The sequence below is a fragment of the Legionella sp. ST3F1 genome (genome assembly GCF_048553315.1).
In the GTDB taxonomy this organism is placed as follows: domain Bacteria; phylum Pseudomonadota; class Gammaproteobacteria; order Legionellales; family Legionellaceae; genus Tatlockia; species Tatlockia donaldsonii.
This window is the reverse complement of record NZ_JBLZIO010000024.1, coordinates 1-57,671: the sequence shown is the minus strand read 5'-3', so window position 1 is coordinate 57,671 and position 57,671 is coordinate 1. Positions and strand designations below refer to the sequence as shown.

Below are 57,671 nucleotides of genomic sequence, written 5' to 3'. Positions count from 1 at the left end.
AAAAGCAGCATGGCAAAAAAACAGGCTGGCAGACAGTTTAAAAGGTCTCTCACGATTGGGTTGCAGTTTACGCATGGCTAGTAAGCAGATAGGTCCTATGCCGTATGATAAAATACTGCATGACGACAGGAACGCAACCATTTTCTGCCACCCAGGAAAAGGTAGAAAAGAAAAAAGACCCACTAAAAAATTAGCGTAGAGAGTAATATAGGGGATTTGATGGCGGTTGACTTTGGTAAATACTTTAGGCAAATGATTATTTAAAGCCATGCCATATAAAATGCGAGAGGTCGCTGCTGTATAAACAAGCGTGGTGCCAAAGGGTGAAAAGGCAGCATCAAACATTAACAACATAGCAACACCACCCAAACCGACTAATAAGGTCAGGCCTACCAAAGGACCGCTATCACCCGGAAAACTCAAATTTTGCCAACCATGCGTTAAATAAGAAGATGGAATGGCTACCAGGAAACTGAGTTGCAACATAAAGTACAATACAAAACCAATTAAAACAGCGCCTAAAATAGCAATAGGAATATTACGTTGTGGATTTTGTACTTCACCAGCCAACATTAGGCCATTCTGAAATCCGGTAAAAGCAAAGGCTACTCCGCCTGCGGAAAGCGCTGTAAATATTTGTATCCAGGAATTTTTATCAGTCAGATGGATATTGATATTACTCATTGACGGTGCAGTGTATAAAAGAGAGACAATAGCAATACTAGGCACAAGAAATTTGATAATACTGGCCACTTTGTTGCATTCTGCCAATATTCGAATGCCATAGGAATTTAGCAAAACGACAAACAGCATAATGCCGGTTGCAACTAAATAACCCACACCAGATAGCGTAAAAGTCATAGTGTCTTTTACAAGTAGGCTGGGGAAAAAATGACTTGAATACTGCAGAATCGCTTGAATTTCGATGGGGGTCATGACGACATAGGATAACCAGGAAGTCCAGGCGAATAAGAAGCCCACGTCATTTCCATGAGTAAAGCTAGGGTAATTGGTCATTCCACCTGAAATGGGGAACATAGCACCCAATTCACAGAGAGGCAGGGCAATAAATAACATAAAAATTGTTGCAATAATCCAGCTGATTAAAGCATTGCTTCCTGCCATTTGAGCGCTGATAAAAGGGCTAAATAACCAGCCAGAACCAATCATGCCCCCTGCGGCGGCAATCAAAACATTCGTGCGTGAGATATCGCGTTTTAACATCCGTTTTTCCTTCTTAGAAACAAGTCTGTAGTGGCTGCATATAGTTATTTCAGTAATAATTTATTAGGCGGAAAGATTATCTATAACGCAGTTTTTAACTTGAATACAATTCAAGATTCCCTTTTCTACTATACGCTATAACGCATACTTTTATACAGCGTAAATGATACTAGGCAATACAAATATTGAGAAAGTTTTTAAATAAAGCCCTACTTTTCCTTCTAGTGAAATAGGATCAAAAATAAAATGTTTTTTTTTGTGATTATAGGTTTCTTTTTTTAACAGATATCGAATTTATTTTTCCCTAAGAACATAAACAGAGAATCAGCCTTTTTGTTCTTCGCCAAAAAGTCTATAGGCATGAGGAAATTCACAGGACTTACGAAAACTCCGAGGTCGAGACAAAATTTGATTGTTAACGAAGAGACCGGCGTTTTTCGTAAGTCCTGACAAAGAGAAGAGGGTAGTGATTGATATCACTACCCGCGAATAGAATTAATTGTCTGTTGCCGATGTTGATGAACCGGAGGTGCTGAGGGATGATGAAGGTTGAGCAGCACGAGCATTTTGAATCAACAACATGGTGTTAGTAAGCAGAATGCGCTCTTGTTGTACACGACTCAGGTACAATTGATAATTGATTTCAGCTAATAATGTGGCAATCTCTTTTTGTACTGTGGCTGCAGATGCGTTGTTAATCTGAGCTGTCCACATTGTGTTCACGCTTTGATCAGGATTATAAAGGCGCCAAGTAGCCATGTTAAATTCAGTGAGCGCCTGACTGGTTGGGGCGCTGCTACTACCTCCAGTGCCAGTTGGGGGCGTTTGCTGTATTCTTTTGCCGAGAATATAGTAAAGATTGCTAATACCCACTGACGTTTGTGCAGCATAGATACGCAGATTCATCAAATATGCGCCCAATGCAGACTGTGCTTGCAGTTGTTGTAGATTGGGAGTCGTGTTTTCAGGAACCTGGGCTTGTGAAAACAATGCACTATACTGACTGTAGTTAGGAAGGGAGGCCGGAGCAACGGCACCTGTTGCATAACGAATGAAATTGGCTGCCTGTTGAACCTGGTTCGTTGCGGTTAAGCCTTGATTCTGTGTATTGCCACTCGATGAGGTAGAAGCACTATCACTGTTGGTGGTGGAGTACACCAAGGGACCCATCAGGCTATTTGCATTGAGCTGAGATAGAAAGGGTTGATTGTAGTCATAAGAAAAAAAGGTTTCTGGATCAGGGATACCACTACTATCGCCGATAGCTCCAGGCGTTCCACCCAGCACGTTTGCCATGACCTGATTTTGGTTAAATACAGTAGAGGGATAATTACAAGGATTCATAACTGTCACGTTATCATTTTTCAAACAATAACTGTAATCAGGGGTTCCTAAAATATTCAGTACAGCCTGGCTGACTGGATCATTTTGATAGGTCTGTTGGTCGATAAGCTTGGAGGCGGAGGGTTGTGTGGCTGAATCAACAGACGAGTACGCGGCATAAATAAGATTGGCAAAAGTATTGATTGTTCCGGCACCTGGGAGGTTATTCGCTAGCAGCATCACTGGATTTTGGTTAGCGGTATTGACTGGAATGGCAGCCAAAAAAGTATCGTACAAAACAATATAGGATGCTTGTAGGCCCGATTCATTCAACAAAGTCTGGCTAACGGTAACAGGTGGATTATTATTGGGATCCGAAGGGCTGACATTGACGTTATAACCAAGATATTGCCCTAAATTCAGTAAATAGGTTGCGATCTCACTCAATGAGTCACTGTCAGTGCTTGATGCATACGTAGAGGTAGTTGCAGCAAGTAAAAGACCCGGTAAAACTCGACTAATCAATTTCATCATTCTTCCCCTTCAAGAGCGCGAGCTACAAGTTTTAAGCGATACTCAGAAAAAACGCGAGCTAATAATCGTAATCGTTCAAACACTATATTCCTTTTAAGAAAAAATCCAGCTGGATCATGACTACCGGTACTTGTTTCTTCTGCATGAATTAATATTCGTGAGGCACTGCCTGGATGAACTGTATCGATGGCTTGCAAAAGGCGGAGGCCGCGGCCAGATTTTATATTGCCTACCAAGCGAATAAAGACATCCTCCTGACCTAGCATTCCCATGTCTATTTTTTCGATATCATCTAACTCCTTACCCAAGCGAGAAATGACTTCCTCTAACACAGGATTCCCATCGAGAGTCCAGTCTTCAACGCTTTCCATGAAGGTAATAACTCGATAAATCATCGGGTCCACGTAATCATTCCAATACTGCGAAGAGGCTTCGTGACTAAGATCGGGCATTTTTTACTCTTTTTTTACGGTGTAATTGATTGATAGACGGCACACACTATAATTACTATAGTATAGTATGAAGAGTAAAAGTCTATTGCCCAAAAAGTAAATTTTATGAAAAAAGAATCGAAATCAAGATTTGTAACCATTTTTAAACGTATTTTCAATGTTCGCTGGTGGTTGGACTTCGATCGTTTAAAGTCATTTACTATGTATTTGGCAAATGGCTTTAAGCGTATGTTTGTCCCTCAGCAAAATGCCAAAGGTGAATCGTTCGAAAATGCAATGGCTCGCTTAAATTTAAGTGAAAAAGATTTAATTGCCAAACAATCGGCACTACACCGATTGAGCATTCTGATGTGCGGCGCAGCATTATTTATTTTTGCTTACGCCGTTTATCACCTCTTTTACGGCAGCTATAAAGCTGTAATAGTCAGTCTGGTAATCATGATGATTGCTTTAGTTTTAGCATTTCGCTATCACTTTTGGTACTTCCAAATCAAAGAGCGAAAGTTGGGCTGCTCAATCAGTGAGTGGTACAGGCAAGGCTTGATGGGTGAAAAAAGATGAATAAAGTATTCTTTGTGTTACTAGGTTGGTTGGCCCCGTTTCTGGCATTTGCCAGTAGCAATAATCCCACCGGCGGTCCTGGCTTAACTTTTGCTCCGCCACCCAGCGATATTTCTGTCGTATTTTTGGGGAATATTTTTGGGGTAGTGGATGGGGTTTTGCATGGGACTGGCAGCCAGATAATGGGGGCCATGTTCGCGGTATTCAACGCCGCTGTTCTGGGTATTGGCGGCGTGGTTATTATGTATACCCTTCTAGTGTCAACGATGAATACAGCCCATGAAGGGCAAATGCTTGGTCAAAAATGGTCTTCTATTTGGGTACCACTTCGCTCAACACTGGGTCTTGCTTTATTAATCCCCAAAGCCTCTGGTTATTGCTTAATGCAGATCTTTGTCATGTGGATTGTCGTTCAGGGAGTCGGCGCTGCGGACAAGATATGGGCTGCTGCATTAAGTTATTTGAATCGTGGAGGGGTGATTATCCAGGCCCAAATGTCTCCAGGTGTATCGTTGGGGAGTGATACTGATGCGATTGCTAAAGGTGCGGCTGCCATTCTTAATGGCCAGGTTTGTATGTTGGGTATTCAAACGGTATTAGAAAACACGCGCACCAATTTACTCAACAGTAAACAAAAGAATAGTGGTATTTGCGCTGGTTCACCATCAGATACCGTGCAAACGTTCTGTAATACGGCAGTACCTGATTTTCTAGGGACAGTCAACGCGACCTATTACCAAGACCATAATACCTCACCTTATGCGCTGCCAATGCCTAATTTTACTGATGGCCCTTATAAATTCCTCAATGGTATTTGTGGCACTATTAATTGGGTCGATTATACAGGGGCTGATAATATACAATCGTCAATTACATCGATTACGGCCAGTGAATTACAAACAGCTCAATCGTCGAGAGCAATAGCGATTCAACAAATGTATATTGATTTATCAGCGGTTGCTCAAGTGATGATAGGTAATGATCCTTATAAACTGCTTAATCCCCCTTCATCCGGTAGTACGACTAACCAAACCCCCGCCGCACCTGATGTTGCTACCCAACAATTTGGTGTGCCTTACTTAACGACTGGAGTAGCTTGTCCTGGACCTACGTCACCTACTGCCCAGCCAGCTTGCGTTAGCTGGGGACAAGATACGACGCTGAGTAACAACACATCAGCGCCGTTGTTTAACGGTACCGAATTCCAAGGAGCAGTCGCGGATTATAATGGGATTATGTTGCCAACACTCAATTTGGTTCAGCAGGCACAGAATGCTGATGCCGCAAACGCTGCCCGGGCCTTTATTCAACAGGCAAATCAATATGGGTGGATTTTGGCTGGAAGTTATTTCATTAATTTAGCAAAACTAAATCAGGGCAATACGAGTGCTAACAATTCATCAAATCCAAGTGCAACCAATTCGAATTTGACCGATACTGGTTCAGGTTTAGACAAGAGTACTTTTGATGAAAATCTGCCAGTAACCCCTTTCAGCAATGGTTCGTGTGTTGGAACATATGCCACTTTGTGCGAGTGGCTGGGTGCCGATCCCTCCCCCATAAATGCTGTTATTGGTTTGATCAATGGGTCTACTTTTCTACCCTCTAATGAGATAATACACTCTCCTCCAACCGTTGATCCCAATACACAAGGGTTAGTTGCCATATCTGGACCGGGTTCTTCTACGGTAAACGGATTTATTACTAACTCGATACTCGTCAACTTACCCGGTCAACCAGGTATGACACCGCCTCAATTCGCAATGAATTTTAATATGAATATTCAAGTGGGTCAGTTTAATCTGCCTTCACAAGACTTTCCTTGCGGAAAAGTTAAAATCATGTTCTTCAGTTTCTGTTTAGGGGAACTGATGGGTAATATTTTCTATAACTTGATTTTGAAGAATATTTTTAACTTCTTCCTCAATATGATGGCGCAGGTTGTCAATGTGGTCGTAATGACTTTCCTTGCGGCTCCTTTATACGGTATGGCGAATATCTTTAGGGAAGGTGTGGCGATCATTCAACAGCCAACCGTAAATCCTGTCATTGCCTTAGCTAATATGGGGGTTGCCTATATTAACTATGCGAATGAATTATGGATAACGTTGGTTGGTTTGTCAGTAACTACCATTATGATTCCCTGGTTTGGTATATTTGTCGTAGCCTTAATCATGCTGGTACTGCCTCTCATTATTTCCTGGTTAGGGGTGATGGTGAGTATAGGGTTTGTTACGGCTTACTACATTCCCATGTTGCCCTATATCATCTTTACTTTCGGCTCAATCGCTTGGTTGATGGTGGTCATTGAAGCCATGGTTGCGGCACCCATTGTTGCATTAGGTGTGACGCATCCTGAAGGCCACGAGGCCTTTGGTAAAGGTGAACAGGCGATCATGATATTGTTGAACGTCTTTTTGAGACCAGCAATGATGATTATTGGTTATATTGCTGCTATTTCCTTGTCCTACGTTTCCGTATGGATAATTAATTCTGGTTTCGCTAATGCTCTCGTGTTTATCCAGGGGGCGACTTCTGGTAGTGGCGGTGTGAACTGGAATTATTCATACAGTGGTGACGCTCAATCTGCTTATCAACAGGCAAGTAATATGAGCTCAATGGGTACCGGTTATAGTGGTTGGGCGGGTATTTATGGCTTCTTCTTCTCTGTCCTGATCTATACCACGATGTACCTGATTGTGGTGCAGAAAGCATTTACCTTGATTACGTATTTGCCTGATAAGGTCCTGCGTTGGATTGGTGGACAACCTGAAAGTATTGGCCAGGAAGCTGCCCAATGGGGTGAGGAAGCCAAAAAACAAGTGAGTGAAGGTGGATCTGCCACTACTAAAGGCTCTCAACAGATGGATCAACAATTGGGTGGTTACGCTCAGAAAGGGCTTTCTAAACTTAAAGGTCAAAGTCAGCCAGCACCAGAGGCTAAGGCGTCGGGTGGTAAACGTGGTTCTGATGGCGGCGATGCTACTCCGGGTGGTTCGGCTCCCGAGTAATGATCGAGTAACCGAACGATTCGGAAAAGGAACAAGCTAACAATAGCTTGTTCCTTTTTTTATAGAATCAATCCTTAATATAAAGATAGGTACTCTGTGCTCGGGTCTGGGGGGATTACCCCTTTTTCTTGTTTACCAAAATGTTGGCAATAAAAATTTGAACAATTTGGTTTTCTTGATTAAGGGTGTGATTACGAATTTTAACGATGCCACGTTCAGGTTGAGAGAGAGAAGAGTTAATCTCTATTACCTCTGAGCTAACATAGAGTGTATCCATCGGACGTGTTGGATTAGGCCAACTGATTTCTCCTCCTAAACCAATAACTCCCCCTGCAAAACGATGTCCAATTCCTTTAACTAAAAGACGCATGGTAATAGCTGCAGTGTGCCAACCGCTAGCTATTAGTCCTTTAAAAATTGTGTTTTTAGCAGCGTTTTCATCCAAATGAAACGGTTGAGGATCAAATTCATGTGCAAATAACTTAATTTGCTCTTCATTGAGTGTATAAGTATGACTAATAAAAGTTTGCCCAATTTGAATGTCATCAAAAAATAATAAATTACTGTCGGTCATAGTGGTCTGTCATCCCTGTTTGAGTATGGTGGATTTCCTTGCTCCAAGGTCGCGAATGAGCCAAGAGAAAAGATACCAAACTCTTGGAAGTACTTAATACCTTGAGGCGCTAATAAAAATTATTAAGGATAGCAACGGAACCTTTAATAGCTTTACAGTTGGTCAGAAAGGGAATCAGAATTATCTTTGATACTCTTTCGTGCCTGCAATGATAAGTTTATAGACTCGCTCACTGATTAAGCCTTGCTCAAATTTATTTTTGGCATCAACGGTCATCAATTGCCCTCGTTGTCGCACAAGCTTGCGTGTAGTGGAGGTCACGTCGTTGGGATCACCTTCCAATAAAATATCCCGGGCTTCCTCATCAAACACCAGATATTCCCGCAGGGCAACCCGTTTGCCATCAACGGTCGGTACTAGTTTTTGCCAAATACAAAGTCTAATAGTCTCTAAAATATCGATTGTTCGTCCCAGGCGTTCTTCGCCAGAGAAAGAAGTCACTAAACGGCGCATTGTTTCAGCCACACCCGAGGTATGCAATGTTGTATAAACAGGATGGCCAGTCAGTGCGGCTTCAAGGGCAGCACTAATTGTTTCAGCATCACGACACTCACCCACCATGATTAAACGTGGTTTGCGTCGTAATGCATTACGAACACCGTCGGCAAAATCGGGTAAATGGCGTGGAATTTCTGACTGACTTACTACCGACGAAATAGTTTCAATTTCATCATAAACGAATTCAATCGGTGCTTCATAGGTTAAGACCTTACGATTAGAATCATCTTTTTCGATAAGATCGCGAATGATAGAAGCAAGTAGGGTAGATTTACCCGAACCGGTTGCACCGGTTATAAAGACAATACCCTCCTGGGGAGCAATGGCTTCAACGATATTCTCTGGTAAACCCATCGTTTCTAATTTTGGTGGGGTAGTGGGGATAGTTCTCAGAGTTATTTGGATAGCGTCATGTCCTTCAACCAGACAGGAGGTTGCATTGACCCTGTAGCGATAGCGAACACCGCGGTTGGGACGGAATTCATAGTGTGTATCAATATCTTTACCAGACAGGAGCTGGGTAGTGGCATTGGGGCCGTATATGGCGTTAATCAAATCGCCAAGTTCGGTATTGGAAAGACGGCGATTAGTAATTTTAAGTAGTCGCCCATATACTTCCGCAAAAATAGGCTCGCCAGTTTGGATGGTAATATCAGACGCATTAAGACTTTCTGCATGCTCCAACATTTTATCCATAAAGACTGGAGAAAAACGGGTTGGCTCATCTGGCATTAAATTAATATTACTCATAAGATCTTACTTAGCTAAGTTGACTGGGGCAATCACAGGTTGCCACGCTTTATTCGTAATAATAATTTTAGTGTTTTGTGCCAATTTTTCCATATTTTTAAATTGTTCTAATGCATTTTCATCTTTCGTAACAGCAGCCCGCCATTCATTGGCGTTAATATTCAACGCGGGTAAGGCTGTGATTCGTAATACCCTGTCATCAATATGAATTTCTGAAGAATCTCCCGTTACTCCCAAGTCAGTGTGGGAGACAAAAGGGGGCGAAACCATATTCATAGCGAGTAATTTACGATAAAGAATCATGCCAACATAATCTTCTTTAATGCGAGCAATACTCTCTTCAAGAATAGTAGAGGCTTGCTCGATCCCATTTTGCCATCCTTTTTCTACGTAATAACACCAAAGTTGTTTCTCTACTTTGGTTTTAGGCAGAAGGGAAATATCCGGTCTTTCAGGCACCTTGTAGTCCATCCACAAGTATTGTCTCCAGGTGGGGGGCGTGGTAACAAATTGAGCTTGTTTGGCAACTTTGTAAGTGCGGTCTGAAATACGAATCGTTTGTGTATCGGCCAAATTCAGCGTATTTCGTCCTTCCAGCAAAACTGGGGGTAAAATATTATGCTCTAGAATTAATGAATTGAAATCATAAACTGTATCCAAACGACGTGCCTGTTTGGTCAGCTGATCATCAATGACTCTGGCGCGCCAAGCTAAACCTGATTGTGCTCCGACACTAAGAGCCGTCTCTTTCAAAGCCATCTCACGCATCTTATTCACAGTTTGTTTGGTGGCTTTGGAGCGCTTGGTATTCACCATGGCTTTCAAACCTTTAAGGGAGGTAGTATCCCCAGGCGGCACATTTTTGGTTGGAGTACAAGCAACCAAAAGAGCCACACAAACTATAAAAATACTATGAATAAATTTTGGCATAGCGCAATTCAACAACCTGACTGTTAGGATAAACATGGATGTCTGCCTTTCTTCCCGCTTGATAATCAATATCTCGCAGGATCTCAGCTAAACTCTCATCTTTACTGGTAAGACTAATTAAAACAGGAACGGCAGGTTCCTTGCCAAGAACACGTAAGCGAAAATGAGCTGCTTTCGCAATGCGCGCTGTTAATTCTTCAATAGGGCCGGCCCAATCGACAGAAGCTCGTGCCTGCAAATTATAAGCATTGGGAATGGTTAGGGTGTTGTCTTTGGTAGGAGGGGTAATCACCTTCTCTACTCTCGCCATTTCCAACATGGAGTCGCTTACTGACGTGGCAGCTTCCGCAAGTTTGATCGTTGCATCATCACTAGGATCATTAGTAGGCGGTTTTTTGAATGAATGAATGCACCCAGCCAATAGAGTAGATGCAAGAATAAGCATGACAAACTTGTTGATCATCTTTCGGGCTTTATAATCGATAAGTACTGCCTTGATTGAAACAGGAGCATGACGCCTTGTCAAGCGGAAGTAGTATTTAAGCATAGCAGACCCTAGCATTTTTCATAGAGGCCATAAATGACTTGCCCTGCTTGCCTGGACTTTCTTTCTTGCCAGATTTTAGGATCCAGGGTTAATTTTTCGGGGGCTTCAAGGTAAACCAATCCCCCAGCAGGTAGTCTATTGGAGTGGGCTAATAACTCCATGCATTGTGGAATATAATTTTCTATAAAAGGCGGATCAAGAAAAACAAGATCAAAACACTCTGTTGTCTGACGAAGATAATCTTGTGCTTTCATATGAACTACTAATAAATTATTTTCAGGGAATGAAGAAGCAATCTGCTGCAAGTTTTCATAAGCTTTGGCGGCGGTTTCAACAAAAACTACTTTTGCAGCGCCTCGCGAGAAGGCTTCGAAACCAAGAGCACCGCTACCTGCAAACGCGTCAAGGCAACGTGCTCCTCGTATATCATGCATTAACCAGTTAAAGAGTGTTTCTTTAACTCTGTCTGGAGTGGGTCTCAAATTGGCAATATCAGGAAAATGAAGTTTCTTGCCGCGATATTTTCCCCCGATTATACGTACAGTCTGCTTCACAACTTACCTACCGAAACGAGAAGCATTTTATTGGGGTGCACTTGATGCTGAAAGGCCTTCTTTATATCGTCTGCTGTGACTGCATTAATGCGTGCTACATAAGAATCTAAATAAGTATCAGGCAAATGATAAAAAGCAATCCGCAACAGCATATTGGCAATACTACTATTGCTAGCTAGTGATAAAGGGAAACTACCTGTTAAATATTGTTTAGCATCTAGTAATTCCTGCGCATTAGGGCCTTGAGTGATAAAATTGCTCAGCGTATCCTCGGTCACTTTCAATGCTATCGCAGCTTGTTTGCTATGTGTTGATAGGCTAATGATAAAGGGGCCGTCACCGGGCATGGGCATGAATTGGCTGACGACACTGTAACTCAGACCACGTTTTTCTCGCACCTCATAAGCTAATCGAGAAACCAGCGCGCCTCCTCCTAAAATATAATTTCCGACTGTCAATGGAAAATAGTCCGGATTATGATGATCAATGCCAATTTGACCCAAGCGCAACATTGTTTGCGATGAGGGGAAATCGATGCTGACTTTTTCCTTGTTTTTTAATTGGTTTGCTTTGGGGATGGTGGCGGCTGGTTTTCCTTTCGGTAAATTTTGGGTTAATTGTTCAGCGATTTGCTGGGCTTTTTTCTGATCAATAGCCCCTACCAATACGATAACTGCATTGGAACTAACAAAATATTGTTGGTAAAATTGGTGCACATCGCCAAGCGTTAGTGCTTTGACACTCTCTCTTGTGCCATTAACAGGATGAGCATAAGGGTGAGTTTGGTAAAGTGTTTTAAAGAACACTTGATTAGCCACATCATCAGGAGATTCTTGCGTTTGCGCGATAGACATTAACTGCTGATTTTTTTCTCTCTCGAAAGCGTCTTGTGGGAAATCGGGTTTGCTGACAATAAGTTCGAAGGTGTCGATTGCGCGTTTAAGAGCCTCTTCGTTCGTTAGAGTCTTTAGGCTTAAAACCGCCATATCGCGACTGATTTCATTATTAAATTGGGCACCAGTATCAGCTATTCTCTCTGCAATTTGAGTTGCATCCATACCGGCATTCCCTTGGGCAAGCAGATCGGATGTTAATGCACTTAAGCCAAATTGCTTGCCGTCATAGGCTGAACCGGCTGCAAAGGCTATGCTGATATCTAGCATGGGTACTTCCATGGCTTGATAAAAAACCACTTTTGCACCATTTTTTGTATGCCATTGCTGCGTTTTAAAAGTACTGGCTTGTAGATTAGATACGAAGCTGATACTTAATAGAATTAATGTAAACAATGTTTTCATTGTTGTTCCTCTTCTAATACTGGAATTAATCGGGCTTCTGTTAAGGCATTTTCCTGAAAATAAAGCTGGGCTACTTGCTGCAATTGTTCGGGCGTAATGCTATTAATACGATCAGTATAAGTATCCGCAGTTTTCCAGCCCAAACCGGTTGTTTCTAGTAAGCCAAGTTCCATGGCTTGACCAAAAATAGAGTCTTTTTCAAATGTTTTTTGGGCAATAATCTGTGTTTTTATCCGTTTTAGTTCGGTTGGACTGACCAGCTCATTCTGCAATCGATTGATTTCTTTGAGCATACCTGCTTTAAGTTCATCAATAGAATGGGCTTCAGTGGGTGTGCCAAAAACAACAAACTGAGTCTGGTAGCGTGAGTATAGATTGTAGTAAGCATCAATCCCACTGGCCAGATGGCTGCCACGGACTAAATTCTTCGCAAAGCGTGCACTTTCACCCGCATCGAGGATATTCGCGATGATTTCCAGGGCATAAGGCTCCCAAACTGTCTTAGCCGTCTTCACGCTCGGCACTGTATAGCCGAACATCAACATGGGTAATTTGGCGGGCGCGTTAATTTCAACGAATTTAGGACCCAGGTTAGGTGGTTCTATTTGGGCTTTACGGCTGTAATTAGCATGCTTACCAATGGATTCAAAATATTTTATTGCTAATTGATGGACTTCTTCTGGGTTGACATCGCCAACGACGACAAGGGTTGCATTATTAGGCGCATAAAAACGGTGATACCAGGTTTTGACATCGTCAACAGTCATTTGGTAGAGATCACTCATCCAGCCGATGACCGGGTGATGGTAAGGAGCGGTCAAATGGGCTGCAGCTAAATAGCGCTCGAAAGTCAGTGCTTGTGGGTTATCATCTGTACGTAAACGTCTTTCTTCACGGATTACTTTGATTTCTCTATTAAATTCTTCTTCATCAAATAACAGGTTTTGCATCCGATCGGCTTCCAGTTCGAAGCTAATAGGCAATTTTGATGCAGCAATTTTTTCAAAATAGGCGGTGTAGTCATAATTAGTAAAGGCATTTTCTTGTCCGCCAACCGCCGCAATCGTTTTTGAAAAAACACCTAAAGGATATTTCGAGGTTCCTTTAAACATGAGGTGCTCCAGTGCGTGAGAAACGCCTGTGATCCCTCCCGGTTCATCTGCAGAACCAACGTTATACCATATCATAGATACAGCAATGGGGGCGCGATGATCTTCTTTTACGAGCACTTTTAAGCCATTTCGAAGAGTGAACTCTTTTGTTTGACTATAGGCTTGGCAAGTTAATACAGCCAAGAAAATCATTAATACAGTACGCATGGATTAACTCCAAAGCAAAAAAAGTGATAGAATTCCACATTTCCTTCGCTTTGTATACCTTATGATTAAATGGTTTAAAAAAAATCAGGATGAAACAAAATCAATATCTACGTCTACTGAAGAGTCAGAAATGCCCGCTCAGCAGCCTGAGATAGCCTCTGATCCGGTGAGTGATGATCTTCCTAAACAAGGATTTTTTGCTCGTTTTAAACGCGGTCTGACCAAGACACGCCAGCAGTTTGGCGAGGGGATTGGGCGTTTATTATTAGGAAAAAAAGAGATCGATGCAGTTTTACTGGAAGAATTGGAAACGTTGCTCCTCAGTGCGGATCTGGGTATCGAAACTTCACAAGCGATTTTAAAGCAATTAAGTGAAGAGTTGGCGAGAAAACAACTAACCGATGGTGATGCTGTTTTTGAGGCCCTTAAAAAGCGTTTGGAAACTATTTTGCTAATAAGGGAAAAACCATTGCAGGTAGAAACAGTGGATCAATCACCTTTTGTCATTTTAACGGTCGGGGTGAATGGCGCTGGTAAAACAACCTCGATTGGTAAAATGGCTAAGCAGTTTCAACAGCAAGGCAAAAAAGTGATGCTGGCAGCAGGTGATACCTTCCGAGCTGCTGCAGTGGAGCAATTACAAATTTGGGGGGAGCGCAATCAAATCCCTGTAATCGCACAGCATACTGGAGCTGATAGTGCGTCCGTTATTTATGATGCTTTACAAGCAGCAAAAGCAAGAGGGATAGATGTTTTGATTGCTGATACAGCCGGTCGTTTACATACGCAAGGCAATTTAATGGAAGAGTTAAAGAAAGTGAAGCGTGTTATACAAAAATTGGATGCTAATGCGCCTCATGAAACAATGTTAGTTTTGGATGCCAGTATAGGACAAAATGCGCTCAACCAGGCGCGGCAATTTCATAAGGCTATTGGATTGACTGGTATTACTATGACCAAGCTTGATGGTACTGCAAAAGGCGGAATACTGTTTGCTATTGCTAATGAATTAGAGATACCATTCCGTTATCTGGGAATTGGTGAAGGAATTGACGACCTACGTCCTTTTGATGCCCAGCAATTTGTCAGAGCAATTTTTAATGATGATCAAATTTGACCAAGTAAGTAAACGCTATCCTGGAGGCTTTGAAGCCTTAAGCCAGGTCAATTTTTCGCTGCAAAAAGGGGAAATGGTTTTTCTGACCGGTCATTCGGGAGCAGGAAAAAGCACGTTACTAAAATTAATTGCTATGCTGGAAATACCCTCTTCAGGGCAACTCGCTGTGAATGGTATTCGTTTAAACCAATTAAAAAAACGGGATATTGCTGCCTATCGCAGTAGTTTGGGGATTACTTTCCAATCGCCTAATTTACTCAATGATAGAACCGTCTTTGATAATGTTGCATTACCTTTGCAAATTCAAGGATTTGCACCAGTTATGATTGCCAAACGAGTGCACGCAGCGCTTGATATGGTTGGTTTGTTAACTAAGGAAAAAATGTTGCCTGTTCATCTATCTGCGGGTGAACAACAACGAGTTGGCATTGCCAGGGCTGTAGTACACAAGCCCGCTTTGCTGCTAGCTGACGAACCTACAGGTAACCTTGACCCCAGCCTTTCTGCAGAAATTATGAAGCTTTTTGATCAATTTAACCAGGTTGGAGTAAGTATTCTTATCGCCACGCACGATCTTGCCCTTATTGCGGGGATGAAACATCGTATTGTTATGCTTAAAGGAGGCCGGATGTGTTAAAAAATCTGCGTACTTTAAGTGCTTATCATTTGCAAGCGGCTAATAGTAGTCTTAATTTGCTTTGCCGTAAGCCACTGGCTACCATGATGACGGTGATTGTCATCGCGATTGCTTTAACCTTACCGACACTTTTTTGGGTGTTTACTGATAATTTGGAGCAATTAACTATCAATTGGCAGCGTGGGGGCCATATTTCTCTCTATTTAAAATCCCCTCTATCAGAGGCTGAGCAGGCTGCTTTTGTAGCCCGTGTTCGTGCGACAGAGGGTGTTGGTAACGTGATACTCAAATCTTCAGAGGATGGGCTGGCTGAATTGCAGCAACAGGAAGGGATGCATGACATTATGCGTTATCTGCCAGAAAACCCTCTCCCTGCAATGGTTGATGTTATTCCAGCTCTTGCCATTAATACCCCTGCTCAAATGGAGCAATTGTTTGCTCGATTAAAGGTTTATCCGCAAGTTGAACAAGCTAAACTTGATATGCAATGGATAACCAAACTGCATGCAATCCTGGGGTTTGCGACTAAAATAGCTCATGCATTAATGGCTCTATTGGCTTCTGCTGTCGTTTTGATAATTGGCAATACCTTGCGTCTTGCTATTCATAATCGTCATGAGGAAATTCAGGTACTAAAATTAATTGGGGCCACTGATCCCTATATTGCTCGTCCATTTTTGTATACTGGCATGTGGTATAGTTTAGCCGGTGCAATCATGGCAGTGCTTTTTGTCAATATTTTCATGCTTAGCGTTGCTGTTGCCGTTAAGCAGCTGGCAGCTGCCTACCAAATGCATTATCCCATTATGGGGCTGTCAGTTAAACAAGCTTATTTATTGGTAATCGTTTCTACGATGTTAGGGTGGCTAGGTGCCAGATTGTCAGTAAAACGACAACTGGCTTCTATTGAGCCCTATAGTTGATGTATAATGCGGGTGCTATAGTTAAGGTTAGTACTGAATTGGTTTGGTAATTGTTATGGTGTTGGTAACTGGAGGAGCAGTATGAGTCAGCAGTTGCAATTAGCGTCATGGAATTTACCTATTGGTAGTCTTGATGCTTATATTCATCGTGTCAATCAAATACCGCTGCTTTCTGCTGAAGAAGAATATGAGTGTGCCGAGCGTTTTCATACTGAAGGCGATCTTGAAAGCGCGCGTCGTTTAGTTCTTGCTCATCTTCGTTATGTAGTTCGAGTTGCTCGTGGCTATTTAGGCTATGGTTTACCTCTTAATGATTTAATCCAGGAAGGTAATGTTGGTTTAATGAAGGCCGTTAAGCGTTTTGACCCTAAAATGGGTGTTCGCCTTGTTTCATTTGCTGTCCACTGGATTAAAGCTGAAATACATGAATTTGTTCTGCGTAATTGGCGTATAGTTAAAATTGCAACGACCAAAGCCCAACGGAAATTGTTTTTTAACCTGCGTCAAATGAAGACCCGTCTAGGCTGGTTTAACAGTGAGGAAGTCGATGCTGTTGCCAATGATCTTGGTGTCAGCCGTGAGGACGTGCTTGTTATGGAGCAGCGTCTTAATGCGATGGATGCCTCCTATGATGCCCCTCTGTCCGATGATGACGATGACGCCTTCAAAGCCCCTGCCCATTATTTACATGATGCGAATAGTGATCCCGCTCATCTAATTGAAAAAGAAGTAAGCGGGGAACAAGGCAGAGAACAGCTATTTGTTGCTTTAGAGCGCCTTGACGAACGTAGTCAGGATATTTTACAACAACGTTGGTTGGCGGATAACAAAGCGACATTGCATGATTTGGCTGATAAATATGGTGTTTCCGCAGAGCGAGTGCGCCAGCTTGAAAAGAATGCCATGAAAAAACTTCGCCAATACATGGAAGAAACGGTTTAAAATATCAAGCGTTCTTGTGCAATTGAAATAAATGACTAGGATTGTTCATCGCCAGTCAGTAATTTTCTTAATTTCAATTTTGTTACCTCATCTGCAAAAGCTGAATCAATGGCATTGAGTGTAAACATTTTCATTTGATTGTCAGAGTAATGATAGGTTTGTTGTACTCGTTGATACTCTTTCGCTAAATTAGTGCGAAAAAAAGGAGGATCATCTGAGCCGAGGCTGATTTTAATACCGGCTTCCATTAGGTGGGGCAGGGGATGACTCACCAAGTCTTTAAAAAGGCCAAGAGCCACGTTGCTGGAAGGACAAACTTCCAGTGCGATATTACGATCTTTCAATTGGGCAATGGTTTCTGCGGAATGAATTGCCTGTATACCATGACCGATGCGCTCGATTGGCAAATACTCCATTGCTTCAAGCATGCCACTTGCTGGAGCAAATTCACCTGCATGTACCGTACAATGAAGCCCCGCTTCCGCAGCGATTTGGTAGGCTTTCTTGAATAATTTAGGGGGAAAATGAATTTCATCCCCACCAAGACCAAGCCCCACAATACAAGGAACTTGCTCTTTAATTGCTTGTTTTGCGACGCGGATCGCAGCGTCTGCTCCAAAATGCCTTACTGCGGTTATGATGATCCTGCCTATAATATTAAATTGATTTTCGGCATCATCAATGGCCTGTTGTATCGCCTGCAAATGTTCGGATGAGGGAATGCCACTGGCTTGCTCAGCATGATCAGGAGAATACATCATTTCTATATAAACAGTATTTTCTAAAGCGTTGGTTTTCAGATAATCAAAAGTAATATCATAATAGTCTCTTGGTGTTTTAATCAGTGCAGCAATCGCATCGTAAGCTTTTAAAAAATCGAGAAAATCATGGTAACTATAGCCTTTTCCATCGCAGGCAAGTAGCGTTTGTGGAAGCGGCAGCTTATTGCGCTTGGCGAGTTTTTGGGCAAGAGTTGGGGTAATCGTTCCTTCCAAATGTGAGTGCAGCTCGGCTTTTTTTATGCTCATGGTTGTTCCTTCCCATTGCTATAATAGACTTTATTGAAATTCAGCGAATTTCGAATGAAGTCTAATGATTAATGGCAACTTAGTGTAAAAACCGATAAAATTAGCCATCTGTTATTTATTATATGCTATCCAGGACTAATCATGAGCCAGAATGATATTGATAAAGCTTACGTAAGCCCTTACGACAAATTCCTTTTTGAATTTGATGCGCAACATAAAAAATCTACCTCCCAGCTCAAAGAAATCAAAAAGCATCAGCGTATTGCCTATTTGCGTGATAATGCCAAACGAGATGAGAAGGATGATGAAATTTGGGGAGGATTCTAAGATCGGTGGGTATGTCCTCACAAACGTTCTCATGAATTTCATTACTCTTGCCAGAATTAGACGAGTGTATTCTCTCTCTCTTTGAATGTCCCTTCGACCGGGGAGGGAGAGATTTCTAGAATTGCTATGGGTAAATTTACCCATGCATCTTTCTTTAAAAAAGAAGTATGGTTGAACAAACTCAATCATTAATGCAGTTTAATGCCACTCCCTGAAGAAATTACCTTAACTCTATTCAATTGGTTACCGCGCAAAGATCTCCTGACAGTATTTTCTGTCTGTAAGGATTGGCAGCGGATAAGTCTATCGGCAAAGACATGGAAAGAGGCCGGTGCCTCTTCTTTTGAGAATTTTAAACAAAGAATCGAAGAACTATGTCCGGAACTAAGGGAGTTTGTTTTCAATGAGAGAGTGAGTTTGGGACTTGCCGAACGCCTCCATAAAGTATGGTCGTTATCTCAAGAAGAGCGCCAGGGATTAAAAGAGCTTCCCAATGAAGTCGATGAAAAATTGGCTAAATACCTGTTCTCCAATTATGGTTTGGCTCTTTTTTTAGAGGGGATCATTAACAAGGTAGACCTGGAGATTGTCCCAGAGGATTTTTTTAAGTTTATCTGCACGAAGGGAGGATTTATTGCCTTATTTATCGAGAAGTTAATTGTTTTCGAAGATATTGTATTGCTCGATTTCTCGCATCTGCAATGGTTATTTTCAGAGCATGGCTTACAGGCTTTGCGGGAGCAATTAATTCCCATTGAACAGCTGGTTCTGTTAACTCCTTCCCACCTGGAGTTTTTACTTACCCCTAATGGATTATCTGCATTGCGTGAAGGCTTAATGACTATTGATGAAGTAGTGGCTTTAAAGCCTGTTGAATTACAATTGTCACTGACTGATTTGAGACTGGCAGAATTACGGAAAGTTCATAGCAATCAGCTTGACTGTGAGTCACATTCCTATCAAAGCATGTAAGGCCTTATAAGCCATAATGGTCAGTAACGAGGCTGCCGGTAAGGTTAATACCCAAGACATAAAAATATTACGAATTACGATGAGGTTTAACGCGCCGATACCGCGTGCTAATCCAACGCCAAGTACTGCGCCAACCAAGGTTTGTGTAGCTGAAACGGGGATACCAGTACTGGTTGCAACGACTACTGTGGTTGCCGCAGCCAGAGTAGCCGCGAAAGCACGGCTTGGTGTTAAAGCAGTAATTGCACTACCTACCGTTTCAATTACTTTTCTACCATACATTAGAAAACCAATGACTACGCCTGCACAACCAAGCAAGATAATCCAGGCGGGATAATTAGCAGCACTCACAGGCTGATCAGCGTGCATAACAAGAGTATAAATAATACTCAATGGACCTACAGCCAAGGCAACATCATTGGAACCATGCGCGAAAACCATTGCACAAGCAGTCAAGGCCATAAGTACAGCAAAATACTTCTCCACTTGAAGAAAACGTTCACGTCGCCTAATTCGGGGCATTTCAGGGATTCGTTTTATAAAGAGCATACCAATGATGGTAATGGTAATACTGGTTGCAAGGGTAACAGCTAAATCTTGCTTTAAATTAAGGTGGATATCGAAATGATTTAATCCCTTAAAAACAGTAATAAAAGACAGAACCGATCCGACGATGAAAAGATAAATAGGCACATACCATTTTGCTTTTTCGAGGGGGTCGCTTTTTACAAAGATGGCCTGTTGGATACTAATAAAAAGCACGTAGGCAGTAAATCCGGCAATCAGAGGGGAAGTTATCCAGCCAATGGCAATATGATAAACCTGACGCCACTGAATCGAGTCTGGACCTAAGACGACAGAACCGAAGCCAACCATAGAACCCACAAGCGCATTTGTAATGGAGACAGGAACACCGAGATAACTTGCAAGATTCATCCACACAGTACAGGCTAATAAAACACCTAACATCCCCTCAATCAGAATTAAGGGTTGGTTTGATAGCTGGCTGCTAGTAATAATGCCGTCCCGCATGGTTTCTGTTACGCCGCTGCCACCAAGGAAGGCGCCGGCAAACTCAAATACAATGGCAATAATCATTGCCTGCCGAACAGTGACGGCTTTGGAGCCCATCGTTGTGCTCATTACATTGGCCAGATCGTTTGCGCCAACTCCCCAAGTCATGAAAAAACAGAAAGCGATGGCAACGAGAAGCAGAATAAAAGGATAATCCATAGGAATTACTACCGAGCAATAAGAATTTGTAGCCGACCACCCACCGTTTGGGCATGATCAGCCAAGTCACCAATCCATTGAACCAGTTTGTAGAGAAAAACTACTTCAATTGCGGGTAAATCCTTTTCCAGCTCAAAAATACGATGTCTGATATCAGCAAGCTTGTCGTCACTATCATGTTCAATTTCATCTAGTGTGACAATCATTTCTTCAACAATTTTCACTTCGCTTCCACGAAAGCCGCTTTCGAGCAGTTCATCAAGTTCATTAATCGCTTTACAAGCTTGTTTGGAAGCATCCAGACAACGATTCAAAAAGGGCATAAATACAGCAGTTAATGCCTCAGGGATAACCATTTGGCGGCTGGTAATAAGTCCGGCAATATCTTCTGCTTTATTGGCTATACGATCCTGGGCGCTAAGCAATTCAAGTAAATCTGTACGCGAGACTGGTAGAAACAAACCAGTTGGCAGATGCAAGCGCAAATCCCGTTTAATTCCATCCGCTTCTTTTTCAATGCTGGCTATCTTTTCTTTGATAGCGTTAGCTGTTTCCCAATCTTGTTGCAAAACGGCCTCAAAAAAAGGATAGAGCTGTTTTGCACATTGATGTGTTTTACGCATGTGTTGTTCAATAGGCCTGATAGGTGAGGGCCCGAACATGTTAAATATGCTACCCATAAAGGATGAGTCTTTGAAAAAGATTAGGGCGATTATAACTAAACTTTTACAGGAACAAAACAATTGTTTTACATAACCTATCCTGATGTCAGGAAGTAAAATCAGCAAAATAACCTGAAAAGAGAGACTTTTCTCGAAACGCCAACTGCCTTGGAGCATGGCTTTACCCCTACAATGTTCGAATTCTCAGGTATTGGCGTGTACACTGCGGTTCTGCGCGCCGTTTCTCCTCGCTGCGCTCTCAATGCAGTCTGTTCCGAAAGACGTCTCCTAACTTATTGTTCAAATTATTTTTTTTAAAAATTTAGCCTACAAGTGTTAGTCTGCTACACTTGAAAGTAGACTTCTTCGGAAACTCTACTATAGAGGAGAATTGCTTTGCCGGTACTGTGCTCGTTACGCGTACCCTCCGGTTCTGTTCTCCCTGTTTCCTTGCACAGCGCGCTCTGCAGCGAGTTTCCAAAGAAGTCTGGTAGTTAAGATAAAAATCGGCTAACAAGGAGTGTTACCATGAAAAAATGGTTTGTTGGTTTGTTGTTTTTAGCAATGAATGTTTGGGCTGATCAAATGATCACGAAAGTCATTGAATTAAATTACCAAAATGCCGATAACGTCATCCGCTTAGTTCAACCCCTACTCCAAGACGGTGAACAAATCACCGGTTCTGGTCAGACCTTGGTGGTAAAAGTCACACCGCAAACCCTAACTCAATTACGTACGGTATTGCACAAACTTGATCAACCACCAGTAACTTTTGAAATCACCGTTTTTCAAGGTGATCCAGATTGGCTTAACCAGCAGAACGATAATGATATGGTTATCAGTACGTCTTCTCAGAGCCAGCAACGCCGTCGCCAATCGGTCACTGTTATGAATGGTGAGTCAGCTTTTGTAAGTACAGGTGAAGATCAACCTGTACTCAGTTCTGTGGGTATCGGTTTCTGGGGAACAGGTGTTTCTTATGATCGCCGTTTAGTACAAAATGGTTTGCTAGTAGAACCTGTGCTGCAGGGGCAGAGGGTAAAATTAACCGTCCGCCGTGTTCGCGAACAAGATAATCAAGTCGTCAATCAGCAATTTGATGAACAGCAGGTTAATACAACGGTCATGGTGCCTCTAAATCAGTGGGTGCCTTTGGCAAGCGCAGAGGGGGATGCACCTGCGGATTCCAATACAATAGTGATTCGTGCTGGAAACCAATATACACAAAATTCTACTTTATACATTAAGGTTCGCATTGTACAAAAAGAGTCTTCCGGTATTAATAAAGAATAACGAGAGGGTTTTTGTCTATTACCTTGACAACACTTCTCGATAGCAAAACAATAGCTCCTTTCTAAATATTACTCTACCAACAAGGTTGGTAGAGTGTCTTGAGGATAAAAAATGCAAATAGCCAGTATTAAAGGGCGTGAAATTCTTGATTCACGTGGAAATCCTACTGTTGAAGCCGATGTGTTTTTGACAAGTGGCGTATGTGGACGAGCAAGTGTTCCTTCTGGAGCCTCAACCGGTAGTCGTGAAGCCTGTGAGCTTCGTGACCAAGACACTACTCGTTATGCGGGTAAAGGCGTTTCTCGGGCAGTGGGATATATTAATCATGAGATTAACCAGGCTTTAAAGGGTGTTTCGGTCAAAGAACAAGAGTCAATAGATAAACGGCTTTGTGAATTGGATGGGACGGATAATAAATCCCGGTTGGGTGCCAATGCCATTTTGGCTGTTTCTTTAGCCTGTGCAAGAGCTTATGCTAATGCTAGTAAACAACCTTTATTTATTTCGCTCAATCAAGGCGAAGCGATGACCATGCCTGTACCTATGATGAATGTGTTAAATGGTGGGGCACATGCGGATAATAATGTTGATATTCAAGAATTCATGCTGATGCCTGTAGGGGCGCCAGATTTTGCGACAGCGCTGAAGATGGGGACAGAAATTTTTCACGTCTTGAAGTCTGTATTGAAAAAGCAGGGATTAAATACAGCGGTTGGTGACGAAGGTGGTTTTGCACCGGATCTTAAATCAAATCGTCAGGCTCTTGATATCTTAGCGCAAGCAGTCGAACAGACAGGTTATCAATTAAAGCGAGACATTGTTTTTGCTCTTGATGTAGCAGCCTCTGAATTATTTCATGATGGTCAATATCATCTGGCTTCTGAAAACAAAATACTTAGTAGCGAGCAAATGATCGCTTATTATCGTGAATTGGCAACCAATTACCCAATTGTCAGCATCGAAGATGGTTTAGATGAAAATGATTGGCAGGGTTGGCAGCAATTGACTGCTGATTTAAAGGAGCGGATACAATTAGTCGGTGATGATTTATTCGTAACGAATACCCGTATTTTACAAGAAGGTATAAGCCAAAAAATGGCAAATGCTATATTGATTAAACCCAATCAAATTGGAACTTTAACCGAAACCAGACAGGCTATTCGTTTGGCACAGACAAATGGTTATCGCTGTGTAATGTCACATCGTTCAGGCGAGACAGAAGATGTTTTTATTGCTGATTTGGCTGTTGCAACCGGTTGTGGTCAAATTAAGACAGGTTCTTTATGCCGTACAGATCGAATCGCCAAATACAATCAATTACTAAGGATTAATGAGTTGGCTGCTCTCCCGTATGCTGGAAAAGCTGTTTTAGTTCGAGCTTGAAGCGGCCAATTGGGTAACCCGAGGGGTTTGATACGCTTGGGTTACGTTCACAGCGCCTTGTCGTTCTCGAGTTTCCGAAGAAGTTCTAATAGAGTATGCACGATAGAGTTCGCAAAACGAATCGTGCCCGGTATATAATAATGGAAAGAAACAATTCTCTTTGGTTAATCTATGCGATCTATCATTATTATTTTGATATTGGCGTTAATCGGCCTGCAATATAAATTATGGTTGGGTGATGGCAGCGTATCGCAATGGATTAATTTAGAAAAAAAATTAGCTATCCAAGAGCAGGAAAATGAGAAGCTTGCCGCGCGTAATCGTGCTATTGAAGCAGATATTCTTGAGTTAAAAAGCGGTGATCAGGCTCTTGAGGAGCAGGCACGTTCTGAATTAGGGATGGTTAAGAATAACGAAGTTTATTATCAGTTTGTGGATTAAGGGCCCGTTCTTTAAGATGCGTTAGATCCCATCCCTCTCTTTTGAAGAATGAGGGAATAGATTTCCAAGGTTAAACAGCAATTAATTCTGTCGGCACAATGGGTGGTAATTTATCCCATAAGCTTACTACATAACCCCCGCCTCCCGAGCCAGTTGGTTTAACAGCCAGGGCGCCTAAGTCAAGTAACATCTGCATATGTTGTTGTAAGGTTTCACTGACAAGCCCCCATTGCCGAAAACAATCGGCACTCTGTTGTATAGCTTGCACCAGGTCATCCAGGGCGTTGGGTCCGCTTTGCTCCAGGGCTAGTTGTGCTTTTACAACACTGGCATTCATCTTGTTGTCAATTTGTGCAGCGCAAGCGGCATCCGCTTGCCACAAATCCCGTACCTGGTTGATGCAATGAGAAGTGATGCCAATCTGTCCGCAAGAGGATAAGAACCAGTGTGGATGCCAAGCCTGTTTAATAGGCTTTAATAGCCCTTGTTGAAAATAAACGCCAGCCTCAGTGGCAACACCAGCAATATCAAGGCCGCTACTTTGACCATGAAATAAATTTTCCAGGTTTTTAGCAAAAGAATAAATGGATTGCGTGTTCAATACCTGTTGTGCTTCAAACCAGCGCGCTACAGCGACACAAAGTGCAGCTGAAGCCCCCATTCCTACACCAATGGGTATATCACTGTATAAATGAAAATGGCCGGAGAGGCTGTTAAGTGATTTACCTAAGAGCTGTTGTCCTTGTTCAAGTACAGACCAAAACAACAAGTGCATATCTGAACCACTGCTCCCTTCATAATCGGCGCTAAGTTCAGAATTGGATGAGTTGTAACTCAGGGTCAGTTTCTTTTCCTGAATAGGAAAAACAAGTGCACCGTGGCCACGCAAAACAGCATGTTCTCCTGCTAAAATCCATTTACCATAAGTAGTTGTTTGAAAATCATAAGACATCGTAATTGCCAATTAAATGATCATGTTGAAATTGCAGTGCCATTTTGCTTTGATCTGGACGATAGAGTAAATGAATATTAGGCCCTGCATCCATCGTAACAATAGGACCATCCCCGGTATGGTTCCAGAAGTTTTGCAGGCTGCGTAATGCTTCCTGGCATTTTTCTGTTATATACGAAAAAGGTTGCTTGCAGCTGGTAAATAACTGATGCATATCCTGAAACTCACGCCAACAAATTTGGTAAGCACTTGGCCAATCCTGAGTTTCTAAGGCATGACGTAAAACTTTTAAATTTTCTGTCGCTCGTTGACAGCGCGTTGTGTAATGGCTGCTACTTTTCACGCGAACGTGCGCTTCACTGGAAGGCACAGGCTTTTCATCGTGACTGATCACAATCACTTGATGTATTAAATCGGTATAAGGCAAATCAATTGCTTGTACAGTTTCCTCTTCCCAAAGAGCCCAGGGTGAGAAAAAAGAACGGCAGGATGAACCAGAACCCAGACGACTTAATCGTGCTTGTTCCTCAACAGAAAGCAAAGGCTTGTTACTAAGTTCACTTAAGGCAAGTACTGCACATTTGGTCAATGCTGCAAAACTTGATGCAGAGCTGGCTAAGCCACTACTGTGTGGAAAATTATTGGTTGAGCGAACAATAAAGGCACCTTTATAACCAAAATAAGCTTTCACTCGCGCCAAATGATCTAGAAAGCGTTGTTGCCCCAATGGGGACAAAACAAAGGGGGTAGCGCCCGGGGTATCTAAAGGTTCCCAAAAATCTTTTTTTCCGCTATGACTTTCAAGTACGACACTACTTAAGAGGTTGTTTAGCGTATAGGATAATGATGGATTATCCGGTATGTTTTTCTCATTGTCTTTTTTACCCATGTATTTTATCAGGGCAATATTAGCAGGTGCTTGGGCGAACCATTGCATAGCCTCTCTCCTTACATTTAGTGGCCTGGTGCATCATTCCAAAGAATTTTATGCAATTGCAGCTGAAAGCGCACAGGTAATCGGTCTGTTACTATCCAGTCAGCGAGAAGAGTCGAGTTTAACTCATTCCAGCTGGGTGAAAATAAAATTTGTACGCGCTCTGACAGGTTGTGTTCAATTATAATTTGGCAAGCCCAGTCGTAATCCTCACGGCTGCACAATACAAATTTGATTTGATCACTTTGCTTTAAGTGAGCTAAATTGGCAAATAAGTTTTTTTTGCTTTCTCCGGAGCCCGGGGTTTTCAAATCCATAATGACCATGACTCGCTTATCAACTTGAGCAATATCTCGTGCCCCACTGGTTTCCAGCGACACATTAAAACCTGCGTCGCAAAGTTGACGCAATAAATCGATACAACCTGGTTGTGCCAAAGGTTCTCCACCGGTTACACAAACCTGTTTACAATTGTAGGAAGTCACTTTTTCCAAGATAGAGGTTAAACTCTGCATCTCACCACCACTAAAAGCATAGGCCGTATCACAATATTGGCAACGAAGGGGACACCCTGTGAGTCGAATGAATACCGTGGGTAATCCCACGGTAACTGATTCACCTTGCAAAGAATAAAAGATTTCTGTAATGCGTAATTGAGTACTAACTTGCTTCATGAGACGCCTAATAACTCCAGTTTCTTCATTGCCAACTGCGCAGTAGGGGTATCAGGGTAGTTTTTTAGTACTTGTTGTAAACGCACTCTTGCGTCATCTGTTTTACCTGAGGCAGCAAGTGCATAGCCAATTTTGAGCGTGCTGGCAGCTGCTTTGCTTGAGGAGGGAAATTGCTGCAATACGATTTCAAAATGCTCGATTGCTTTGGGATAATTATTTTTAACCATATAAAGCTCACCCAGCCAATAATGGGCATTTGCAGTGTAGCCACCCTGGGGATATTGTGTTGCAAAGGCTTGCATCGCAGTAAGTGCTTCGTCAAAGCGCTTGTTTTTTACCAGATCGTAGGCCGCGAGGTAGCTGATTTGTTCATCAGCGGGATTTGTTCGGGCAGGAGTGGCAGCAGGAGTTATAGCAATTTTCGAGCTTGGTTTTTCTTGGATAGCCTTTACAGGTGTTTCACTCACCTTATTGGGAGTAGCTACTTGCGAGCCAAGTGATAATTCGGTTGGTTGGTTTGGTTGTTCTGCTTGGGCTGATTGGCCAGGCTTAACAGGAGCATTATTACGCAGACGCGCATCTAAATCTTTATAAAAAGCTAATTGTTGTTGTTGTAATAATTTCAAATCATGGGCTTGTACTTCTAATTGACCGCGTAACTCTTGGACTTCCTGTTGCAAACCCTGAACTTTATCCAACAATCCGGCATTATCGTCATTGCTGTCACGGGTATCTTTTGCGAGAGCAACTTCTTCCTCATTGTCAATATTTTCAAGCTGAGCTTTGGCAACAGGCTGCTCTATGGCGGCCTGTTGTTCATCAAGAATTGCAAAATTTTCGCTGTCATCAACTACAGGTGCTTCTGCCAATGCTTGTAACGGCAAAAGACAAGAAAAGCACAAACTTAATAGAAGTCGATGGGATTTAATCATCGTGTTGCCTCGTAAGTGAATTCAACACGACGGTTTTGCATATGAGACGCTTCGTCGTGCCCAAAATTTGCAGGCCGCTCTTTACCATAGCTGACGACACGGATTTGACTTCTACTGACACCAGCCATTCTCATCAAATCAGCGACTGTACTAGCACGACGCTCACCTAAGGCGACGTTGTATTCACGGCTACCACGTTCATCAGTGTGACCTGCGAGCAGAACACGTGCACCTGGATGTGTTTTTAGGTATTCAGATTGCGCGTTGAGCGAAGCCATATACTTGGGATTGAAACTACTGTCGTCATAAGAAAATAAATAAAGTTGGTTATGAGGTGCCTGCGTGGTATAGGATTCACCTGGCTCCTGACCAGCAAAACGGCCTAATTGTCCCAGACCATGGGCAGACGCGCCCCCGTTCATACCTGCACCGTCAGCACTACCGGGTGTTTTCGAACAGGATGCGAGCAGCACAATGCTTGCTGCAACAAGTCCCATCTTTAAAAACGATCTGGCTTTCATCCTCTTATCTCCTTTTTTTTTATTCGTAGTTTACTAATAGTTAAAGCGCCGCAATGGCGGCTCATTGTACAATTGTTTTGTCTATTTCGCTATTGTCTCTATTACTTATGAGCTGAATTATCGATGGCTATTATCCTGTCTTACATGGTTTACAACAAAATTGGCTATTTCAGCAGTAAGATTTTCTGTTGCTCGATTCGCGGCAATCACACCACCGTAGGGAGTGTCCATAGGGCAACAGACCTGTTGACTAATAACTTTCGATGCGACCACTCGATTATCACTCACATGGGTTAATGTTACTTTAACAATTAAATCTAATACACTGGGCTTTCTTAAAAAATTTTGTTGTAAGGCAATGAGTTGTGTGTCCAAGCGATAGTCAGTTTGTTCAGAATGCGGTGTTGAAGCGACTGCATAGAAATAACCGCTACGTTGTAAACTTTGGACAATCAGTGGAAACAGCATGTCGGCTGGAGGATCAATCCAGGCATTCTTTGCGAAACTACTTAATTCAAAGGGTTTCTGAATATAAAGCATTTGCTCCGTTTGATAGCCGGCAACGGCATCGGGAGTAGTAACAAGAATAGATTGATGAGCAGCATTCGAGGCTAATTGCTTATTACTGAAAGCTGCCAATTTGTATTGATTAGTAACGGGTGTTTTAATCGGCGAGCAGGCTAATAGTAAACATTGAGCACAGAAAAGAAGAATAAGACCAACTTTGTTCAAAATTATTCTCCTGGTCCAGGTTTAGGTGGTGTTGTACCACGGATTACTACAGCAGGGTTTTGGCGCATTTGGCTACTGACTTTTTCCAGATTAGCAGCAATTGTATCAAGACGGCGTATGAGTGTTAAAGTGGGTGGCAAGGCTTGCTGTGAAATTTGATTAATTGTTGTTTTACCTGCATCCATAGCGGAGGATACCTTATTTCCGGCGTTCGTCATCGCATTCACGGTAACCTTTAAATCTCTAACTATCTCAGGTAGTTGATGACTTGCGTCAGTAAGATTTTTTATGAGGATATCCGCATTTTCCAGGCTTTGGTTAATGTGTTTACCATTCTTGGCGATAACGCCACTAAAACTCTCTAAATTCGCCAGGGTCTTTTTGATGTACTTTGCATTTTCACGATCAAAAATCCGGCTAATTTCCACACTTACCTTATTCACATTCTCGGATACATCCTTCAATGCTTTGTCGAGTTGATTAAAAAGAGAGGGTTTAGCTGGAATAATGGGATAAGGTTCACTGGGCAATTTCTCCAAAGGCGTTAAATCGGACGAACTTGCTGACAGTCCTACATAAGTTGTTCCTGTAATTCCTTGGGAAATTAAAGTGGCCGAGGTGCTCGTGGTGATAGGGGTTCCCTCTTCAATATTAAGTAGAATTTTAACCTGTTGTGGATCGCGGCGATTGAGGGTAATTTTTCTTACAAAGCCAACTTTCACACCATTATATTTAACAGGTGATTCTTCGCTTAATCCTGAAACTGCTTCATGAATATAAACCACATAAAGACGGTATTGTTTTTGATCAAAGCCAACAGATAGCCATAGACCAGCCGCGATAAGTCCTCCGAGAAGGATTAGCACTGCCAAGCCGACTATTGTGTAGTTGGTTTTTGCTTCCAATAAACATACTCCTATTCTTTCGCTCTCAAACAGTTTAAAAGGTACTGAAGTATTCGGCAATCAAAGGATGCGGATTTTTTATCAATTCCTCTATTGGCTCGACAGCTAATATTTTTCCTTCACCGATAAAGGCGACTCGATCCGTAGTTCGTTTTATTGACTCCATGTCATGACTAACCATCACAATAGTCAGATCCAACGAGTCTCTTAAAAAAAGAATCAGCTCATCAAATTGTCTGGCACTGCGCGGGTCAAGCCCGGTTGTGGGCTCATCCAGGAATAATAATTCTGGATCCATTGCAATGGCGCGTGCTGCTGCTGCACGTCGCTGCATTCCACCACTTAACTCCGAGGGATATTTTCCGGCTGCCTCTTTAGGTAATCCTACCAAGGAAATCTTAAGCATGGCGAGATGTTCCATAAATTTTGTGTCAAGGGTGGTGAATTCTTGCATAGGAAAAACAATATTTTCTAACACGGTCATTGCGGAGAAAAGAGCACTGTGTTGGAACAACATACCCCAGCGACGACGAAGTGCATCTGCTTTGGCACTGGTTAAATTTGCAATATCCTGGCCAAAAACTTTTAGAGAGCCCTCGGTAGGTTTTAACAACATAAGAAGACTGCGCAAAATGGTTGTTTTACCGCTGCCGCTGCCGCCGATAATCGCTAAGATTTCACCTTTTTTCACCGTCAGATTAACATCAGAATGCACCCACTGCCCACCGAGATAATTTTTTAATCCTTTAATTTCAATAACTGGCTCACTCATTTTTAAAGCCCCATCCAGCTATAAACAACGGAGAATGCCGCATCAGCAACAATAATTAAAAATAACGATTGGACAACGCTTCTTGTGGTTTGGCTGCCAATGGTATCTGCTTCTACTTTAAAGCCTTGAAAACAGCCTACCAGAGCAATCAAAATGGCAAAGGCAGGGGCTTTATACAACCCTAACAGGAGCTGATCTAAGCCTACTGAATCTTTCAAACGAGCCATGAAATCAAAGTAACCGACATTCAATATCCATTTGGACATGAGCATAGCACCGATGATACTAAAAACGTCTGCCCAGAAAATAAGCAGTGGGAAAACGAGTAGTAAGCCAAGAACCTTAGGCAAGACTAATAATTCTGTAGGGGATAAACCCATTGTTTTAAGGGCATCAACTTCTTCATTGATTTGCATGCTGCCAATCTGGGCGGTGAAGGCGGAACTGGTCCTTCCTGCCACAATGATCGCTGTAATGAGCGGAGCAAATTCACGGAAGATAGCCATACCTGATAAATAGGCAATAAAAATATTGGCTCCATAGGTTTGTAGTTGTAAGCCCATCTGATAAGCGAGAACAATACCGATTAGGAAAGACAGCAAAGCAAGAATCGGCAGAGCCTGAATGCCAGCAGAAGCAACATTTGAAGCAATACTGGGTAATTGAAAACGTTTCCAATAGCCCAAGGCTTCAAAAAGTTTGGAGCTTAAGTCGCCAATTAAAATGACGAATCCATCGGCCTGGCGCAACTTATGGACAGTTTCTTCACCAAGTCGGGCTAATATATTTTTTTTCTTCGGGGTTGGCGGTTTGTAATCCAAATTACTTTTCTTTTCCGCCACGAGCTTTATTAGTGAATCTTGTTCTTTGGCAAATTCAACGAGTTCTACTTCCTTCCCATCAGACTTCAGGATCTCCACACACTGTAGTAAGGCTAAGGCACCAGCGCTATCAAATTGGCTAAGCTCGGTGCCACTAACGGTAATTTTTTCTACCTTGGGCAGCGGGGTTTTTTTAAAACGGTCAACCAATCCATCTAAATGGAGAACTGACCAAGAGCCTTGGCATTGATAGCGATGGCTTTCTTCGTTAAAGATAAATTGGCTTGCAGGTTTTACCTTGGTCATGATTGCGATCATTTCAAGAAATAGCCTAGGATAATACGAAATCACCTGCCACAGCAAAGTACTTGTAAAAGCGTGAATCATTTTAAACGACTGCAAATTTTCTTTTGGAACATTGATCCTGGCTATTTCCGTGTGAAGCATGCCTTTAAAACGGTTTTAGCCATTGTCATTGCTTTATGGTTTGTCCGTAATGAAACTCATTTTACGAAAGCAATGACTGGTTTGGCCTGCGGTATGTCTATGCAAGGGATGATAGCTAAATCGTTTATTTCGCGAGTTGTACAAGTGATCCTGTTTGATCTGGCTTTTTTTGCAGCGTTTATCACGGGTCTATGGGTACGGGATTTTCCTCATTTATGCCCAGTCGTTTTAGTGGTGCTTGGTTTTACAGTCAATTACATGCGGCGTTTTGGTTTAAGTAACAGTGTTGCGCCAATGAAAGTGTGGACGCTTTGTTTTTTGGCAATTGTTATCCCGTTGCAAACAACAGAGTGGTGGACGTCTGTTTATGGGTTTATTATTGGTTTAGTGGCAGGAGCACTGACTCTTCTTTTTGTTTTTCCTGAAAATTACGCCAAACTATTTATTAATAATTCTAATCGATTATTTAAAGCCTTAGCGCGAGGCATGAATGCATGCCGACGACATATTTTGTTTCCGGTTCCGCCGCGAAACATTGCCCGGCTTTCTTTTGTACGGATACGAGACGTATTGCATCGCTTATTAGACAGTAATCAGACCATCGTGCAAGGCCTGGCAATTAATGAACGTGAGAAATTAATTGATGGGATAATGATTCAGGAATATGCATTAATCCATGCTTATAACATGATGGTGGATTCTTATAAGACTATTCTGGTAAAAAATTATCAATTGTCGCCCTCGAAACGCCTTGCTTTGAGTGCAATAAACAGGCAGTTTGCAGCGTTGTTGACGTCATTAACGATGAACAAAGATTATTCTGTTACGGCGCAAACTTGTCGAATTTCGATGGCAAAAATTACAGAAAAGCTAAGTCAGGAAACGTTAACAGATCCTGCTTTAGTGATGGCTTTTCTCAATCTAAAGCTTAGTTTTAATTTGCTGCATGAAAATATACTGCGTTTACAGCGGGGTGAGAATGCAAATTAGAAATACAACAAAAATGGCATTTCAAGCCGCTATGGCAATCTCGATTGCTGAAGTTATCAATGGGTATTTTCAGATGGAGCGTGGCTATTGGATCATTTTAACAGCGATGGCTCTAACGACTCAGACTTGGGGGGAGAGTATTAAACGCTCTATTGAGCGGGTTAGTATGACGATTTTAGGTGGTCTTTGCGGAACGGGATTATATTTTTTATTGCCTGCTAATGACACACTCATTCTTGTTTTACTTTTAACGTTTGTATTTTTTACTGTCTACATATTGCCAATTAATCATCTTTTGGGTGTGTTTACATTAACCGGTTTTGTGGTATTTCTTTTTGCATTACTTGGTGATTGGACGCTGTTTTTACTGAGAGAGCGCATTTTAGATACGGTTTTGGGGGCGTTAATCGCTATTTTTGTTGGCTGTATTTTTTTACCAGTAAGAACCAATATAATCGATGTTTTCATTGGTTATCTGGAAAAAATGAATGCTGCATTAGCATTGACTTTTACTACCCAACAGCAAAGCAGTCCAGTAATTAGTAATCAAAATCTGTATGCTGATTTTCAAACAATCCGCAAGCAAGCCATCGCGATTCGTTATGAAGTTCTTTTTCATCGTCTTAGTCGACAGGAGTTTAATTCCCTACTGATGCACATGGCTTTTTCCACCCAGTACGTTGCTGGTTTAACCGAGGCTTATCGTTGGTTGGTTTGTTATCTAACTAATGAGGATAAGGCGCATTTAGAGACGGCTGTTAAAACCACACAACATAATCTCGCTGTATTGATAAAACATCTTAAAAGACAAAAACATCCCAGCATGCTGCCAGTAATCAATTTAACTGACTTGTTAACGAAGGCAATTAGTACGGATGCACAGCGTTTTGCTTCTTTAGAAAGTGAAGCACTGGGTTTTTATAGCTTGATGTATTTTTTTACTCGCCTAAATGCTCAATTAAATGAGTCTTATCGTTTGTTAAGCCACGTGTATGATTAGATCTTTCCAAACGTGCCTGTGGAAGGAAATTGCTTTGATGCGCTATTCGCATCCTCCCATACTGGCGTTCTTTGCTCCGAGCCTCCCTGCACTTTCCTTCGCCACAGCAACTTTTGGAAGAGGCCTGCTGAGCAAATTCAGTGTTCTCTAGTTGAAATTATTAGATTGTGATAAAATTCAAGCCATTTTTTCTGCTGTTGTGTACAGGACATGCAAGACGACTACAGCCAATTTGAAAAACGTAAGCAAGATCATATTGCGCTAGCTTTGATGCAAAGCAACCAAGCCAGTGAAATGAATGTATTGGATCAAGTATCTTTATGTCATGAAGCGCTGCCCGATATGGATTTTAATGAGCTCGTTATAGAAAGTCAGCGTTTTGGCCAGACCATTGCGAAACCATTTTTTGTCAGTTCTATGACCGCGGGGCATCATGATGCGGTTAATATTAATCGCAACCTGATTGCTGCGTGTGCAGCAAGTGGCTGGGCTATGGGCGTTGGTTCTCAGCGTCGTGAATTAACAGATAACCAGGCTGCTTTTGAGTGGCAATCATTGCGTCGCGATTTTCCTGAGGTAAGTTTGTTCAGTAATTTAGGTATTGCCCAATTAATTAATACACCACTTCCTCAAATTCAACGTTTAACCGAAGCCTTGCAAGCCACGGCGTTAATTATTCATTGCAATCCTTTGCAAGAAGCAATTCAACCGGAAGGAACTCCACAATTTAAAGGTTGTTGGAGTGCACTAACCAAATTAGTGGCTACACTGCCTTTACCGATTGTCATTAAAGAAACAGGCTGTGGGTTCTCCTTGTCTACTTTACGTCGTTTAAATGAGATTGGAATTGCCGCTGTCGATGTCAGTGGTCTTGGTGGTACGCACTGGGGGCGAATTGAAGGACATCGTGCTGCTGAGGGAAGTATGAAGCATAAGACGTCGATCACTTTTCGCAATTGGGGAATAGACACCGTACAAAGTGTTAACAATGCGGCCTCTTTGAGGCCGATGTTTGAAATATGGGGATCTGGCGGTGTTCGTCATGGTTTGGATGCAGCAAAATTATTTGCGCTTGGCGCCACGTCCGTAGGTTTTGCCAAACCAATGCTAGATGCAGCCTTGCAAAGTGCACAGCAGGTGCATGAGTTAATGGCATCTATTGAATATGAGTTAAAGGTTGCCATGTTTTGTACGGGCAGTCGTGTAATCAGTGAGTTGAAGGAGAAGGCATGCTGTTAAGCAGTCAAGCAGGTCAATTATTCCAGGGTTTTTCTAAATTGAATCGCGAGGAAAGATTTCAGCGCTTATTGGAGTTAGGTGCACTTACTGCAGAGGATGTTGCCTATTTAGTCAAGGGCGGTGTCAGCGACACCATTCTTGCGGATAAACTGATTGAAAATGTGATTGGTTATTTCCAGCTTCCTTTGGGAGTGGCCACTAATTTTTGTATTGATGGCCAGGATTATGTCATTCCGCTTGCGGTGGAAGAAACCTCTATTATCGCTGCTTTGTCGAAAACGGCGAAATGGATAAGACAACACGGTGAAATTCAGACCCAGGTTAAGGGTGAGTGCATTATTGGTCAAATTCAGCTGGCAAAAGTAGATAATTTGGAGCGTTTTGCTGCGATCTTCCACGAAAACAAGCAATTCTTAATTGAAAAGGCGAATGAAGAAGTTGCCTTTAACATGGTTCGACGGGGTGGTGGCGTGGTTGATTTAGAGTTGCGGCAGTTGCAACGCGAAGACGGCCATAAAATGGCGGTTATTCATTTAATGATGAATAGCTGTGATGCGATGGGTGCAAACATTATTAATCAGGTGTTGGAATACTTAAAAGGCCCCTTGGAAAATTTAACTGGTGAACAAGTCACCATGTGTATTTTATCTAACTTGAATGATCAGAAATTAACAACGGCTACAGTAACCATTCGCGATGTTGAGACGGAGTTAGGAGAGCGTTTACAAGAGGCTTCACTCTTTGCTGAAATGGATCCTTATCGTGCAGCAACTCATAACAAAGGTGTGATGAATGGAATTGATCCTGTTTTGATTGCAACAGGCAATGATTGGCGGGCAGTGGAAGCTGGTATTCATGCTTATGCAGCTCGTACAGGTCATTATCAAGCCATAACCCGTTGGCGCTACGCGGATGGGGTTCTAACCGGTCAATTAACCGCTCCAATTATTGTGGGCACAGTAGGAGGGGTCACGGCTCTTCACCCCACCGCAAAACTTTGTTTGCGTATGATGGGAATTGAGTCAGCAAACCATTTATCACGGATTATTGCCGCAGTAGGCCTGGTACAAAATCTGGGTGCTATCAAGGCATTGTGCACTGAGGGTATTATTCAGGGGCATATGAAGTTACATATTGATAATTTACTGATGGTGGCCGGCGCAACTGATAGTGAGATGCCGATATTAAAAGAGCGCTTACAAAGCTGGTTAGTCACTAACAAGCGAGTCAGTTTAAACAATGCCTGTGAGTTGTTGACTGAGATCAGGCAGGCGCAGACTGCAACATGAAATGGCGTATTCCTGCAAAAACTTTTTTACTCGGTGAATATGCCGCTGTGGCTGGTGAATCAGCTATTGTGTTAACGACATCACCCTGTTTTGAATTGTCACTTGCCAACGAGGCAACTATACAAGGTATTCATCCTGAATCACCTGCAGGGCAATGGTGGGCTCATCATCGCATACCCGAACAGGGACTCCTCTGGCATGATCCTTACCAAGGCAGGGGAGGACTCGGTGCTTCCAGTGCTCAGTTTCTTGCGGTCTATCTTGCCTGCTCTTATTTATTGCATGTAACGCCCAATCGTAAGGCAATGCTGGATGCTTACTATCAATCAGCCTGGCGAGGGGATGGGTTAAAACCCAGCGGTTATGATGTATTGGCTCAATCACAACATCGCTGTGTATCTATTAATCGTCAGCGAAATGTTATTAAAACCTATGATTGGGTTTTTAAAGATATTTCTTTTTTACTGTTGCATAGCGGGCAGAAATTAGCTACGCATTATCATTTGCAAAGGGCAACCTTACCGAGTTCTATTAACCAATTGGCAGTGACAGTTGATTTGGCAGAGGCTGCTTTTGAACAGATAAATAGTGAATGGTTGATACAGGCAGTGAATACCTATCAGCAGCAGCTGGCTGATCTTCACCTGGTAGCCCCGCATAGTTTGCACCATCTGAATGCCTTTCGGGCGCAGCCAGATGTCTTGGCTGCCAAAGGCTGTGGCGCCTTGGGAGCGGACGTACTCTTGCTGGTAGTGCCTAGTAATTGCTTGAAAACGAAGGTAAAAGAGTTGCGTTTGGAAGGGTGGACAATCCTGGCAACCAGCGATGATTTATATACTGGGCGCGCCTTAATGAAAAATAAACCCCATAAAACACTTGAAATTTTACCCTGATCCGGTATGATTCCAGCCTCTTTGGGGCCGTTAGCTCAGTCGGTAGAGCAGGAGGCTTTTAACCTCTGTGTCATAGGTTCGAATCCTATACGGCCCACCATTTTAGGAGTGTATTTCGCACTTCACTAAAATGAGTAGCTGAAAAATTGTTTACCCTGTAAGGGCCGTTAGCTCAGTCGGTAGAGCAGGAGGCTTTTAACCTCTGTGTCATAGGTTCGAATCCTATACGGCCCACCAATTCTGGCTTAGCTGCTGTTTAAAGCTAAAACACAGCGTAACAATCCTGATAGTTAAGTTTACTTCGAACAATGCGCTCGTAGCTCAGCTGGATAGAGTACTTGGCTTCGAACCAAGGTGTCGGGGGTTCGAGTCCCTCCGAGCGCGCCATTTAGAGTTCTTCCCCAATCCGGGGCATTAATCAAGAACATAAAACCTTAGCCCTTACTCTATAATTTTCAAAGTTTCTAAAGCCATAGCTCTTCATGCATCTTTCGATGAACCCCTTCTGTTATCCATTATGTTCTGAGGTATTTAAAAGCGTTTTGTTTGAGTGCTTTAACTATTTCCAAAAGCCGGGTAATAAGCGCTTATATTTTTTCGCAGTGCAATGCTTTTTGGGGTAGGGCATTGAGGATGCTGGTTTGAAAAGACCTAAAGAGGTAGAACTAGGAAGTAAAAATTCTGTAGTACCTGCAATTAAAATTCAATTGCAAGGCACTACAGAATCAAATACTATAAATCTGCGTTTGACGTGTTTAAATGCAATAAGCGCTGACAGAGGGAACTGGTAATTCCCGCCGCCAGCTAACCACAATCTATCTCGGAGGATAAATTATGGCTAAACGAATCTTAGTCTATTTCAGTTTTGTATTTCAATGGCATGTCCGTAAGAAGCCGCCAAAATTTCCCATTATTTACACCGGTTGAACCTTAAGAGCATGGTTTATAGCGTGCTTTTAATTCGCTTTTAACCAGAAATCTTAATCATTTCAGCGACTAGAGACACAGGGATTATTTTTTCAATAATTCCTGTGCTAAGTCACACCTTTAAAAAATAAAGGAAGAATAATGGCGACAACAAAGCGAGAAACCTTAACGGAAACGAATTTAATCGATAGTCCCTTCTTTCAAGTCTTTGCAAAAAATTACCTGGACTATTTAGGGAATAGTAATCCTACCCACAAACAGCTAGCCGAAATCCAGGCCTTACTTTCCAATACCTGGATAAGACTACCGATTTGTTTCGACCTGCGTTTAAGTGGGCAGGAAAAGCAGTGCCTCTATTTATCCGCCCAAGGCAAAGGACTGAAAGAAATTGCAGCGTTTCTAAAGGTCTCCATGCGGCGAGTGACTCAATATCGGCAAGCTATCTTTAAAAAATTAGGATGCAGGAATATAACCAGTGCAATTATTGTAGGCATTCGCTATGGGGTGATTAAGAGGGGGGAGGTACTGGACGATTAAATTGGTTTGGTAAGTTGCAAATTGCACTTCCTGTGTCAGCACATCCTTGTGCTGGCTCCCTTTTCCCGGACATCGTGTCCTGATATTTGCAACTTCCAATAACGCCAGTATGACTTAATTGCTGATGCGCGTCATTAAGACAAACCAGGTAAATAATGTGAGAAATATCTTACAAACTCTCATTAGGGTCTTTTGTGCAGATAGTTCGCGAAGAAGGATAAAGCAATTGAGCTAGTCTATATCGGAGTGAAATTCTCATTTAAAGTGTATTTTTCCGATTTTTGAGGTCTTACTTATTGGAAATAACGACGGCCACTCCAAGAATATTTCTTTATTGTTAGTTAACAATAAAAACGAACTGGCCCCATTTTATGATCTTCTATGCACAGCGATTTATGAAAGTTTGCATAAGGATTTTTCTTTTAGAATTGGGGAGCGATATACTTTTGCCAAAATAGGTTTGAATCAGTTGCTCCTTCTTGAGAAGGAGCTAGATATAAAAAAAGATACATTCACCCAACGAATTAAAGACATACGAGAGCTAATTCTAACGAATAAAGACCTGGTTCTGGAAGAAATAATGGATAAACACCCACGAGCAAAAATACCTAAACGTATAAGTGCCTTGATTGCAAAGCGAGCAAAAGGGTTACGTCAGCAAGGTGTGTGTTAAATGGATTCTATTCAAACTCCAGATGGACGCACCCTCACATACATGTCGGTGGGACCAGTAGATGGGCCATTGGTATTACATCAACATGGTGGCCCCGGAAGCCGATACGAAGCCTTGCTTCTATCCGACATTGCGCAATCAGTTGGGGTGCGAATCGTCGTGGTTGATCGCCCGGGAATGGGGAAATCGACCCTACAGCGACCGCGTAGCTTTAAAGGATGGGCTGATGATCTACAAAGCGTGGCGACGGCTTTGCAAGCTGAGGTATTCGCTGTTACCGGCGTTTCCGAAGGGGGACCCTGGGCACTAGCGGCAGCCTACTATATCTCCGAGATGCGCTTGGCGAATGTTACTTGCATGGCCGGCGCCTGCTACGGAACCTTCGGTACCAATTGGGCTGCTCGATACCTATCTAAAGCTGACGCAATCGGAGGGCGCCTCGCTGTGCACTTTCGAGCTGGATTCTCGGTGATGTACGCAATGCTCGGCCTCTATGTCACCAGGTTCCCAAAGCAATACGCCAAAACAATCATGAATGCCGTTTGCAAGTCGGATCAGGATGTCCTGAAACGGCCAGGAGCCATGGATATGTTTATACAAGACGGTGTGGAATGTTTCCGGCATGGTTCATCCGGTCTGGTCCTCGATGCAGAATTGTTGTATAAAAAATGGGCGTTTGATGTCACCAAGATTGTTCGCCCTGTACATTTCTGGCAGGGACTTGCTGACACATTAATCCCACCGATTATTAACCAGACCGTAGCAGAGAAAATCCCAGGGGCAATCTGGCATCCTGTGAGTGGGGAGGGACACCTGCTAACATTCGTTCATCCCGAGATCTTTCAACAAGCCAAAGACGATATCCAATCACGTTTCTAGAAGGGCCGTGCATGCCACATCCGATAGCAGTTTGTTTGCTTGCAAACGCGCTATAACATCGGTAGTGTTGGAAGCCCACTATCCCTGAGATCAATAAAATCAATTTTATCTAATGATAGTTCACTAACTTCATCAGATTCTTCATCACTAAACGACATCGTTGATTGGCCTGTTTCTAAATTGATTAGTAAAGATAACGTTTCATTATCGTTAGCAACAATGGGTGCATTGATTTCAAGTTTGATCTGGGAGGTTAATTTTAATAACCCTTCTTTAGCATAGTTTATAAGCAGATCACACATGCCTTCAGAGGAGTCATTAAAAGCCCGCCCTCCTGCAATCAAACAGATTAATTCTGATTTGTTTTCTGTATTCTTTATAAATGATGTAACAAGCTTGTTTAAATCACTCGTTATCTGGGATTGTTTAAAAAAATGAATAAGAAGCGCTGATTTTTCAGTCGGATTAATTAATGCAAATGCAACGCAGGTACGCAAGCCTGTGGTTAATACATTCTGATAGTCATCATTTGCTTGGAGTATTGCACCTTGACCGGTACCGACTTTATAGGTTATATCGGAATAATCGAATTGTTGTGTTGGAAAATCTTCTCGCGTAAAAAACTGGTACATCTTAAAAGCCTTTCTAAAAGATCGTAATTTTAACAGTGTGATCATTATTTGACAATTAAGGGGGGGTATCCGCTCGCGCGCAGCACTAGGGATTTAATTTGTCCTTGGGTTTTCTAATTTTGGTGTCCAGTGATGTAGCCAAACAGGATTGAGCGACTTAAGTAAGGGGCTAAAAAATTGGGTTAATCTTTCAATGTCAGCTCCACTAAATTCTTATAAATCAACAAGTCAAAGTACCTGGGTTCTTTATTTCTAGGTTTCAAAAAAGGCTGCAACAGAGTCTTGTATGGCCATTGTATCGTCAAAGCCCAGTTTGATTAATGCGCGGGTGAATTCTCTTTCGAATAACAGAAAGCTTAGTAAATCACCGGAGTGGCGTTTAGCACCAAGAAAATTAAGCAGTAGGCGTAATAAGAGCGGGATACTGTTGTAATGAGATTGAGCAATAGTAGCTATATCTACACTAGGCCGTAAATGTAAAATCTGAACAGTTCGCCAGGATGCTTGCTGTTTTTTCTCCGGTGGTACCAGACTGGCAATATTGTTCATATGATTGATTAGCTCAATATCACGATCGAGGTTATCTAAAAACAAACCATTGATCATCCCCCCTAAAACACGTGAAAAATCGATGTCACCATCCCGTATTTTTTCAGGAGTACCTTTTCTTAATTGCCGATTTCCAATTACTAATATTTTATCTGCTTGGCAATGAATTGCGCCACGTAGAGGAGCCTCTAATCCTAAATGACCATCTCCGTAATGAAAACCATCTATTTTTGAAGGCGGGAAGAACAGAGGCAGTGCTGTCGATGCCAGAAAATATTCCATTTCCAGATTGATCCGTTGACTAATATGCAGGGGATGATCCCAATCTTCAAAATCCTCAGAATGATGTTGATAGAAAGAAATGGTTTTTTGAGTTTCATAACAGTTGCTGATGATTTCAAGCGTTTCGATGTGTTTATTCTTAATGGCATTGTTCACGTCCTCGAAGTCGATAACTCTTTTGAGGAAACCGCGCAAAGGTGTTGTATCAAGAATATGTCCTAAAAGACGTTGTTTAAAAAACATGCTACTCATGTTGCGCATCGCTGTTTTACTGAGTGCATAATTGCTTGTTTTAAAAATTTCCGGACAAGTAATATCACCCCATAATTCACTTAACTTGCTGGCGCTAGCAGAAAAATCCAGCGCATTTTCAGCTAACACAGCAGTATTAATACTGCCGACGCTGGCTCCAGTGAGTATATTAAAAGGAATCTTTTTGGCATTTGTAATGGTACTAATCGCTTTGAGAGCCCCGGCCTGATAGGCTCCTCGAGCTCCACCGCCTGCCAGGTAAAGTGCAATTTTAGCCATTTCTTACTGTTTTAGAGGGAGAGGTAAAAAATATAGTCCTGTTGCAAGCTGCTGGCAAGTAATAGCTTAACTGGAGGAAAATTATTTATTCCTACTCATAATTGCTCCCGCGTTATTAAGTGGGACTAGCGCAGTCCTATTCGTTAGGAGGCAATTCTTTTTTGTAAATTAACAATAATTATTTATTGATAAACAATAATTTCACACTATAATAGTGCCACCGATTCACTTTAAGGAAACGTTATGAAAAAAATACAACTTACAAGTCACATTCTTGCTCTTTTTTTCAGGATTCTTTGTTGGTTCATCCCTATTGCTACAGTATTCCTGAGTTTGTTCCACATGGAAGACATGCTTCATTGGGGGGCATGGGCCTCAATCATTTCATCAAACCATATCCAGGAGCCTTCTAATTATTCTCTAACACACCGATTAGTGATTTTAGCAATTCAATTCTTGCCATTATCAATAACAGTCATGATTTGCCACAAGTTGGCTAAACTGTTTGGTCTCTATGAAAAGGGAGATTTATTTGAAGAAGAAAATATTATATTGATTAGAAGTATCAGTATTTACATGATAGTCGGGGAATTGGTCCAATTAATTTACCAGCCATTAATAACGGTTGCACTAAGTTTCAACAACCCGCCTGGAGAGCGTTTTGCAAGTATTACAGTGGGCACAACCAATGTATCTACTTTGATTACAGCCTTTATTATTTTGGTTGCCTCCTGGATTCTCAAAGAAGCCAATCAATTGAAATCCGATTCTCAATTAACTATTTAAGGATATTGCCATGCCGATTATTGTTAATTTGGATGTCATGATGGCAAAACGAAAATGTCGATTAAAAGAGTTGGCGGAAGCCATAGGGATTACTGAGGCCAATTTATCCATTTTAAAGAATGGGAAGGCGAAAGCCGTACGGTTTTCAACGCTTGAAGCTATTTGCGCTTATTTAAACTGCCAACCAGGCGATATTATGGAATATAAAATTGATCCGGATGATTTGCTAAAAAGGGAAATGGATATACCGCTATGAGACGAATGTTTATAGAGTAATGTAGGGTTATACCCATTATTGTCGATCAATTAGGGGTATGTCGGCAGTATGTTGGACTGGTTTCGAGAGTGAGAAAATTAGCTGTGATCAGAAATAAGTACACCTAGTGACTATAATAGATAAAAAAGCCCAGCTCAAAGGCAAATAATGATAGGCTCACCAAAGCAAAGTGTTTTTTCCGATTTAACTCAGGATGAGTTACAGGAACTGATTAACGCTGCAGAGTTGATTCATCTTGAAGAAAACAGTCTTTTCATTAAAGAAGGCCTGCAGGAGTCCAGTTTTTATTATCTGGATAAGGGAAAGGTGGCAATAGTAAAAAATTCTGGGATAAAAACGCATATAATCGCTGAATTAGCAGAGGGGGAGAGCATAGGGGAAATGGCTCTTATCGATAGGGAACCCCGCTCTGCTTCAGTGATTACGTTAACCCCCTGTGTCTTATATAAATTTGATTTTGATAAATTAAGCGAAAACCCTCAATTAGCTCCCTTGTTTAATAAAATGGCCAATGCGTTAAATCGTAAAATCGCTCATCGCCTGCGTTATACCAATGAAGTCACTGTAAAAGCACTGCAAAGTAAATACGTCATGAGTATTTTCTTTATTAGGGTACTCATTCTGTTATCTCTCTATGCGTTATCTTTAAATTTAATTGAAAGGAGCGAAGGGTATTTTTCAAGCACAACAATACCGAGCCTGGCAATAATTGTTATTTTTACTCTGGTTGCCTTTTCGGTGGTTAAAAAAAGTGGTAATCCCTATAGTTTTTACGGTATCACTCGAAAGGATGCAGCAAAAAATTTTTTCGAAGGGATATTATTTACTATCCCTATTCTTATGATGATTGTATTCCTTAAATGGTTCCTGATAACTCATATACCCTCTTTGAGTCACTTTCCTTTATTTGACCATACTGCCCCATTTAAAAATAGAGCGATATTTAACTGGCATTCTTATTTTTTCTTTATGTTTCTGTATCTAATCTTTTGCCCCGTGCAAGAATTTATTACCCGAGGGTGTATTCAATCGTCATTACAAAATTTACTGGATGGTACGCAAACTTCAATAAAATGGAAGGCTATCATTATTTCTAATCTTCTGTTTGCCAGTGTCCACTCACATACCTCTCTGGGGTTTGCACTCTCGACGTTCATCCCGGGTATTTTTTGGGGATGGCTGTATGCCCGGCAGAATTCTTTAATTGGAGTAAGTGTTTCTCACAGTTTGGTGGGTGTATGGGCGGCTTTTATTGTTGGATTTCAAAATCTAATTTAAAGTTTTGTAAATGTGCCTAATAGAACCAAAATTCGAGGGGCTTTAAACAATGCTTTTACAGGGAGTGCATGATGACAAAAGAGCAACTAAATGCTACAGGACGGGGGGATTACCACAGTCTCTATAAGGGACAATCCGTCGACGACTTAATTATCCAATATATGCAGGATAATAATGTACCCGGGATGGCTCTGGCCATTGTCCAGGCACCTTATATCACGCGCGTGGTCGGGTATGGATTGGCTGACCGAGAGACAAAACGACTTGTTGCTTCCAATACGGTGTTCAATGTAGGGCAATTAAGTAACGCCTATACAGCGGTAGCAATACTACAACTTAAAGAAGAAGGTAAGCTTAAACTCGAAGATTCAATGACGACTTATTTTTCTGATCTCCCTAAAGCGTGGTCCGCGATAACCATTCGTCATTTAATATCGCATAGCTCCGGGTTGCCAAGTTATAGCGACGAATCGTTTGATTTCAGTAAAGACTACTCCTTGACGGATTTTATACAGTTATTGGGTAAGAAGCCTTTGCTGTTTTCACCAGGCTCTAAAATGAATCCCAGTGCTACCGACCATTATTTATTGGGGAAGATTATTGAAAAAGCCAGTGGCATTTCTTATCAAGACTATGTGACTAAAAATCAAATCGAGCGCATGGGTCTAAAACATACTTTTTTTGTATCCAATGTGACTACCCTACAAAATGAAGTTAATAATGGTTCTAAGCCATTTAAGCATCAGCAATTTTTGCAAAATCCTATCTTTGTTAATCCCACTGAACCAGCGAGAGGTTATGTTGACAAGGATGGAGCGCTTGCGCCGAGCGCGCAACTAACCTGGTCCGCTACTTACGCCGATAGTGGTATTGTTGCTTCAGCAGAGGATATCAGTCTTTGGGATATAGGACTTGCTGGTGGGATTCTCTTAAAAGACCCAGAAAATAGAAACTTCATATACAATCCTGCCACTTTGGACGATGGCGAACTCATCCCAGGTAACGGCGGCTGGTTTTTCCCAGGCCATAAGGGGTTAATGGAAATTAAAGGCAATATTCCTGGGTATTCTTCTTTTTTAAGCCGATTTACAGATGCTTCCGAGTTAGTTTGTGTAACCCTGTTAGCGAATAAAGGCAATTTGCTGGATTTAGATATCTTGGGGCGAAAAATTGCAGCGGCCTTCGATCCAAAATTGGGTGCCGTACTGCAGGGGGCTGCCTGGTCTGAAACGTTGCAAAGTCCTTATTCAGTGTCTAAAACACTGGAACGGGTAAAGACGATTATTCAGGCTCAAGGCGGTACGATTTTTGCCCACATCTCTCACAGTGCAGAGGCAAAAAAAGTCGGCGAAAAGCTTCCCAACACGGAAGTGTTAATTGTAGGCAATCCTGCGAAAGGTACTTTGCTTATGCAAACGAATCCTGCTTTCGCTTTGGATTTACCGCTTCGCATCATGGCGACAGAAGATAGTTTCGGCCAAGTTTGGTTAAGCTTCACTGAGCCTGTCAGGTTGGCAGAAGAATATAATATCAGTGAAGAAGAGCTACCCAGACTACGCCAACTATCCAGTGCCCTGCGTAAGCTGTGCGAGAAAGCAATTTCGCCATTAACCATGGGATAGCCTACTAGATGCTATTGCAGAGAGAAGAGAGAATGACCGTCGATAGGGGACTCGAATTCTCGTGTACTTTACATGTACGCTCCGTGTCTCCTTGCAGCCCTCACTCTGCAGGGAGGGCTGAAGACGTCTACTGTCTAATTTTAAATGAGTTTTTGCACCACTAAAAAAGCATGAGCGACTTTTTGTGCCCAATAGCCTAACAGCAGCGGGTTGGTGGTGATTCGCATTTCATCAGGCCTGTCTCCTCAAAATGATTTTCGCGGGGGAGGCGATTTTTCAGCATAAGGTAGATATGGCGAAGGCCCCAAAAAAAGAGAAACAACACAACAACTGCAAACCCGATAGTCAAGGTAGCATCAACGTAATCATTGAATAGAATTTGACGCATTTGTGTTAAATTTTTTGCTGGTGCAAGAACGATTTCTCTCTCTAGGGCTTGTTGGTATTGGTTAGCGTGAGCCAGGAAACCAAGTTTAGGATTAATTGAAAATGCTTTTTGCCAACTGGCAGTCAGTGTGCAACTGAGTAGCCAAACTGTGGGTGCCAGGGTTACTGCGATAAAGCACTCCTGTTTTCTTTTTACCAGGACTACAGTTGCGAGAATTAATGCGATTGAAGCAAGCATTTGGTTGGCTATGCCAAATAAAGGCCATAAGCTATTAATACCTCCCAGGGGATCAATAACGCCTTGATACAGAAAATATCCCCACATACTGACGCAAATTCCTGTAGCCAATACATTTGCTGGCCATGACCCAGTATGTCGCATGTTGGGGAAAAAGGTACCTAACAAATCCTGGAGCATAAAACGGCCTGCTCGTGTTCCTGCATCCACGGCAGTTAAAATAAATAAAGCTTCAAACAAGATGGCAAAATGATACCAAAATGCGAGCATGGCCTTGTTTTCAAAGAGTTGAGAGAAAATTTGTGCAATCCCAATGGCTAAGGTTGGTGCTCCTCCTGTACGAGATAAGATAGTTTGCTCACCAATTGTTTCTGCCGTCGTTGTTAACAGGTCGGGAGTTAAAGTAAATCCCCATTGTGAAATGGTTTCTGCGGCTTGTTGGGCTGTGGTTCCAATTAAAGCCGGAGGGCTATTGATTGCAAAATAAACACCGGGCTCTAAACAGCATGCAGTAATCAGTGCCATGATTGCAACGAAGGATTCCATTAGCATACCGCCATAGCCAATAAATCGCGCATCAGTTTCATTGGCTATCATTTTGGGCGTAGTGCCCGAGGCAATTAAAGAATGAAAGCCCGATATTGCTCCACAAGCAATAGTGATAAACAAAAAGGGAAATAAGCCCCCTGCCCATACTGGTCCTGTGCCATTGATAAAAGGAGTCCAGGCAGGCATTTTGAGCGTAGGGGCTACGAGCAGAATAGCCAAGGCTAAGGCCAACATCGTACCAATTTTCAAGAAGGTGGATAAATAATCTCTCGGTGCTAGAAGAAGCCATACCGGCAACACGGCAGCTACAAAACCATAGCCTGTTAACAACCATACCAGCTCTTCAGCGCTGGCGGTAAAACAAGGTGCCCACAGAGCACTTTCACTGACTTGGCGTCCCAACATAATTGCCAGAAAAAGTAATAAAAATCCTATGACGGAAACTTCAGTCACACGCCCCGGACGTAAATAGCGCAAATAAATTCCCATAAACAGACCAATGGGTACTGTTGCTGCTACTGTAAACAAACTCCACGGACTATTAGTGAGTGCTTTCACAACAATCAGGGCAAGAACAGCTAAAATGATTACCATGATCATAAACGTCGCACACTGTGCAACAACACCAGGTAACCAGCCCAACTCTGTACGAATTAACGTTCCTAGCGAGCGGCCGTCACGGCGCATGGAAATCACTAAAATAAAGAAGTCTTGTACCGCGCCAGCTAAGACGACACCAACTAAAATCCACAATAGGCCAGGTGCATAGCCCATTTGGGCTGCCAAGACAGGTCCAACTAAAGGGCCCGCTCCAGCAATGGCAGCAAAATGATGACCAAAGAGGACAAAGCGGTTGGTTGGAACATAATCCAGGCCATCATTATGGCGTACCGCCGGGGTAGGCGCATTTGCATCAAGTAAAAGCACACTATTGGCGAGAAAGCGACTGTAGTAGCGATAACCGATAAAGAAAATCATACATGCTGCAGCAACAAGCCAGGGTGCCTGTATGGTTTCCCCATGGGATAAGGCCAATGCAGCAAAAGCGCAGGTTGCAAAAACTGTTAAAGTACAGCCAATAATCCACAACAACATGCGTTTCATCCTGATGTCCTTAAAAAAAATGTTACCATAGCTTAAATAAATTTAGGGCTTCGCTTTTTTATCATATTTCTTGTACAAAAAACTATAACTAAGTGACCACTATTTTTAGATTCATAAAATTTTGGTATCGAAATTTAAAGTCTCTGAGTTGTGCGGCAACTAAGCAGTGAATCTACTGATGAAAATAAAGCTATTAATGACTATTTAGAGCTGATCATTGGCCTCATTAAATTTTGCTAAATTCATTCTTGACTTGTTTAAATTATGTGTCATTATGATAAATGTTGTTCATGCAAAGGAAATTGCATGGTTTATTAATCTTACCTCATAAGGATATTAGATGAACAAGTACGTGATTCATAATGATGGAGAGTCTCTCTTAAAAGAGGCGAACTCTGAAAAGAGTAAAATTCACATCCAGTTAAAAAAAGCTCTTCTAGCGGTATCAGAAGAATCTAAGCAAAGACAATTCCACAAAGCCCTAAGCAGTATTGAAAAAGCAATGCATTACGCACAAAAATTATCCCAGTTGTCTTACTTGTCTGGGCCTGGATTGAAAGTCAGAGTAATGATAAAAGAGCCTCTCACTGCTGGGTTCCATCAAAAGGTATATATTGAAATAAGGAAAAGGTTATTAACCCTTTATGGTGAGATTGTTAGAGAGGTTAACATTATAAAGCAAGCATAGTGTGGATTTCAAAAGAGACTCAGTCAGGCAACAAAATTTGAGAAATCGATTGATTATATTTAACAAAGTCAAATATGGCTTGGTTTCCTGTTTTTAAAAATCCATCGTTATTCATTAGAATGATCGATAGAGTGGAGATGGTCATAAATCCTAACGATATAAGGCCAAGATAGATAATGGAGTTGATTCTAAGCGAGAGCATTATCAAGCTGAATAAGTGCTGCTATAATTGTTTGTACAGTCGTTCTGTCAAATTCAGCCCTGTCAGTTTCTTCATGTGTTCCTTTGTTTAAGTAACTCCATTCTCTTGAATTACCATTAACGCCGAGGAGTTGATTAATTGGTGATAAAACTTTGTCTTTATTAGAGTGCGTGAACTCGCTGTCTGAAAGCTTTGACCTTAATTGTTCCGTTAGATTACGTAACTCTATTGGGGAGGTAGGCGAATGTAATTTGATACTCAGATTTCCATTCCCATAGCGATTAAGGTATCGCCAGACTTTATCTTTTGTTAAAACTTCAAGAGCTTGTCTCGCTTTGGCTAGAGCTTGCCTTATTTCTAGGTGGCGAAGATTAGTTTCTGCTGCCAAAATATAGTTTCGTGGTGTACAATCAGAGTCTACTAGAATATGATTTTCATCAATTTGAGGACGGAATGTAAAACATTTAGATTGTTTCATTCGCGCAGCTCCTAATAAATTTTGTACGTCTTTGAAAAACTCCTCGCCATGGCAAGTCAAAATAATCTGCTTTTGGGTAAAAAAATTATCTTCAAATAAGGTTCTTCTGATTGATTCTCGATGATCGTCATCTATCGCATTTATTGGATCATCAAATATGAGAATAGGGCAATTCTCTTTCAAATTTTTTGCTGTGAGTATAGCAAGACCAAGACAGCGAATATGCCCTTCGCTTAGTATATGGAGTGCATCAAAATATCTAGAGGGATTCGTCTGAAAAGCAATTTCAATCCGCTGCCCTTGGGCAAGAGGTAATTTTATAGCGTTTAATAAATCTTTCTTTGAATCGTGGCGATTGAATGAATTATAAAGTTCTACAGTTTTATTTCCCAAATCTGTAATTAGTTGACAAGGCAGATTATCTTTGTAACTTAAGAGTCGAGATATAAACTGAGTGTAAGCATCGGCAATTTCCTGATTTTTTTGCACGATAATCTTTTCTGCCGCTACTTCACTGATTAATTGTTTGTTAATTTCATTAAACTTTGTAATATTATCATTTGCTTTTTGAAGTTTTTCTTCTGTATCTTGTCGACGTGTTTGGAGAATAATGATCTGCTTTTGTAGTTCCCTAAGCTGATGGAGCCGGTTTCTTTTTGCTATATGTTCTTTTTGCGCTTTATCAATATTTAAATCTTTCTGTTCAAGATGCATAATTTGTTCGATTAAATGTTCCCAGATACTAATGCCGTCTTTACTGGTAAACAGAGAATTCCACCATACTAATTTAGATTGGAATTCTTGTTGAAAAAATATTTTTAAAGAATGTTTAGATGTTAATTGTTCGCACACCGTTTTCATCATTTGATACACAGTATCAATTGTTTTTAAAAGCGTATTGCTTATTTGATCACGCTCTTGCTCCAATTGTGAAAGATGAGCAAGCTTGGCAAGTTCTTGCGTTGCTAGCAGGAAAGGATTATTTGTTACTTTATTTAGCGGTGTTTTACATGCTGGACACTCGTTTTGATTTACTTCAGATAGTGCTAATACAGCACTATACAAGTGTTTGAATGACAACTCTGTACTTAATGTTTCCAATTCTCGTTCTTTCGCGATTAAAGTCTTTTGATCCCTTTCAATCTGGCTTTTTTTTGACAGCAGTGTAGCGACTGTTAACCCCACTTTTTTTGGAACAGGTTGCTCGATTTCAGCCTCTAATGTTGCAATTTCACCAGGAGTATCGGTGTTTCCTATAAGTTTAATTAATTCAGAAAAAGTCGTATTAGGTTTATATTGATTTGCTAATGTAGTCTCTTCTTGCGCTAATGTTACTAGGGCTTCATTGTTCTGATCTGCGATGTGGTTATCACTGACCAATGCTTCTTGTTTCTGAGCTAATTGTTTGCCTTTAATCCCCTCAAGATCTATATAGCGATCGTCAATTTCTGCCGTAAAGTTGTTGACAAATTCACTAAAACTATCCAGCCCGAATAAAGTCGAAATCAATTCGCTTTGCTTGGCAGGTAGTTGTGCGGCGATGCAAGAAAAATTATCTATTCTAGTTTTCTCAATAAAACAGAATCGGTAGGCGGCTTCATTGGCTACAATTGTGCATATGTTTCCCTGAGTATCTAGAGCCTCGATAATTGGTGGAACACTGCGATTAACGTGAGCATTCTTTAAATACGCATCTAGCTTAAATCGTTTGTTTTCGGCTTCCGCAACATTTCCTAATAGGCCACATTCAAGTGCTTCACAAAAACTCGATTTCCCTGTCCCATTGGGACCATAGAGTAAAACGATGGTACTATCTAAATCAAATTCTTCTTGTCTTGCAAAACCCCGAAAAGGTCCGACTTGTAATTTCTTTAATCTATTTATAGAAACGCTTTGATGCCAATTTGTATCTGCCTTTATAAAGATCTCATCCGATAAATGTTGCCATTGCTCTTGCGCCAATTTGACAATTTTTTTTGCTCTTTGCCCTTGATGGGTTGATAGCGGACGAATAATGTCCAGATTATTTAGAATTAGATTCGCGATCTTACGAACTGTATTTGGAGTATCGGCAGTAGTTAATGTTTGCAAAAAGCGAAGGTATTCACTCTTGATCATACTCTTATTCCTTATAATTTTTTTACTATCTAGTCAGTAGGAGAAGGGAGACAATTATGTCTCCTTAGTTAGGATTGAATATACACCCCCTCCGTTTTAATCAGTTCTCAAAAAGAATATCTAGGAATTTGGTTGTAATATATTCTATTCCAATATATTAAAAAATATTTTTTTTCTTTCCTCTGAGAAATACTAATTTTTTTGTAAATCTAGCTATAATTAATGTTAATTAAGGTTATAAAAAATACAAAAATGTCTGAGCCAATAATTATTTGTCCATCGTGTAATACTGAAATTAAATTAACAGAATCTTTAGCAGCTCCTCTATTAGAATCAACAAAAAGACAATATCAAGAACAATTAGCAAAAAAAGATATTGAAATTGTAAGTCGTGAAGAAACTATTCGTATAAAAGAAATTCAATTGAAAGATGCACAACGTCATTTAGATGAACAGGTAGCCTGTCAAGTTCAAGAACGACTCAAAAAGGAACGTGCGGTTATAGCAAATGAGGAGGCTAGAAAAGCAAAGCTAGCATTAGGAATAGAACTTGAAACCAAGTCTAAAGAGATATTGGATTTACAGGAAATAATTAAAGCTCGTGATGAAAAATTGATTGCTGCTCAAAAAGCGGAGGCAGAATTTATTAAACGGCAACGAGAATTAGAAGATGATAGAAGAGAAATGGACTTAACTATAGAAAAACGCATCAGTGAGAGATTGGACGTGGCTCGATTAAATGGACGAAAGGAAGCGGAGGATGCTCTCTGCTTAAAGCTTAAAGAGAGAGAACAAACTATTTCCTCTATGCAAAAACAAATTGATGAACTAAAGAGAAAAGCAGAACAAGGTTCCCAACAATTACAGGGAGAAGTCCAAGAGTTAGTTCTTGAATCTATATTGCAAACTAAATTTCCTCTCGATTCAATTGTACCTGTTCCTAAGGGCGAGTTTGGTGGGGATGTAGTACAGCGAGTTTATGGTACAGATGGTAAGATTTGCGGTACCATTTTATGGGAGTCGAAACGCACTAAAAGTTGGAGTGATGGGTGGCTTGCAAAATTGAAAGAGGATCAATGGGCTGCAAAAGCAGAGATTTCAGTGATTGTTAGTCAGGTTTTGCCTTCTGGAGTTGAAACATTTGAGCTTATTAATGGGGTATGGGTTACTCATCCTAGGGCTGTATTTCCAGTAGCTATGGCACTTCGGCAAACTCTTCTAGAGGTATCTTTAGCCCGTAATTTCGCTGAAGGCCAGCAAACAAAAATGGAAATGGTTTACCAGTATCTAACTGGACCTCGTTTTCGCCAACGCATAGAGGCTATTGTGGATGCTTTTTCTTCAATGCAACTAGATTTAGAGAAGGAACGTAAGGTAATTATGAAACAGTGGGCTAAGCGTAATGAGCAAATTGAGCGCGTAATGAACGCTACGATAGGAATGTATGGTGATTTACAAGGTATAGCCGGCAAGTCTTTACAAGAAATAGAAGGTTTAGAGTTAAAAGCTCTCGGTTCTGATGAGGGTTCAGAATAATCAGTATTCGACGTATATATTGCATTGTAATTAGTTAATATGTATGTGATTTCCATTGATTTTTCTGGATTAAAAATGATTAGAAATTGGTTAATGTTTCGGAATTTCCTGATTAAAAATTTGGATGGCTAAAATCAACCTATATCATCAATAATAAAATGGCGATGCATGTCAAATACTGTCTTTAAAAAACAATTTATTTGATGTGTTTATTATTCTTGTATACAATAAATTGGATAGTTATTTGTCTTCCTTGAAAACAATTTTTGATGGTACTTAATCTGAGCTAATTTAAGTTTATGGAAATTTTTAGATGGAATTTTATTCTAAATAGCATTAGAATTTTAACAATTTTTGGCCGGTTTGTATGGTGAAATGAAGATAAGACCAATTACAGAAATTTTTTTACGAGTAAAAGGGGAAGTAATTTTATTAAATAATTCTTTAGAATATTTGGATAAAAAAAATGTTTATAAACATAGAATAAATCTGGCTAATTTATTAAGAGAATTGGAGATAAGTTTAGAATATATCGATAAAAATATATATGTACACAATATAGTAGCTCGCTTCTCCCCTGAAGTTATAAAAAACTCTCGATCCATCCTTTGTAACGCGTCTCGCTTCCTCGCGAACTGTTTATCGAGTCAATAATAGGACGCCATAATTGTTTGCGTATCTTATCGTGATCTACAGATGAGAGCTTGTCTGATAAATGCAAAAAAATGGACCATAAGTACCATTTATATTTACCTGATTTAATTTCATTAATTAAACCGAGATTTTTTAATATAGTTTTAAACTCATCTTTCTTGAGCACAGATCTAATCTGTTTTTTTAATGTAACTTTACATTTCTCATTTAATCTCTCTAAATATTTGTTAAATAATTCAAGTACACTTCCTGAGCGATCATTGTTGAGATTATTGTCTCTACGATATCTAAACCCCTTGTTAAAAATATGAGCAGGAGCGCCTGAGTGAAGGATTCTATATTCAATAACAATTTTATTTGCCCCCTTATTTTTTAGCTCTAGTAATTCATTAAAATAATTTTGAATAATATTTTTAGTACCTGTGAAAAATTCTTTAGGATTTTTTGAATTTATGATGAAATTTTCAGGACCGAACAAGATTGCGAATGAATTTTTTCCAATTTTACAAATTAAGTAGCTAATAGAATTGGAGGTTACGTCCCAATAAAATGCTGATTTAATATCCATATATTATCATTAGTAAGTTGATTACATATAATTTATAGTACAAAAAATAGACATCATCAATGCTATATTAACCACCTAATATCTCTCTAAATTTGTACTCGACCAATTTCAGGCTAGACAAAAGCCAGAAATCAAACCGCCTCCTGTGATGAAGTGTTGGGAGAGCAATGTTTGGCCTTAGGAGCTAATCATGTTTATGTAAAACCGGTGCTTCCTACAATGTTGCGGCGGATGGTGGAGAGTGCGTTGTTGCATTGATGATTTTGGGTGTGTTTAAAACCGGATGAGTACTGATATATTATCAGGTTTATTTGAAAAACATTTTTGATGAAATAATTAGATAAATGTCATTCCTGCGAAGGTGGGGATCTGCCTAATGCATGGAGGCATTGCCTAATCAATGAATGGGTTCTAGCTGAGAGAGCATCAAAAAATTTTCTTTCTTTCCTACGTACCCGCGCATAAAGCGCGGTACGTAGGAGATGTAGATTTTTTAGTGTAAAAACAATAGATTACTATTTAATTTTTTTGAGTGTTCAAAAATTTATATTCTATTCAGTTGTTTTCACCAAAGCTATGCGGCGCGTACCGAACGTTAGTTATCGTCCTTTATTAGTTGGCAAGATATAGCCTTTCTCAAAGGCAGCCAGCTTATTTTCCAGTTGCTGTTGTAGTCTTGCCTTTTCATTTTTTTCGACAAACTCGAGGCAGGCAGCGCTATTCAAGTCTTTACAAGCAGCGACTGGTTTTGCTGTTGCTGCATCAGCCCATATACTCTCACCGGGTAAAAAACTATAGGTGAGCGCGTTGCGATTAATCATTTTTAGAGTAGGGTAATCAATCCCATGATTTAATACGGCTTGCACATATTGACGGGTAAGATCCGTACGTAGTATGCCCTCATCATCAGTAGATAAAACCACGGGCACTTGGTGGGCTATATAAAACCGTAAAGGATGCTTTTTTCCAGCGATATTAAGAAGTTTTTTGTTAGAAGTGAGGTTGATTTCAACGGCTATCTGTTGGTTTGCCATTGTCTTAAGCAAGGCTTCAGCATTATTTTCAAAAGCGATATCGACACCATGGCCTATGCGTTCGGCATGACCCAAAGTCACTGCTTCATTAATATGAAAACGCAGATCTTCGGGTAAGACTGCTTCGGGAGCTAATTCACCAGCATGCAGGGCAATATGAACCTTAGGATATAATTGATGCATAAACGCAAAAATCTCCATTTGCTTATGATAATTTTGTAAAGAAATAGGTGCAGATTCAGCCTGTACCAAATTAACCCCTACAATTTCTTTAGACTGCGAAGCAGCGGTAAAAGCATTTAAGGCTTGGGAAAATACTTTTTCTGGGGCTTGCTCACGCAAAACATAGTATTGAAATCGAACAGTCAATTGACAAACATCCTGAAAGGGAGCTTTGTCGCAACCCAACTCTTTGCGTGCTTTTTGTAAAAGCTCTTGAGCCACGTCAATGGTATGTTTGACATTTGCCTGAAAGGCTTTGTCAGCGAGTAATTGTTTGCTCGTTGCAGCAAAATTGGCGGGGCTAATGCTCTGAGGAGCGAAGGTCGTTGACTGGGCATTATCAGGCAGAATCATGATTTCCAAATATTGCTCATGCTGGCTTGCTGCCCGTTGCATAATTTCAGCCAAAAGTTGGGGTCGGTAAGCAAAAACAATCGGCATAAACTTGTAAAAACTAGCAAAAAAATGGTCGTGCCCTGATTCTTCTCCCGGTATGAAATCCTTCAATGACCAGGCACGAATCACTCGATTATAGAGACCGGGTTGCTGTAATAATTCAGCGCTTTTAACGCCGACGCAGCGCTCAGTTGTTTTACTGATTCCCAAAGACATTTTATCCAGGCAATAATCTCCCTGGCTGGCCAGAGCGAGCATGGTCTCTGGATAGGCGCCACCAGCGAGGTGATAATGCAATTCACCCCCTTTGGGCATCGCTCTTAGAAAAGCATAAAGGGCATTAGGATCTGTTTTAATGGTTTCAAAGTATTGATAGATGTTTGCATGCGCAAAAGCATGGTAACCAAGCAGAATCCAGAGAAAAAATTGTTTGCACAGTCGCATAAAAAACCGGACTAAATTTAGCGAACAGCGATTATCGCATAAATAAGCAGAGAAAGCTTCTTGCTGCTTTTTGTTTGAAATTTGAACTCTCCATTGGTGCGCGGCTGATGTCGTGCATAAAGCATGGCAAGTACGTTCCGTGCTACCGGAGAAAGCATGGGTAGCCTTGATGCAGCGTAGCGTAATCAGGGTTTATAGGTTCAATAATCGTATCATTGCACATGCTACTCCCTTGCTATGGATGGTTAAACCCAATTGGGCAGGCTGTTTTGGAGAGGGAATACCTTGATTACGCTACGCTGCATCAAGGCTACGTTCCGTGCTCCCGGAGCAAGCATGGGTAGCCTTGATGGAGCGGAGCGTAATCAAGGTTTATTGGTTTAATA

The 57,671-nt window shown here is 41.3% G+C and carries 53 protein-coding genes and 3 tRNA genes (1 of these 56 running past the window's edge); 28 read left to right on the top strand and 28 right to left on the bottom strand.

Annotated features, from left to right (window positions below):
* The 3 genes from ACN4Z1_RS14285 to icmW form a co-directional block, all read right to left on the bottom strand.
* Window positions 1-1,224: the 5' portion of an APC family permease gene (locus tag ACN4Z1_RS14285; RefSeq protein ID WP_115220441.1), read on the bottom strand. The gene continues 363 nt to the left of window position 1, outside the view; the window shows 1,224 of its 1,587 coding nt (coding positions 1-1,224); its start codon is at window positions 1,222-1,224; its stop codon lies off the left edge, out of view.
* 495 nt (window positions 1,225-1,719) lie between these two features.
* Window positions 1,720-3,081, bottom strand: a complete 1,362-nt coding sequence (gene icmX, locus ACN4Z1_RS14280) for a type IVB secretion system protein IcmX (protein WP_228364472.1) — start codon at window positions 3,079-3,081, stop codon at window positions 1,720-1,722.
* Complete coding sequence (icmW, locus tag ACN4Z1_RS14275) at window positions 3,078-3,533, bottom strand: type IVB secretion system protein IcmW (RefSeq protein WP_058447523.1); 456 nt, start codon at window positions 3,531-3,533, stop codon at window positions 3,078-3,080. The genes icmX and icmW overlap by 4 nt, the downstream gene beginning before the upstream one ends.
* Window positions 3,534-3,638: 105 nt before the next feature.
* On the opposite strand from icmW, the gene icmV reads away from it, so the two are divergent.
* A complete protein-coding gene (gene icmV, locus ACN4Z1_RS14270; protein ID WP_228364474.1) occupies window positions 3,639-4,094 on the top strand; it encodes a type IVB secretion system protein IcmV in 456 nt (151 codons plus the stop codon).
* The gene (dotA, locus tag ACN4Z1_RS14265; protein WP_228364475.1) at window positions 4,091-7,105 is read left to right on the top strand and encodes a type IVB secretion system protein DotA; all 3,015 of its coding nucleotides are present in this window, start codon (window positions 4,091-4,093) and stop codon (window positions 7,103-7,105) included. Before icmV ends, dotA begins: the two co-directional genes overlap by 4 nt.
* A 115-nt stretch (window positions 7,106-7,220) precedes the next feature.
* Here the strand turns inward: dotA and ACN4Z1_RS14260 are convergent, their stop codons facing one another.
* The 7 genes from ACN4Z1_RS14260 to ACN4Z1_RS14230 form a co-directional block, all read right to left on the bottom strand.
* Window positions 7,221-7,679: a MaoC family dehydratase gene (locus ACN4Z1_RS14260; RefSeq protein ID WP_228364476.1), complete on the bottom strand. Its 459-nt coding sequence runs from the start codon at window positions 7,677-7,679 to the stop codon at window positions 7,221-7,223.
* A gap of 180 nt (window positions 7,680-7,859) precedes the next feature.
* The gene (gene dotB, locus ACN4Z1_RS14255) at window positions 7,860-8,969 is read right to left on the bottom strand and encodes a Dot/Icm type IV secretion system ATPase DotB (RefSeq protein WP_228365058.1); all 1,110 of its coding nucleotides are present in this window, start codon (window positions 8,967-8,969) and stop codon (window positions 7,860-7,862) included.
* 24 nt (window positions 8,970-8,993) lie between these two features.
* Window positions 8,994-9,917, bottom strand: a complete 924-nt coding sequence (locus tag ACN4Z1_RS14250; RefSeq protein WP_115220447.1) for a type IV secretion system DotC family protein — start codon at window positions 9,915-9,917, stop codon at window positions 8,994-8,996.
* Window positions 9,898-10,380 (bottom strand): type IVB secretion system lipoprotein DotD, encoded by a 483-nt coding sequence (gene dotD, locus ACN4Z1_RS14245; protein WP_115222637.1) that lies wholly within the window; start codon window positions 10,378-10,380, stop codon window positions 9,898-9,900. The genes ACN4Z1_RS14250 and dotD overlap by 20 nt, the downstream gene beginning before the upstream one ends.
* 92 nt (window positions 10,381-10,472) lie before the next feature.
* Window positions 10,473-11,018: a 16S rRNA (guanine(966)-N(2))-methyltransferase RsmD gene (gene rsmD, locus ACN4Z1_RS14240; RefSeq protein WP_228364479.1), complete on the bottom strand. Its 546-nt coding sequence runs from the start codon at window positions 11,016-11,018 to the stop codon at window positions 10,473-10,475.
* Window positions 11,015-12,316, bottom strand: a complete 1,302-nt coding sequence (locus tag ACN4Z1_RS14235; RefSeq protein WP_115220449.1) for a M16 family metallopeptidase — start codon at window positions 12,314-12,316, stop codon at window positions 11,015-11,017. The genes rsmD and ACN4Z1_RS14235 overlap by 4 nt, the downstream gene beginning before the upstream one ends.
* On the bottom strand, window positions 12,313-13,635 hold the full coding sequence (locus tag ACN4Z1_RS14230) for a M16 family metallopeptidase (RefSeq protein WP_228364480.1): 1,323 nt from the start codon (window positions 13,633-13,635) through the stop codon (window positions 12,313-12,315). Before ACN4Z1_RS14230 ends, ACN4Z1_RS14235 begins: the two co-directional genes overlap by 4 nt.
* Before the next feature lie 130 nt (window positions 13,636-13,765).
* Between ACN4Z1_RS14230 and ftsY the strand changes: the two genes are divergently transcribed.
* The 4 genes from ftsY (at window position 13,766) to rpoH (ending at window position 17,254) form a co-directional block, all read left to right on the top strand.
* The gene (gene ftsY / locus ACN4Z1_RS14225) at window positions 13,766-14,752 is read left to right on the top strand and encodes a signal recognition particle-docking protein FtsY (RefSeq protein ID WP_370634628.1); all 987 of its coding nucleotides are present in this window, start codon (window positions 13,766-13,768) and stop codon (window positions 14,750-14,752) included.
* On the top strand, window positions 14,739-15,389 hold the full coding sequence (gene ftsE, locus ACN4Z1_RS14220; RefSeq protein ID WP_058448027.1) for a cell division ATP-binding protein FtsE: 651 nt from the start codon (window positions 14,739-14,741) through the stop codon (window positions 15,387-15,389). The genes ftsY and ftsE overlap by 14 nt, the downstream gene beginning before the upstream one ends.
* Window positions 15,383-16,312, top strand: coding sequence for a permease-like cell division protein FtsX (gene ftsX, locus ACN4Z1_RS14215; RefSeq protein ID WP_228364482.1), 930 nt, complete (start codon window positions 15,383-15,385; stop codon window positions 16,310-16,312). The genes ftsE and ftsX overlap by 7 nt, the downstream gene beginning before the upstream one ends.
* 81 nt (window positions 16,313-16,393) lie before the next feature.
* The gene (gene rpoH, locus ACN4Z1_RS14210; protein WP_115220453.1) at window positions 16,394-17,254 is read left to right on the top strand and encodes an RNA polymerase sigma factor RpoH; all 861 of its coding nucleotides are present in this window, start codon (window positions 16,394-16,396) and stop codon (window positions 17,252-17,254) included.
* 35 nt (window positions 17,255-17,289) lie between these two features.
* Here rpoH and ACN4Z1_RS14205 read toward each other — a convergent pair whose 3' ends face one another.
* Window positions 17,290-18,282, bottom strand: a complete 993-nt coding sequence (locus ACN4Z1_RS14205) for an adenosine deaminase (protein ID WP_228364483.1) — start codon at window positions 18,280-18,282, stop codon at window positions 17,290-17,292.
* Between the two features lie 141 nt (window positions 18,283-18,423).
* Here ACN4Z1_RS14205 and ACN4Z1_RS14200 point away from each other — a divergent pair, with 141 nt between their 5' ends.
* Both ACN4Z1_RS14200 and ACN4Z1_RS14195 read left to right on the top strand, forming a co-directional pair.
* A complete protein-coding gene (locus tag ACN4Z1_RS14200) occupies window positions 18,424-18,609 on the top strand; it encodes a CBU_0585 family protein (RefSeq protein ID WP_058447510.1) in 186 nt (61 codons plus the stop codon).
* A 201-nt stretch (window positions 18,610-18,810) separates the two neighbouring features.
* The gene (locus ACN4Z1_RS14195) at window positions 18,811-19,581 is read left to right on the top strand and encodes an F-box-like domain-containing protein (RefSeq protein WP_419386485.1); all 771 of its coding nucleotides are present in this window, start codon (window positions 18,811-18,813) and stop codon (window positions 19,579-19,581) included.
* Here the strand turns inward: ACN4Z1_RS14195 and ACN4Z1_RS14190 are convergent.
* Together ACN4Z1_RS14190 and ACN4Z1_RS14185 are read right to left on the bottom strand one after the other, a co-directional pair.
* On the bottom strand, window positions 19,558-20,814 hold the full coding sequence (locus ACN4Z1_RS14190) for an inorganic phosphate transporter (RefSeq protein WP_419386486.1): 1,257 nt from the start codon (window positions 20,812-20,814) through the stop codon (window positions 19,558-19,560). The genes ACN4Z1_RS14195 and ACN4Z1_RS14190 overlap by 24 nt on opposite strands.
* 8 nt (window positions 20,815-20,822) lie before the next feature.
* Window positions 20,823-21,494: a TIGR00153 family protein gene (locus ACN4Z1_RS14185; RefSeq protein WP_115220457.1), complete on the bottom strand. Its 672-nt coding sequence runs from the start codon at window positions 21,492-21,494 to the stop codon at window positions 20,823-20,825.
* 510 nt (window positions 21,495-22,004) lie between these two features.
* On the opposite strand from ACN4Z1_RS14185, the gene ACN4Z1_RS14180 reads away from it, so the two are divergent.
* From ACN4Z1_RS14180 to ftsB, 3 genes are all read left to right on the top strand, one after another.
* A complete protein-coding gene (locus tag ACN4Z1_RS14180) occupies window positions 22,005-22,769 on the top strand; it encodes a type II/III secretion system protein (RefSeq protein WP_115220458.1) in 765 nt (254 codons plus the stop codon).
* A 111-nt stretch (window positions 22,770-22,880) separates the two neighbouring features.
* The gene (gene eno, locus ACN4Z1_RS14175) at window positions 22,881-24,152 is read left to right on the top strand and encodes a phosphopyruvate hydratase (protein ID WP_115220459.1); all 1,272 of its coding nucleotides are present in this window, start codon (window positions 22,881-22,883) and stop codon (window positions 24,150-24,152) included.
* A 171-nt stretch (window positions 24,153-24,323) separates the two neighbouring features.
* The gene (ftsB, locus tag ACN4Z1_RS14170; RefSeq protein ID WP_058447504.1) at window positions 24,324-24,593 is read left to right on the top strand and encodes a cell division protein FtsB; all 270 of its coding nucleotides are present in this window, start codon (window positions 24,324-24,326) and stop codon (window positions 24,591-24,593) included.
* Between the two features lie 70 nt (window positions 24,594-24,663).
* On the opposite strand, the gene ACN4Z1_RS14165 is transcribed toward ftsB, so the two are convergent.
* From ACN4Z1_RS14165 to ACN4Z1_RS14125, 9 genes are all read right to left on the bottom strand, one after another.
* On the bottom strand, window positions 24,664-25,545 hold the full coding sequence (locus tag ACN4Z1_RS14165) for a mevalonate kinase (protein WP_419386487.1): 882 nt from the start codon (window positions 25,543-25,545) through the stop codon (window positions 24,664-24,666).
* Complete coding sequence (locus tag ACN4Z1_RS14160; RefSeq protein ID WP_115220461.1) at window positions 25,535-26,482, bottom strand: diphosphomevalonate decarboxylase; 948 nt, start codon at window positions 26,480-26,482, stop codon at window positions 25,535-25,537. Before ACN4Z1_RS14160 ends, ACN4Z1_RS14165 begins: the two co-directional genes overlap by 11 nt.
* Before the next feature lie 17 nt (window positions 26,483-26,499).
* A complete protein-coding gene (queE, locus tag ACN4Z1_RS14155; RefSeq protein WP_419386488.1) occupies window positions 26,500-27,153 on the bottom strand; it encodes a 7-carboxy-7-deazaguanine synthase QueE in 654 nt (217 codons plus the stop codon).
* Window positions 27,150-28,085 (bottom strand): tol-pal system protein YbgF, encoded by a 936-nt coding sequence (gene ybgF / locus ACN4Z1_RS14150; protein ID WP_228364487.1) that lies wholly within the window; start codon window positions 28,083-28,085, stop codon window positions 27,150-27,152. Before ybgF ends, queE begins: the two co-directional genes overlap by 4 nt.
* Window positions 28,082-28,606: a peptidoglycan-associated lipoprotein Pal gene (pal, locus tag ACN4Z1_RS14145; protein WP_115220464.1), complete on the bottom strand. Its 525-nt coding sequence runs from the start codon at window positions 28,604-28,606 to the stop codon at window positions 28,082-28,084. Before pal ends, ybgF begins: the two co-directional genes overlap by 4 nt.
* Before the next feature lie 117 nt (window positions 28,607-28,723).
* Window positions 28,724-29,338 carry an ABC-type transport auxiliary lipoprotein family protein gene (locus ACN4Z1_RS14140; RefSeq protein ID WP_419386489.1) on the bottom strand — a complete coding sequence of 205 codons (615 nt, stop codon included), beginning with the start codon at window positions 29,336-29,338 and terminating at the stop codon, window positions 28,724-28,726.
* A gap of 2 nt (window positions 29,339-29,340) precedes the next feature.
* Window positions 29,341-30,243, bottom strand: a complete 903-nt coding sequence (locus ACN4Z1_RS14135) for an MlaD family protein (protein WP_228364490.1) — start codon at window positions 30,241-30,243, stop codon at window positions 29,341-29,343.
* Window positions 30,244-30,277: 34 nt separating this feature from the next.
* A complete protein-coding gene (locus ACN4Z1_RS14130) occupies window positions 30,278-31,015 on the bottom strand; it encodes an ABC transporter ATP-binding protein (protein ID WP_115220467.1) in 738 nt (245 codons plus the stop codon).
* A gap of 2 nt (window positions 31,016-31,017) precedes the next feature.
* A complete protein-coding gene (locus tag ACN4Z1_RS14125; protein WP_419386490.1) occupies window positions 31,018-32,142 on the bottom strand; it encodes an MlaE family ABC transporter permease in 1,125 nt (374 codons plus the stop codon).
* 72 nt (window positions 32,143-32,214) lie between these two features.
* Between ACN4Z1_RS14125 and ACN4Z1_RS14120 the strand changes: the two genes are divergently transcribed.
* From ACN4Z1_RS14120 to ACN4Z1_RS14070, 11 genes are all read left to right on the top strand, one after another.
* Entirely contained in the window at window positions 32,215-33,273 is a 1,059-nt protein-coding gene (locus tag ACN4Z1_RS14120; RefSeq protein ID WP_228364491.1) for a hypothetical protein, read from the top strand.
* The gene (locus ACN4Z1_RS14115) at window positions 33,263-34,273 is read left to right on the top strand and encodes an FUSC family protein (protein WP_419388195.1); all 1,011 of its coding nucleotides are present in this window, start codon (window positions 33,263-33,265) and stop codon (window positions 34,271-34,273) included. Before ACN4Z1_RS14120 ends, ACN4Z1_RS14115 begins: the two co-directional genes overlap by 11 nt.
* Before the next feature lie 210 nt (window positions 34,274-34,483).
* Window positions 34,484-35,512, top strand: a complete 1,029-nt coding sequence (gene fni, locus ACN4Z1_RS14110; protein WP_419386492.1) for a type 2 isopentenyl-diphosphate Delta-isomerase — start codon at window positions 34,484-34,486, stop codon at window positions 35,510-35,512.
* Complete coding sequence (locus ACN4Z1_RS14105; RefSeq protein WP_419386493.1) at window positions 35,503-36,801, top strand: hydroxymethylglutaryl-CoA reductase, degradative; 1,299 nt, start codon at window positions 35,503-35,505, stop codon at window positions 36,799-36,801. The genes fni and ACN4Z1_RS14105 overlap by 10 nt, the downstream gene beginning before the upstream one ends.
* Entirely contained in the window at window positions 36,798-37,694 is an 897-nt protein-coding gene (locus ACN4Z1_RS14100) for a hypothetical protein (protein ID WP_228364498.1), read from the top strand. Before ACN4Z1_RS14105 ends, ACN4Z1_RS14100 begins: the two co-directional genes overlap by 4 nt.
* A gap of 24 nt (window positions 37,695-37,718) precedes the next feature.
* Window positions 37,719-37,794: transfer RNA gene (locus ACN4Z1_RS14095), tRNA-Lys, on the top strand.
* Window positions 37,795-37,855: 61 nt separating this feature from the next.
* Window positions 37,856-37,931: transfer RNA gene (locus ACN4Z1_RS14090), tRNA-Lys, on the top strand.
* A 73-nt stretch (window positions 37,932-38,004) separates the two neighbouring features.
* A tRNA-Arg gene (locus ACN4Z1_RS14085) sits at window positions 38,005-38,081 on the top strand.
* A gap of 681 nt (window positions 38,082-38,762) precedes the next feature.
* Window positions 38,763-39,158 (top strand): response regulator transcription factor, encoded by a 396-nt coding sequence (locus ACN4Z1_RS14080; protein ID WP_419388196.1) that lies wholly within the window; start codon window positions 38,763-38,765, stop codon window positions 39,156-39,158.
* Window positions 39,159-39,426: 268 nt separating this feature from the next.
* Window positions 39,427-39,831, top strand: coding sequence for a HipA domain-containing protein (locus ACN4Z1_RS14075; protein WP_419413467.1), 405 nt, complete (start codon window positions 39,427-39,429; stop codon window positions 39,829-39,831).
* Window positions 39,832-40,710 (top strand): alpha/beta fold hydrolase, encoded by an 879-nt coding sequence (locus tag ACN4Z1_RS14070; protein ID WP_419388197.1) that lies wholly within the window; start codon window positions 39,832-39,834, stop codon window positions 40,708-40,710. It begins immediately after the preceding gene.
* A gap of 50 nt (window positions 40,711-40,760) precedes the next feature.
* Here ACN4Z1_RS14070 and ACN4Z1_RS14065 read toward each other — a convergent pair whose 3' ends face one another.
* Both ACN4Z1_RS14065 and ACN4Z1_RS14060 read right to left on the bottom strand, forming a co-directional pair.
* Complete coding sequence (locus ACN4Z1_RS14065; RefSeq protein ID WP_419387101.1) at window positions 40,761-41,342, bottom strand: hypothetical protein; 582 nt, start codon at window positions 41,340-41,342, stop codon at window positions 40,761-40,763.
* A 252-nt stretch (window positions 41,343-41,594) separates the two neighbouring features.
* The gene (locus tag ACN4Z1_RS14060) at window positions 41,595-42,704 is read right to left on the bottom strand and encodes a patatin-like phospholipase family protein (RefSeq protein WP_228364604.1); all 1,110 of its coding nucleotides are present in this window, start codon (window positions 42,702-42,704) and stop codon (window positions 41,595-41,597) included.
* Between the two features lie 243 nt (window positions 42,705-42,947).
* Here ACN4Z1_RS14060 and ACN4Z1_RS14055 point away from each other — a divergent pair, with 243 nt between their 5' ends.
* From ACN4Z1_RS14055 to ACN4Z1_RS14040, 4 genes are all read left to right on the top strand, one after another.
* Complete coding sequence (locus tag ACN4Z1_RS14055) at window positions 42,948-43,490, top strand: DUF2975 domain-containing protein (RefSeq protein WP_419387102.1); 543 nt, start codon at window positions 42,948-42,950, stop codon at window positions 43,488-43,490.
* Between the two features lie 10 nt (window positions 43,491-43,500).
* The gene (locus tag ACN4Z1_RS14050) at window positions 43,501-43,746 is read left to right on the top strand and encodes a helix-turn-helix domain-containing protein (protein ID WP_115220479.1); all 246 of its coding nucleotides are present in this window, start codon (window positions 43,501-43,503) and stop codon (window positions 43,744-43,746) included.
* Between the two features lie 168 nt (window positions 43,747-43,914).
* Window positions 43,915-45,045 (top strand): cyclic nucleotide-binding domain-containing protein, encoded by a 1,131-nt coding sequence (locus ACN4Z1_RS14045; RefSeq protein WP_228364607.1) that lies wholly within the window; start codon window positions 43,915-43,917, stop codon window positions 45,043-45,045.
* A 68-nt stretch (window positions 45,046-45,113) separates the two neighbouring features.
* Complete coding sequence (locus ACN4Z1_RS14040) at window positions 45,114-46,667, top strand: serine hydrolase (protein WP_419388198.1); 1,554 nt, start codon at window positions 45,114-45,116, stop codon at window positions 46,665-46,667.
* A gap of 196 nt (window positions 46,668-46,863) precedes the next feature.
* Here ACN4Z1_RS14040 and ACN4Z1_RS14035 read toward each other — a convergent pair whose 3' ends face one another.
* The gene (locus tag ACN4Z1_RS14035; RefSeq protein ID WP_419388199.1) at window positions 46,864-48,945 is read right to left on the bottom strand and encodes a carbon starvation CstA family protein; all 2,082 of its coding nucleotides are present in this window, start codon (window positions 48,943-48,945) and stop codon (window positions 46,864-46,866) included.
* A gap of 340 nt (window positions 48,946-49,285) precedes the next feature.
* On the opposite strand from ACN4Z1_RS14035, the gene ACN4Z1_RS14030 reads away from it, so the two are divergent.
* Complete coding sequence (locus ACN4Z1_RS14030; RefSeq protein WP_419388200.1) at window positions 49,286-49,633, top strand: hypothetical protein; 348 nt, start codon at window positions 49,286-49,288, stop codon at window positions 49,631-49,633.
* Window positions 49,634-49,821: 188 nt separating this feature from the next.
* Here the strand turns inward: ACN4Z1_RS14030 and ACN4Z1_RS14025 are convergent, their stop codons facing one another.
* Window positions 49,822-52,431 carry an AAA family ATPase gene (locus tag ACN4Z1_RS14025; protein ID WP_419388201.1) on the bottom strand — a complete coding sequence of 870 codons (2,610 nt, stop codon included), beginning with the start codon at window positions 52,429-52,431 and terminating at the stop codon, window positions 49,822-49,824.
* Between the two features lie 222 nt (window positions 52,432-52,653).
* Between ACN4Z1_RS14025 and ACN4Z1_RS14020 the strand changes: the two genes are divergently transcribed.
* Window positions 52,654-53,967: a DUF2130 domain-containing protein gene (locus tag ACN4Z1_RS14020; protein WP_419388202.1), complete on the top strand. Its 1,314-nt coding sequence runs from the start codon at window positions 52,654-52,656 to the stop codon at window positions 53,965-53,967.
* Window positions 53,968-54,550: 583 nt separating this feature from the next.
* Here ACN4Z1_RS14020 and ACN4Z1_RS14015 read toward each other — a convergent pair.
* Window positions 54,551-55,189: a hypothetical protein gene (locus tag ACN4Z1_RS14015; protein ID WP_419388203.1), complete on the bottom strand. Its 639-nt coding sequence runs from the start codon at window positions 55,187-55,189 to the stop codon at window positions 54,551-54,553.
* A gap of 599 nt (window positions 55,190-55,788) precedes the next feature.
* A complete protein-coding gene (locus tag ACN4Z1_RS14010) occupies window positions 55,789-57,285 on the bottom strand; it encodes an adenosine deaminase family protein (RefSeq protein WP_419388204.1) in 1,497 nt (498 codons plus the stop codon).
* Window positions 57,286-57,671: the final 386 nt, after the last annotated feature.

Coding starts and splice junctions, on each gene's coding strand:
- icmX (WP_228364472.1), bottom strand. CDS start 3,081: ATGATGAAATTGATTAGTCGAGTTTTACCGGGTCTTTTACTTGCTGCA.
- icmW (WP_058447523.1), bottom strand. CDS start 3,533: ATGCCCGATCTTAGTCACGAAGCCTCTTCGCAGTATTGGAATGATTAC.
- icmV (WP_228364474.1), top strand. CDS start 3,639: ATGAAAAAAGAATCGAAATCAAGATTTGTAACCATTTTTAAACGTATT.
- dotA (WP_228364475.1), top strand. CDS start 4,091: ATGAATAAAGTATTCTTTGTGTTACTAGGTTGGTTGGCCCCGTTTCTG.
- ACN4Z1_RS14260 (WP_228364476.1), bottom strand. CDS start 7,679: ATGACCGACAGTAATTTATTATTTTTTGATGACATTCAAATTGGGCAA.
- dotB (WP_228365058.1), bottom strand. CDS start 8,969: ATGCCAGATGAGCCAACCCGTTTTTCTCCAGTCTTTATGGATAAAATG.
- ACN4Z1_RS14250 (WP_115220447.1), bottom strand. CDS start 9,917: ATGCCAAAATTTATTCATAGTATTTTTATAGTTTGTGTGGCTCTTTTG.
- dotD (WP_115222637.1), bottom strand. CDS start 10,380: ATGATCAACAAGTTTGTCATGCTTATTCTTGCATCTACTCTATTGGCT.
- ACN4Z1_RS14235 (WP_115220449.1), bottom strand. CDS start 12,316: ATGAAAACATTGTTTACATTAATTCTATTAAGTATCAGCTTCGTATCT.
- ACN4Z1_RS14230 (WP_228364480.1), bottom strand. CDS start 13,635: ATGCGTACTGTATTAATGATTTTCTTGGCTGTATTAACTTGCCAAGCC.
- ftsY (WP_370634628.1), top strand. CDS start 13,766: ATGCCCGCTCAGCAGCCTGAGATAGCCTCTGATCCGGTGAGTGATGAT.
- ftsE (WP_058448027.1), top strand. CDS start 14,739: ATGATCAAATTTGACCAAGTAAGTAAACGCTATCCTGGAGGCTTTGAA.
- rpoH (WP_115220453.1), top strand. CDS start 16,394: ATGAGTCAGCAGTTGCAATTAGCGTCATGGAATTTACCTATTGGTAGT.
- ACN4Z1_RS14205 (WP_228364483.1), bottom strand. CDS start 18,282: ATGAGCATAAAAAAAGCCGAGCTGCACTCACATTTGGAAGGAACGATT.
- ACN4Z1_RS14200 (WP_058447510.1), top strand. CDS start 18,424: ATGAGCCAGAATGATATTGATAAAGCTTACGTAAGCCCTTACGACAAA.
- ACN4Z1_RS14195 (WP_419386485.1), top strand. CDS start 18,811: ATGCCACTCCCTGAAGAAATTACCTTAACTCTATTCAATTGGTTACCG.
- ACN4Z1_RS14190 (WP_419386486.1), bottom strand. CDS start 20,814: ATGGATTATCCTTTTATTCTGCTTCTCGTTGCCATCGCTTTCTGTTTT.
- ACN4Z1_RS14185 (WP_115220457.1), bottom strand. CDS start 21,494: ATGGGTAGCATATTTAACATGTTCGGGCCCTCACCTATCAGGCCTATT.
- ACN4Z1_RS14180 (WP_115220458.1), top strand. CDS start 22,005: ATGAAAAAATGGTTTGTTGGTTTGTTGTTTTTAGCAATGAATGTTTGG.
- eno (WP_115220459.1), top strand. CDS start 22,881: ATGCAAATAGCCAGTATTAAAGGGCGTGAAATTCTTGATTCACGTGGA.
- ftsB (WP_058447504.1), top strand. CDS start 24,324: ATGCGATCTATCATTATTATTTTGATATTGGCGTTAATCGGCCTGCAA.
- ACN4Z1_RS14165 (WP_419386487.1), bottom strand. CDS start 25,545: ATGTCTTATGATTTTCAAACAACTACTTATGGTAAATGGATTTTAGCA.
- ACN4Z1_RS14160 (WP_115220461.1), bottom strand. CDS start 26,482: ATGCAATGGTTCGCCCAAGCACCTGCTAATATTGCCCTGATAAAATAC.
- queE (WP_419386488.1), bottom strand. CDS start 27,153: ATGAAGCAAGTTAGTACTCAATTACGCATTACAGAAATCTTTTATTCT.
- ybgF (WP_228364487.1), bottom strand. CDS start 28,085: ATGATTAAATCCCATCGACTTCTATTAAGTTTGTGCTTTTCTTGTCTT.
- pal (WP_115220464.1), bottom strand. CDS start 28,606: ATGAAAGCCAGATCGTTTTTAAAGATGGGACTTGTTGCAGCAAGCATT.
- ACN4Z1_RS14130 (WP_115220467.1), bottom strand. CDS start 31,015: ATGAGTGAGCCAGTTATTGAAATTAAAGGATTAAAAAATTATCTCGGT.
- ACN4Z1_RS14125 (WP_419386490.1), bottom strand. CDS start 32,142: ATGACCAAGGTAAAACCTGCAAGCCAATTTATCTTTAACGAAGAAAGC.
- ACN4Z1_RS14115 (WP_419388195.1), top strand. CDS start 33,263: ATGCAAATTAGAAATACAACAAAAATGGCATTTCAAGCCGCTATGGCA.
- fni (WP_419386492.1), top strand. CDS start 34,484: ATGCAAGACGACTACAGCCAATTTGAAAAACGTAAGCAAGATCATATT.
- ACN4Z1_RS14105 (WP_419386493.1), top strand. CDS start 35,503: ATGCTGTTAAGCAGTCAAGCAGGTCAATTATTCCAGGGTTTTTCTAAA.
- ACN4Z1_RS14100 (WP_228364498.1), top strand. CDS start 36,798: ATGAAATGGCGTATTCCTGCAAAAACTTTTTTACTCGGTGAATATGCC.
- ACN4Z1_RS14080 (WP_419388196.1), top strand. CDS start 38,763: ATGGCGACAACAAAGCGAGAAACCTTAACGGAAACGAATTTAATCGAT.
- ACN4Z1_RS14070 (WP_419388197.1), top strand. CDS start 39,832: ATGGATTCTATTCAAACTCCAGATGGACGCACCCTCACATACATGTCG.
- ACN4Z1_RS14065 (WP_419387101.1), bottom strand. CDS start 41,342: ATGTACCAGTTTTTTACGCGAGAAGATTTTCCAACACAACAATTCGAT.
- ACN4Z1_RS14060 (WP_228364604.1), bottom strand. CDS start 42,704: ATGGCTAAAATTGCACTTTACCTGGCAGGCGGTGGAGCTCGAGGAGCC.
- ACN4Z1_RS14055 (WP_419387102.1), top strand. CDS start 42,948: ATGAAAAAAATACAACTTACAAGTCACATTCTTGCTCTTTTTTTCAGG.
- ACN4Z1_RS14050 (WP_115220479.1), top strand. CDS start 43,501: ATGCCGATTATTGTTAATTTGGATGTCATGATGGCAAAACGAAAATGT.
- ACN4Z1_RS14045 (WP_228364607.1), top strand. CDS start 43,915: ATGATAGGCTCACCAAAGCAAAGTGTTTTTTCCGATTTAACTCAGGAT.
- ACN4Z1_RS14040 (WP_419388198.1), top strand. CDS start 45,114: ATGATGACAAAAGAGCAACTAAATGCTACAGGACGGGGGGATTACCAC.
- ACN4Z1_RS14035 (WP_419388199.1), bottom strand. CDS start 48,945: ATGAAACGCATGTTGTTGTGGATTATTGGCTGTACTTTAACAGTTTTT.
- ACN4Z1_RS14030 (WP_419388200.1), top strand. CDS start 49,286: ATGAACAAGTACGTGATTCATAATGATGGAGAGTCTCTCTTAAAAGAG.
- ACN4Z1_RS14025 (WP_419388201.1), bottom strand. CDS start 52,431: ATGATCAAGAGTGAATACCTTCGCTTTTTGCAAACATTAACTACTGCC.
- ACN4Z1_RS14020 (WP_419388202.1), top strand. CDS start 52,654: ATGTTAATTAAGGTTATAAAAAATACAAAAATGTCTGAGCCAATAATT.
- ACN4Z1_RS14015 (WP_419388203.1), bottom strand. CDS start 55,189: ATGGATATTAAATCAGCATTTTATTGGGACGTAACCTCCAATTCTATT.
- ACN4Z1_RS14010 (WP_419388204.1), bottom strand. CDS start 57,285: ATGCGACTGTGCAAACAATTTTTTCTCTGGATTCTGCTTGGTTACCAT.